Source organism: Merdimonas faecis, from assembly GCF_001754075.1.
GTDB lineage: Bacteria > Bacillota > Clostridia > Lachnospirales > Lachnospiraceae > Merdimonas > Merdimonas faecis.
Genome location: NZ_MIEH01000030.1, coordinates 1 through 47716, shown reverse-complemented (window position 1 = coordinate 47716; position 47716 = coordinate 1). Strand labels below are relative to the sequence as shown.

At 49.3% G+C, this 47716-nt stretch carries 53 protein-coding genes, 1 tRNA gene and 1 other annotated feature; of the genes, 8 read left to right on the top strand and 46 right to left on the bottom strand.

The features are described from left to right. Positions 1-80: 80 nt before the first annotated feature. From BKD12_RS15035 to BKD12_RS15020, 4 genes are all read right to left on the bottom strand, one after another. Complete coding sequence (locus tag BKD12_RS15035; protein ID WP_070090172.1) at positions 81-968, bottom strand: YitT family protein; 888 nt, start codon at positions 966-968, stop codon at positions 81-83. 260 nt (positions 969-1228) lie between these two features. After that, positions 1229-1933 carry a GTP pyrophosphokinase gene (locus BKD12_RS15030; RefSeq protein WP_070090171.1) on the bottom strand — a complete coding sequence of 235 codons (705 nt, stop codon included), beginning with the start codon at positions 1931-1933 and terminating at the stop codon, positions 1229-1231. A gap of 106 nt (positions 1934-2039) precedes the next feature. Beyond that, positions 2040-2564, bottom strand: coding sequence for a cob(I)yrinic acid a,c-diamide adenosyltransferase (locus BKD12_RS15025; RefSeq protein WP_070090170.1), 525 nt, complete (start codon positions 2562-2564; stop codon positions 2040-2042). 71 nt (positions 2565-2635) lie between these two features. Beyond that, complete coding sequence (locus tag BKD12_RS15020; RefSeq protein ID WP_070090169.1) at positions 2636-3700, bottom strand: PTS sugar transporter subunit IIC; 1065 nt, start codon at positions 3698-3700, stop codon at positions 2636-2638. 199 nt (positions 3701-3899) lie between these two features. Here BKD12_RS15020 and BKD12_RS15015 point away from each other — a divergent pair, with 199 nt between their 5' ends. Beyond that, positions 3900-4163, top strand: coding sequence for a hypothetical protein (locus tag BKD12_RS15015; RefSeq protein ID WP_070090168.1), 264 nt, complete (start codon positions 3900-3902; stop codon positions 4161-4163). A gap of 87 nt (positions 4164-4250) precedes the next feature. Here BKD12_RS15015 and BKD12_RS15010 read toward each other — a convergent pair whose 3' ends face one another. The 8 genes from BKD12_RS15010 to BKD12_RS14975 form a co-directional block, all read right to left on the bottom strand. Then, entirely contained in the window at positions 4251-5675 is a 1425-nt protein-coding gene (locus tag BKD12_RS15010) for an ABC transporter permease (RefSeq protein ID WP_070090167.1), read from the bottom strand. Further along, positions 5641-7155, bottom strand: a complete 1515-nt coding sequence (locus BKD12_RS15005; protein WP_070090166.1) for a COG1361 S-layer family protein — start codon at positions 7153-7155, stop codon at positions 5641-5643. Before BKD12_RS15005 ends, BKD12_RS15010 begins: the two co-directional genes overlap by 35 nt. Further along, a complete protein-coding gene (locus BKD12_RS15000; RefSeq protein ID WP_070090165.1) occupies positions 7152-7847 on the bottom strand; it encodes an ABC transporter ATP-binding protein in 696 nt (231 codons plus the stop codon). The genes BKD12_RS15005 and BKD12_RS15000 overlap by 4 nt, the downstream gene beginning before the upstream one ends. Before the next feature lie 159 nt (positions 7848-8006). Further along, positions 8007-8077 (bottom strand) — tRNA-Gly (locus BKD12_RS14995). 79 nt (positions 8078-8156) lie between these two features. Beyond that, positions 8157-8357: a helix-turn-helix transcriptional regulator gene (locus BKD12_RS14990; RefSeq protein WP_070090164.1), complete on the bottom strand. Its 201-nt coding sequence runs from the start codon at positions 8355-8357 to the stop codon at positions 8157-8159. Beyond that, positions 8358-8723 (bottom strand): DUF3796 domain-containing protein, encoded by a 366-nt coding sequence (locus BKD12_RS14985; protein WP_070090163.1) that lies wholly within the window; start codon positions 8721-8723, stop codon positions 8358-8360. Between the two features lie 94 nt (positions 8724-8817). Further along, a complete protein-coding gene (locus BKD12_RS14980; protein ID WP_176730985.1) occupies positions 8818-9141 on the bottom strand; it encodes a hypothetical protein in 324 nt (107 codons plus the stop codon). Between the two features lie 11 nt (positions 9142-9152). Continuing rightward, positions 9153-9668 (bottom strand): helix-turn-helix transcriptional regulator, encoded by a 516-nt coding sequence (locus BKD12_RS14975; protein WP_070090161.1) that lies wholly within the window; start codon positions 9666-9668, stop codon positions 9153-9155. Between the two features lie 209 nt (positions 9669-9877). On the opposite strand from BKD12_RS14975, the gene BKD12_RS14970 reads away from it, so the two are divergent. Further along, a complete protein-coding gene (locus BKD12_RS14970) occupies positions 9878-10168 on the top strand; it encodes a GNAT family acetyltransferase (protein ID WP_070090160.1) in 291 nt (96 codons plus the stop codon). A gap of 20 nt (positions 10169-10188) precedes the next feature. Here the strand turns inward: BKD12_RS14970 and BKD12_RS14965 are convergent, their stop codons facing one another. From BKD12_RS14965 to BKD12_RS14905, 15 genes are all read right to left on the bottom strand, one after another. Further along, on the bottom strand, positions 10189-11829 hold the full coding sequence (locus BKD12_RS14965; RefSeq protein ID WP_070090159.1) for a Na/Pi cotransporter family protein: 1641 nt from the start codon (positions 11827-11829) through the stop codon (positions 10189-10191). 160 nt (positions 11830-11989) lie between these two features. Then, the gene (locus BKD12_RS14960) at positions 11990-12346 is read right to left on the bottom strand and encodes a SpoVA/SpoVAEb family sporulation membrane protein (protein WP_070090158.1); all 357 of its coding nucleotides are present in this window, start codon (positions 12344-12346) and stop codon (positions 11990-11992) included. 17 nt (positions 12347-12363) lie between these two features. Beyond that, the gene (locus BKD12_RS14955; protein WP_070090157.1) at positions 12364-13398 is read right to left on the bottom strand and encodes a stage V sporulation protein AD; all 1035 of its coding nucleotides are present in this window, start codon (positions 13396-13398) and stop codon (positions 12364-12366) included. Positions 13399-13425: 27 nt separating this feature from the next. Next, positions 13426-13878 (bottom strand): SpoVA/SpoVAEb family sporulation membrane protein, encoded by a 453-nt coding sequence (locus BKD12_RS14950; RefSeq protein WP_070090156.1) that lies wholly within the window; start codon positions 13876-13878, stop codon positions 13426-13428. Positions 13879-13948: 70 nt separating this feature from the next. Further along, the gene (locus BKD12_RS14945; RefSeq protein ID WP_070090155.1) at positions 13949-14365 is read right to left on the bottom strand and encodes a stage V sporulation protein AB; all 417 of its coding nucleotides are present in this window, start codon (positions 14363-14365) and stop codon (positions 13949-13951) included. A gap of 44 nt (positions 14366-14409) precedes the next feature. After that, positions 14410-15066 (bottom strand): stage V sporulation protein AA, encoded by a 657-nt coding sequence (locus BKD12_RS14940; protein WP_070090154.1) that lies wholly within the window; start codon positions 15064-15066, stop codon positions 14410-14412. Position 15067: 1 nt separating this feature from the next. After that, positions 15068-15226: a hypothetical protein gene (locus BKD12_RS17020; RefSeq protein WP_176730984.1), complete on the bottom strand. Its 159-nt coding sequence runs from the start codon at positions 15224-15226 to the stop codon at positions 15068-15070. A gap of 67 nt (positions 15227-15293) precedes the next feature. Beyond that, positions 15294-16007 carry a SigF/SigG family RNA polymerase sporulation sigma factor gene (locus BKD12_RS14935; protein WP_070090153.1) on the bottom strand — a complete coding sequence of 238 codons (714 nt, stop codon included), beginning with the start codon at positions 16005-16007 and terminating at the stop codon, positions 15294-15296. Further along, on the bottom strand, positions 15986-16441 hold the full coding sequence (spoIIAB, locus tag BKD12_RS14930) for an anti-sigma F factor (protein WP_070090152.1): 456 nt from the start codon (positions 16439-16441) through the stop codon (positions 15986-15988). The genes BKD12_RS14935 and spoIIAB overlap by 22 nt, the downstream gene beginning before the upstream one ends. Then, positions 16442-16753, bottom strand: a complete 312-nt coding sequence (locus BKD12_RS14925) for an STAS domain-containing protein (RefSeq protein ID WP_070090174.1) — start codon at positions 16751-16753, stop codon at positions 16442-16444. It abuts the gene before it with no gap. A gap of 174 nt (positions 16754-16927) precedes the next feature. Next, positions 16928-18322 carry a tetratricopeptide repeat protein gene (locus tag BKD12_RS14920; protein ID WP_070090151.1) on the bottom strand — a complete coding sequence of 465 codons (1395 nt, stop codon included), beginning with the start codon at positions 18320-18322 and terminating at the stop codon, positions 16928-16930. A gap of 23 nt (positions 18323-18345) precedes the next feature. Continuing rightward, positions 18346-18480 (bottom strand): hypothetical protein, encoded by a 135-nt coding sequence (locus BKD12_RS17430; RefSeq protein WP_270644817.1) that lies wholly within the window; start codon positions 18478-18480, stop codon positions 18346-18348. Beyond that, a complete protein-coding gene (locus tag BKD12_RS14915; protein WP_070090150.1) occupies positions 18467-19882 on the bottom strand; it encodes a bifunctional folylpolyglutamate synthase/dihydrofolate synthase in 1416 nt (471 codons plus the stop codon). Before BKD12_RS14915 ends, BKD12_RS17430 begins: the two co-directional genes overlap by 14 nt. Beyond that, positions 19869-22070 carry an LTA synthase family protein gene (locus BKD12_RS14910; protein ID WP_242872783.1) on the bottom strand — a complete coding sequence of 734 codons (2202 nt, stop codon included), beginning with the start codon at positions 22068-22070 and terminating at the stop codon, positions 19869-19871. Before BKD12_RS14910 ends, BKD12_RS14915 begins: the two co-directional genes overlap by 14 nt. Next, on the bottom strand, positions 22051-24720 hold the full coding sequence (locus BKD12_RS14905) for a valine--tRNA ligase (protein ID WP_070090149.1): 2670 nt from the start codon (positions 24718-24720) through the stop codon (positions 22051-22053). The genes BKD12_RS14910 and BKD12_RS14905 overlap by 20 nt, the downstream gene beginning before the upstream one ends. Positions 24721-24789: 69 nt before the next feature. After that, positions 24790-25027: a binding site (T-box leader), on the bottom strand. 254 nt (positions 25028-25281) lie between these two features. Here BKD12_RS14905 and BKD12_RS14900 point away from each other — a divergent pair. Then, on the top strand, positions 25282-25827 hold the full coding sequence (locus BKD12_RS14900) for a flavodoxin family protein (protein ID WP_070090148.1): 546 nt from the start codon (positions 25282-25284) through the stop codon (positions 25825-25827). 25 nt (positions 25828-25852) lie between these two features. On the opposite strand, the gene BKD12_RS14895 is transcribed toward BKD12_RS14900, so the two are convergent. Genes BKD12_RS14895 through BKD12_RS14885 form a run of 3 tightly spaced genes read right to left on the bottom strand, consistent with a single transcriptional unit; the run spans position 25853 to position 28198 of the window. Continuing rightward, complete coding sequence (locus tag BKD12_RS14895) at positions 25853-26797, bottom strand: AEC family transporter (RefSeq protein WP_070090147.1); 945 nt, start codon at positions 26795-26797, stop codon at positions 25853-25855. A 48-nt stretch (positions 26798-26845) separates the two neighbouring features. Further along, positions 26846-27664, bottom strand: a complete 819-nt coding sequence (locus BKD12_RS14890) for a protein-ADP-ribose hydrolase (RefSeq protein ID WP_070090146.1) — start codon at positions 27662-27664, stop codon at positions 26846-26848. 18 nt (positions 27665-27682) lie between these two features. Next, positions 27683-28198 carry a DNA-deoxyinosine glycosylase gene (locus BKD12_RS14885; protein WP_070090145.1) on the bottom strand — a complete coding sequence of 172 codons (516 nt, stop codon included), beginning with the start codon at positions 28196-28198 and terminating at the stop codon, positions 27683-27685. A gap of 119 nt (positions 28199-28317) precedes the next feature. Between BKD12_RS14885 and BKD12_RS14880 the strand changes: the two genes are divergently transcribed. From BKD12_RS14880 to BKD12_RS14860, 5 genes are all read left to right on the top strand, one after another. Next, positions 28318-28788: an HAD family hydrolase gene (locus BKD12_RS14880; protein ID WP_070090144.1), complete on the top strand. Its 471-nt coding sequence runs from the start codon at positions 28318-28320 to the stop codon at positions 28786-28788. Positions 28789-29021: 233 nt separating this feature from the next. Then, positions 29022-30068, top strand: a complete 1047-nt coding sequence (gene hydE / locus BKD12_RS14875) for a [FeFe] hydrogenase H-cluster radical SAM maturase HydE (protein ID WP_070090143.1) — start codon at positions 29022-29024, stop codon at positions 30066-30068. 47 nt (positions 30069-30115) lie between these two features. Beyond that, on the top strand, positions 30116-31537 hold the full coding sequence (gene hydG, locus BKD12_RS14870) for a [FeFe] hydrogenase H-cluster radical SAM maturase HydG (protein WP_070090142.1): 1422 nt from the start codon (positions 30116-30118) through the stop codon (positions 31535-31537). A 90-nt stretch (positions 31538-31627) separates the two neighbouring features. Next, complete coding sequence (gene hydF / locus BKD12_RS14865; protein ID WP_070090141.1) at positions 31628-32857, top strand: [FeFe] hydrogenase H-cluster maturation GTPase HydF; 1230 nt, start codon at positions 31628-31630, stop codon at positions 32855-32857. A 106-nt stretch (positions 32858-32963) separates the two neighbouring features. Beyond that, positions 32964-33581 carry a TIGR04100 family radical SAM protein gene (locus tag BKD12_RS14860; protein ID WP_070090140.1) on the top strand — a complete coding sequence of 206 codons (618 nt, stop codon included), beginning with the start codon at positions 32964-32966 and terminating at the stop codon, positions 33579-33581. Between the two features lie 21 nt (positions 33582-33602). Here the strand turns inward: BKD12_RS14860 and BKD12_RS14855 are convergent, their stop codons facing one another. The 16 genes from BKD12_RS14855 to BKD12_RS14780 form a co-directional block, all read right to left on the bottom strand. Continuing rightward, entirely contained in the window at positions 33603-33923 is a 321-nt protein-coding gene (locus BKD12_RS14855) for a rhodanese-like domain-containing protein (protein ID WP_070090139.1), read from the bottom strand. A 223-nt stretch (positions 33924-34146) separates the two neighbouring features. Continuing rightward, entirely contained in the window at positions 34147-34866 is a 720-nt protein-coding gene (locus BKD12_RS14850; RefSeq protein ID WP_070090138.1) for an NAD-dependent protein deacylase, read from the bottom strand. Beyond that, positions 34826-35320 carry a MarR family winged helix-turn-helix transcriptional regulator gene (locus BKD12_RS14845; RefSeq protein WP_070090137.1) on the bottom strand — a complete coding sequence of 165 codons (495 nt, stop codon included), beginning with the start codon at positions 35318-35320 and terminating at the stop codon, positions 34826-34828. The genes BKD12_RS14850 and BKD12_RS14845 overlap by 41 nt, the downstream gene beginning before the upstream one ends. 56 nt (positions 35321-35376) lie before the next feature. Then, positions 35377-36492: an NAD(P)H-dependent flavin oxidoreductase gene (locus BKD12_RS14840; protein WP_070090136.1), complete on the bottom strand. Its 1116-nt coding sequence runs from the start codon at positions 36490-36492 to the stop codon at positions 35377-35379. A gap of 18 nt (positions 36493-36510) precedes the next feature. Beyond that, complete coding sequence (locus tag BKD12_RS14835; protein WP_070090135.1) at positions 36511-38289, bottom strand: acetyl-CoA carboxylase carboxyltransferase subunit alpha; 1779 nt, start codon at positions 38287-38289, stop codon at positions 36511-36513. Between the two features lie 23 nt (positions 38290-38312). Then, positions 38313-39647, bottom strand: coding sequence for an acetyl-CoA carboxylase biotin carboxylase subunit (locus tag BKD12_RS14830; protein ID WP_070090134.1), 1335 nt, complete (start codon positions 39645-39647; stop codon positions 38313-38315). An 11-nt stretch (positions 39648-39658) separates the two neighbouring features. Beyond that, a complete protein-coding gene (gene fabZ / locus BKD12_RS14825) occupies positions 39659-40087 on the bottom strand; it encodes a 3-hydroxyacyl-ACP dehydratase FabZ (protein ID WP_070090133.1) in 429 nt (142 codons plus the stop codon). A gap of 37 nt (positions 40088-40124) precedes the next feature. After that, positions 40125-40631: an acetyl-CoA carboxylase biotin carboxyl carrier protein gene (accB, locus tag BKD12_RS14820; RefSeq protein ID WP_070090132.1), complete on the bottom strand. Its 507-nt coding sequence runs from the start codon at positions 40629-40631 to the stop codon at positions 40125-40127. 15 nt (positions 40632-40646) lie between these two features. Beyond that, positions 40647-41885 (bottom strand): beta-ketoacyl-ACP synthase II, encoded by a 1239-nt coding sequence (gene fabF, locus BKD12_RS14815; RefSeq protein ID WP_070090131.1) that lies wholly within the window; start codon positions 41883-41885, stop codon positions 40647-40649. A gap of 41 nt (positions 41886-41926) precedes the next feature. Next, entirely contained in the window at positions 41927-42667 is a 741-nt protein-coding gene (fabG, locus tag BKD12_RS14810) for a 3-oxoacyl-[acyl-carrier-protein] reductase (protein WP_070090130.1), read from the bottom strand. After that, the gene (gene fabD / locus BKD12_RS14805) at positions 42661-43590 is read right to left on the bottom strand and encodes an ACP S-malonyltransferase (RefSeq protein ID WP_070090129.1); all 930 of its coding nucleotides are present in this window, start codon (positions 43588-43590) and stop codon (positions 42661-42663) included. The genes fabG and fabD overlap by 7 nt, the downstream gene beginning before the upstream one ends. Further along, a complete protein-coding gene (gene fabK / locus BKD12_RS14800) occupies positions 43583-44521 on the bottom strand; it encodes an enoyl-[acyl-carrier-protein] reductase FabK (RefSeq protein ID WP_070090128.1) in 939 nt (312 codons plus the stop codon). Before fabK ends, fabD begins: the two co-directional genes overlap by 8 nt. A gap of 47 nt (positions 44522-44568) precedes the next feature. Next, positions 44569-44796, bottom strand: a complete 228-nt coding sequence (acpP, locus tag BKD12_RS14795; protein ID WP_070090127.1) for an acyl carrier protein — start codon at positions 44794-44796, stop codon at positions 44569-44571. Positions 44797-44885: 89 nt separating this feature from the next. Beyond that, positions 44886-45869: a beta-ketoacyl-ACP synthase III gene (locus BKD12_RS14790; RefSeq protein ID WP_070090126.1), complete on the bottom strand. Its 984-nt coding sequence runs from the start codon at positions 45867-45869 to the stop codon at positions 44886-44888. A 299-nt stretch (positions 45870-46168) separates the two neighbouring features. Continuing rightward, the gene (locus BKD12_RS17425) at positions 46169-46303 is read right to left on the bottom strand and encodes a hypothetical protein (RefSeq protein ID WP_278308606.1); all 135 of its coding nucleotides are present in this window, start codon (positions 46301-46303) and stop codon (positions 46169-46171) included. 107 nt (positions 46304-46410) lie between these two features. Further along, on the bottom strand, positions 46411-47370 hold the full coding sequence (locus BKD12_RS14780) for an Rpn family recombination-promoting nuclease/putative transposase (protein ID WP_070090124.1): 960 nt from the start codon (positions 47368-47370) through the stop codon (positions 46411-46413). Positions 47371-47716: the final 346 nt, after the last annotated feature.

Genomic DNA, 47716 nt, shown 5'->3' with positions numbered 1-47716 from the left:
GTACGTCCCCATTTGCGATTTGGGGTGTCCCCATTTTGATTTGCCCCTGTCCCTTTTGGAACTCGCCCCTGTCCCGGGCGCTATAGCCGCTTCTCAAAGTTGCCGTCTACCGAACAGCCCTCTGTAAAAATCATAAATGCATGCGGATCGATACTATGTACAATCTGCTTGATCTGCCCCACTTCATATTTAGATATCAACACAAATAAAATATAAGATGTTTTATTCGTATACGCTCCTTCTCCGTCCCAATTCGTAACGCCGCGTCCCATCTGTTCCATGATCGCCTTTGAAATCCCCAGCTTTTTTGTAAAAATCATCACGCTGGTATTGATGTTCTGAATATGCACCCGGTCAATGGCTATTGAAAGCACCGTGGCATAGATCAGAGAATAGATGACTATTTCAATATTAAAGAGGAACAGACAAATAGCATAAACGAAAAAGTTCATCAGAATGTTAATCCTGCCAACACTGAAGTTCGGAAATCTCTTGGTACAGCAAAGGCCGATGATATCCTGACCGCCGCCGGAGCTTCTTCCTCGAAGGATAAGTCCGGTACCTGTTCCCGCTACAATACCTCCAATGATGCAGGCCGTCAAATAATCCTCAATGATCGGCTCTGCCGGTATCGGCACTATCATCATAAACATACTCTGAATTGCTACCGTTACCAGGGTTTTCACTGCAAATGCTCTTCCCAGTACACGATATCCCAAGTAAAACAAAGGAATATTCATCACAAAATAAATCATACCTGCCAGATCCATGCCAGCCGGCACCGGTACATGCAGAAAGTCAACGATAAATGTACGTATCAACTGCGCAATACCCATAAATCCCCCGTTGTACAGGCTCATCGGCACGATAATCAGGTTTACACCCAGCGCAAACAGAAGACTTCCCACCACTGAATAGACCGCCTGGATCACCCCTGCCTTACGCTTCGCATCTAAATTTTTCCACATGTCAAATCCCTTCCCTTTCTCTTTTCCTCATATATTCTATAAATACACCGTACTCTTCGGGCTTATAGTCAAATATTTTACAAGTCGCACTCATTCTAGCATTTGACAGCAAATTTTACAATATTAATCTGAAATATCCTTATCCGGGGACACCCTGATTGACGATTAGGGACACCCGATATTGCAGATGGGGACGTACACTTTTGCAAAAAGTGTACGTCCCCATCTGCACATCTGCAAAAAAGCGCCTGGCTTATCGCTCAGGCGCCTGCAGCTTGTCGCTCACCGTGACTAATATGCTTTTTTCTTGCCTTTTTCTTCTCTGCCTCCTGATCTTCCAGGCATTTCTGGATCGCTTCATTCAGGGACAGCATTTTTTCATCCAAGGAAGATACCATTTCTGCACACTCTCTTAAATCCCTGCTGATATAATCCGGTGCATTTCCTTCAAACTTATAGTAAATCTTGTGTTCCAGGCTGGCCCAGAAATCCATCGCAATTGTCCTGATCTGAATCTCTACTTTTGTATCCACCACACTGTCTGACAGATAAATCGGGACGGACACCAGCATATGATAGCTCTTGTATCCGCTTTCTTTTGGATTCTTGATATAATCCTTGATTGACAAAACCTTCAAGTCACTCTGATTTCCGATCATCTCAGCCAGTTGGTAAATATCCGATGTAAAGGAACAGATCAGCCGGACGCCGGCAATGTCATTGACATATTTTACCATGTTTTCAATGGAAATCTCATATCCGTATTTCCTGAGTTTCTTCACGATACTTTCCGGTGTTTTCACCCGGGTTTTAATATGCTCTATGGGATTATACTGGTGTACATGCTGAAACTCATCATTGAGGATCTCCAGCTTTGTTCCAACCTCTTTTAAGGCAGAAGTATACAGAAACATGATCGTCTTCCAGCTGTCAACATCTTCGTAATTCTTGATGGCGTTCTCCATACTCAAGGTCCTCTCTCCTCTCTTTCTCGAAGAGCATACTCCATATGTTACATAGTATAACATATCCGGGAAAACTGTGTCATGGATTTTACATATATTTAAGAAATTAGAATTCAATGCCCTCCCTTGCCGAGACCCCATCCTCGTATGGATGATGGATTTTGGTCATCAGTGTTACATAATCCGCCATAGTCACCAGACGGTCTGACGCTTCATGACCTGTCAGGATTACCTCCAGTCCTCTTGGCTTATGCTCGAGGAAGCTTGCCAGCTTTTCCTCGCTCAATACATTCAGATTTACCGCACAAAGCGCTTCGTCCAATAGCAAAACATCGAAAGGTGAACAGAATTTTACAATCTCATCCAGCGCCTTGTTATTATAATGAGTAAGCTCTGCTTTTTCCGGCCCGTTCATGCGGCTGACAAATTTTACCGGCTCCCGCCCCGGCAGACAGGTCACATTCGGGAGCTGTTCCAGGATTTTCCGCTCATTAGATCCATTATCCTTCAGGAACTGAAATACAAGCACCCGAAGCCCGGCTCCCGCAGCCCGGACTACCTGTCCGACAGCCGCAGTTGTCTTGCCTTTGCCGTCTCCGTAATAAATATGGATCTTTCCCGTGCCTGTCATATGATTTCCCCGCTTTCTTTCGTATCCTGTAGTCTATTATAATCAGATAAGCGGAAAATGTATAGCATGTTTTAAAATTCCAGCTTCATATCACCAAAACGGATCCAGTTTTTCTTCCTCATAAACTCAGAAACCCCAAGGCTGATCCCTGCCGGCAGTACAAAGTGCAAAAGCAGAATTTTTACCAGCACCATCACCGCCGATTCACTCTGAGTCATGACCTGCCAGGTCATAATCTGCCCTACCAGCCCTGCCGTTCCCATACCGGAGCCCGTTGCATTGCTGGTCATATGAAAGACCATGGTGCCCACCGGCCCCAGAATTGCACTGGAAATAATGGCCGGGAGCCAGATTACCGGTCTTCTTACAATGTTTGGCACCTGCAGCATAGATGTCCCGATCCCCTGAGCCAGCAGGCCTCCCACTTTATTTTCCCGGTAGCTGGCCACCGCAAATCCCACCATGTTGCAGCAGCAGCCGACCGTTGCCGCCCCGGCCGCAAGTCCGGACAGGTTCAGGATAATCCCAAGAGCCGCCGAGCTGATCGGCAGTGTCAGGATCATTCCCATCAGTACCGACACTACCACGCCCATCAGAAATGGCTGCTGCTCTGTTCCCCAGTTAATGAGAGAGCCAAGCCATGACATGAATCCGGAAATCGGCGGTCCAAGAATCAGCCCCGCAGCGCCGCCGGTGCCGATGGCTACAAGTGGTGTTACCAGAATGTCCACTTTTGTTTTTCCAGAAACCAGATGTCCAAAAAAGATTCCCACGTAGGCCGCCAGAAATGCCCCCAGCGGTTCTCCCGGTCCCGCATAGACCATATTTCCCTCTGTCAGCACTGTTCCCGCCAGCAGATTGCTGGCAAAGGCTCCGATCATCCCGGCTGTAGCTGCGGATACAACTACCAGGGGTGCTTCTTTGAATTTATAAGCCACTGCCGTACCAATGCCGGCTCCTGTCAGGGAGGCCGCCACCTTGCCAAGCACAAAGATCATATCTCCTGCCCCGCCGCCGATCAGCGTCCCGATCTGCTGAATGATCGTTCCGATGATCAAGGTTGCAAATAACCCGTGAGCCATGGCACTTAATCCATCGATAAAAAACTTGTCCAATGCTTTTTTTACTCTCTCCATCTCATTTCTCCTTACCAGCTGTACGCTTCATGTTAGCTCTTTACACATATATTCTCATTAGTCATTACATGTGTCTTGTCACCTGAAAAAGTTTAGCACAAGAGCCAGAATAAGTAAAGAATTTTTTTAGGACTTTACATCACATCCCAGACTTTTTATACTAGCAATAGACAACCCATTTGCAAAGGAGGGAGCCCATATGTTCCGTTTATGGGGAAAAGAATTCAAAGACAATCGGATGATCCGGGACACCGTGATCTGCGACGATTCTGACAATACCCGGACCCACAAGATTTTTCATGCCCTGGAAGCAATCTGCTACGAATTCGATCTGAGCAAACCCATTTGGCTGGATTCCACCATACAGGAGTTTCAGCGTCATTCGAAAACAAGATTCACACAGGATCACTTTGTAGATTCTATTGATTTCGATTATCTGGAAATCCAGGTCATTGAAGAATGATTGGGGACAGGGAGAAATACAAAAAGGGACAGGGGATTTGTCAAAAGGGGACGTACACCTTTGCAAAAAGTGTACGTCCCCTTTTGACTACTCGCCGCGTATCGCTGCCAGCGGGCTTAACCGCATCGCACGCAAAGCCGGAAAATAACCTGCCGCCACGCCTACCAGCATGGCAAATCCCATGGATGCCAGCATCAGCCAGCCAGGAATATACGAAATGTTTCCATCGAACCCCATAGCGGCCCCGTGGCCGGTAAGAAAGTTGATCGCCGCCGACAAAAGAAGACTCAGCGCATTCCCGGCCACGCCCCCGATCAGGCCGATAGCTGCCGCTTCCATCAGGAACATCTGCCGGATATTCTTAAGACTGCAGCCCAGCACTTTGATAATGCCGATCTCTTTCGTACGCTCATAAATAGACATCATCATAGTGTTGGCAATGCCAATGGCCGCAACCAGCAAAGACACGGCGCCGATGCCGCCCAATACCGCCTGGACGATGGCGAACTGCCCCTTCATACTGTCCAGGTATTCGGCATTGGTCTCCACGTTATATCCCATATTCCGGATCACGTTTGCCACTTCATCCACATACTCTATGTCCTCCACCTTCACCTGCGCATATGAATAACAGAATTTCGGATACGGCTTCCCGGATTTGGTTGTCGGCTGCCCCGGAATCACACGGCCGGAGAATTCTTTTTTTAATGTCTGTTTTAATGTATCCAGATCGCAGTATACATAATAATAGTAGGAATTGTACTCATCTGGGCTCCCTTCCACCATGCCGCTTGCCCTTACCACATGCTTCTGCACAGATCGGACAGGGGACTGGACTTCCGAATTTTCTTCCTGTTCTCCATTTTCCCCGCCGCCTTCCCGGCTGCTTCCGCTGCTGTTTTCTTCCTGCTGCTGAAAATAAGACTCTGTATCCAGTATCAGGAACAGAGAATCTTTCATAAAATCGATCTCCGGCAGCATCCCCGTATCATAATACCCATCTCCGCTGCCTCGTTCATAAAACATCGTCGGGATTCCATTTCCATACAAAAGTTCAATCTGATTCTTTCCACTGGCAGGCAGGGTTCCTCCGGCCAGCGGGATATTCAGTGCTTCCAGACTGTCCGGCGACATTGCCTGCAGCTGCACCTGCCCCTCATAGCCGCCCTTCAGCAATACCACCGTCATTTCATAGACCGGCGCTGCCCGTTCTACATGCTCCAGATCCGCAAGGGATTCTACCGCTTCATCGTCTATATATTTTTCCACCTCCTCAGAGGCTTCGGAATACATCATAGAGCTTCCGGCATCTGCACCGCTCACGCGAATCATAGTCAGGCCGCCGGACTGCTCCACTTCCCGGTACAGCGACTGCTGAAGGCCAAGTCCAAGAGAGATCATGACCACAATGGAGGCCGTTCCAATCAGCACGCCAAGAACTGTCAGAAAAGTCCGGAGCCTGCGTCTCTTTAAATTACTAAGGCTCATCCTCAGAAGATCTTTCCAGTTCATCCAGCAACGCCTCCTCTGCATCCATTGTATGGCTCTTTTTCCTGCGGATCAAAAGGATCCCGGTGACCACCCCCGCCAGAATTACGGCTGCTATCAGAACTGGTATCACTGGAAACCCTGCACCGGTCTCTTCTTCCGTTGGAACCGCTGCCGCCAAATCCTCTTCTGCTTCTGTCACTTCCAGCTTCAGCTCCTTGGTGGTTTCAGAAACATTTCCCGATTCATCCTCATACATCAGCTTCATGGTTACTTTTTCCGGACCTTTCGTGGCTCGTTTTCCCTCCAGCATCGCATCAATGGCTGCCGATGCTCCAGACTCCACGTTACCCACAAATACTTCTTCTGTTTCAACCGCCGGGCCTTCGAATACTGCTTTTACATTATACAGCCTGGTCCGTCCCAGATTGTAAAGATTGGTCATCACATTGGCCTCGTCGCCTACCGCAATGCTCTCCGGACTCAGTTCAAATTCACTGAATTCAAACCTGGCGTCCTGTCTGACCGGAACGGAGATCAGAGACTCTGCTTCAATCTGCTGTGCATTCCCATCTTCATATTTCATCGTCAGATTCATGCTGTATGGCTTCTGCAAAAGATCCGCTCTGGTATTCAGCTGCAGCGAAATGTCTGCCGTCTGCCCTGCTCCGATTCCGTCAAGGAAAACCGAACTGGAGCCTGACACCGGAAGAAATGCCGGCGCCTGTGTCTCTTCTGTCCCTTCTGAAGGCGCCTGCAGGTCAAAGAGCATATTGGAAACTCTTGTCCTGGAGGATGTATTTTTCAGATGGATCGTCAGCGTAAAATCGTCTCCCGCCCGGACCTCTGCCGGATCCGTATCAAACCCTGTTACGATAACCCGCGGGATTGAACTGCCGCTCTCTGCTCCGGTTCCCCCTGAACCAGCCCCGCCACTGTATATGGCATCCCCGTTGCTGAATCCTCCTGCGTCCGTGTATGTAGGGGCGGTTCTCTGTTCTGCTGCCACATCTGCTGGCCTGGATTCTTCCTTTGCAGTCGTGTTGACATAAAATTTCTGATGAGCCATCGTCTCGCCTTCTGCATTGACAGAAAATGCAATCGTATACCTGCCCGTCTTAACATCCTCCCTCTGTGTAAAGGAAAATGCAGTCTCTACCGTCTGCCCCGCCGGCAGGTCTATGGTCTGTCCGTAATCCTGATAATCCGTTACAAAGGGCCATTCTTCGCTGCTGTTTCCCATTTCCGGGAAAATCCGTGCCCCCAGAATATCCTGCTCCGTATGATTCGTGACTTCCAGGATCCACGTTTCTTCTTTCCCCGCCTGATACACCGGCACCTTATTATCTTTGGAATACAATGTGATCTCTGGTTCTGCCGCATTTACTTCTGCCGGATTTTCCAGGAAGGACTGCACCAGCATGATCAGCAAAAGCCCGACCGCAGCAGCCAGAGCGCATTTTATCAGGATCTCGCCTCTTCTTTTTCCCACCACTTTCTTCATACTTCATTTCCCCCTTCAATTTTCACGATCTTTCCGTCACTGATATGAAATACCCTGTCCGCATAGGACGCAAGCCCATTATCATGGGTCACCATTACCAGTGTTTTCTTCTGTTCGCTCACCACCTGCCGCATCAACTCCATCACTTCCCGGGAAGTATGCGAATCCAGGTTTCCCGTAGGCTCATCGGCAAAAATAATCTCCGGATCCACCGCAAGAGCTCTGGCCACGCCCACCCGCTGCTGCTGTCCTCCGGACATCTGACTCGGCAGATGCTTTTTATGTCCCGACAGTTTCACAAGATCCAGCATCCGGTCTGCCACCTCCAGCCGCTTCCTGACCGGAACGCCCCGGAAGCTTAAAGGCAATGCCACATTTTCCAGTGCATTCATTGTCCCGAGCAAATGAAAGGCCTGAAAAATAAATCCCACATGCTCCCGGCGAAAAGCCACCAGCCGGTCTTCGCTAAAGCCCTCGATCTGATGGCCTGCAATCCGTATTTTCCCCTTCGTTGGCTTTTCCAGACCGGCCAGCATATTCAAAAGTGTGGATTTCCCTGATCCGGATGTACCCACAATCGCACAGAACTCTCCTCTGGGGATCTCAAAACTAACGCCGTCAAGGGCATGCACAACCTCGTCACCTACCCGGTACAGCTTGTATAGATTCCTTACCTCTATTACGTTTTCCATACGGTCTCCTCCTATGCTCACCAGCATAGCGTAAAAAACCTAATACTTATGTTGGAAATTCCGAAAGATTTTCTTAATATTGAAAAACAGACTTTACCGACAGAAACGGCAGACAAAAAGCCGAAAGCACTGATCTTTCAATGCTCTCGGCTCTTTTCAAGCAGATGACGGGAGTCGAACCCGCCTCCCCAGCTTGGGAAGCTGGTGTTCTACCGATGAACTACATCTGCATATTGAATAATCACAGAAAGTATTATAATACAAATCCTTTAAAAATGCAAATCCTATTCATCGGTAAAAATGAAGATCCTATTCGTCGGTAAATTCAAACAAGTCCTCCACTTTTACTCCAAAGACTCCTGCTATATCCATTGCAAGCTTCAGAGACGGATTATATTGTCCTTTTTCCAGATGTCCGATCGTCTCCCGGCGCACTCCCACAAGGGCCGCAAGTTCCGCCTGGTTCATGTTCCGCATTTGCCGGTATTTTTTTATCTGTGTCTTCAGCATCTATTCCAGACTCCTTTTTTCTCGTTTTTGATAATAGAACAATGTAAAAAGGAAGACAAGAAATGTAACCACATAGACCAGCGCAAACATCCGGACTACCATTACCGGCGTCCTTGCGGTCCTGGCACCCCTTTCTATAACCGCAAGCCAGACAACCATGAAGCTGTTCAGTAAAAGATTTACCAGAAACGCACGGAAACCAGCCTTCCGGACATCCAGCAAAAACAGCTCGTCCATAGGTGTATTCCGATAGAGAAAGAACAGCAGATAGACCAGAAATGTCTGCAGCAGAAAATCTCCTGTATTAATCCCAATAATCCCTATCAGTCCCAGCCACCCAAAATATGATACCGGATTTTTCTTCATATTTCTCACCTCTCAATGTTATATATTTATAACTTATTATGTTATAAATATATAACATTATCCCGTCTTTGTCAACCTTCTTTAGGATTCTTTTTTACCTTATCTCTTTTGCTCCTTTCACCTGGTCAAGGCGAATGATCTTTACAACCGTTCCCTTCTTCTCCTCACATTCCAGTTCCAGCCATTCGTCGTCCATATCTCTTAAGATTCCTCTTGTACTGTATATGACATCTATATTTACCATAGGTTCTTTTATCGTTACCTCACAGGATTTGCCCAGGTATTCCGCCAGAATTTTTTTCCAGTCAGATTCTGTGGCTTCTCTTCGCTTTTCTTTCTCCTTTCGCTCCGTATATTCCACTGCCAGATAAGTCAGCAGACCGATCCCGGCGATCACACCGAATGTTATAACCCCCATGAGCCCTGTCATCATCCGTTCTCCACCTCCGTTTCCACTGTTAGCACCGCCCCTGTGATTTTAGAAAGTTCCACCAGCTTTACCACAGTCTCTTTCTGCCGGAATGTACCTTCCCTGCGGCGCTCATATTCGATCCTCATCCAACACTCATTAACATCCAGTATTCTCACCTGTGTATTCCCAAGCAGATCATCAATGGCAGCCTCCGTTTGATCCAGATACTCCAAACGGCACTTCTTTCCCGTCAGCTTTTTCAATATATGCAGATCCTTTCTCTCCTTTGCTGTCTCATGGCTTCCTTGAAAGTTTCCTGCCAGTTCATCCAGACTGATCCGATATATTCCGGCAAGCTCTGCCGCTTTATCAAGAGCCGGCGCCCCCTGCCCGCACTCCCAGTTGGAAATCGTCTGTCTGGTGACGTCCAGCATGTCTGCAATATCCTGCTGACTGTATCCGTATTTTTTTCTGAGCAACGCCAGCCGTTCTCCCAGTGTGCCGCTCTTTATATCTTCCTTTTGTCTTTCCATTTTTCGCCTGCCCCTCCTTTGATGTTTTTTCCAGCATAGCAGAAGCGCGGACCAATTGCCAGCAAATCGCTTTGGAATCCATGCAAAATATTTTTGCGCAAAAACTCCCCCCAAAAAATCCTAAAAAGAATAGTCTATTTCTCTTTTCCCCTTCCAAACCTTAATTATCCGTGCTAAATTAGTATTATCATATTTTTTAAGGAGTTCCTATGATTTCTACGATTGGCCTGAATATAAAAGCATTAAAAAAGGAACCTTTTTCCGGTTCCCATCATGGTATGCGTTATTATCTGTGTACAAAGGACGATGTCCTCTCTGTCTTTCTTTATCCGGAGCCCTGGTCCTTTGAGCGGACACCGGATAAAGAAAAAGAAAAAAAAGACTTTCCGTTTACCCAGGAAGGACTGGAATCCGCCATCGACTGGATCAACCAGTCTTATGAGGCAAAACGTCCTTTCTGGGAACAGAAAGCCAAAGACCGCATGAAGCTGCTTCTTTAAAAATCTTTCAGCGCAGTCCTCTAGGCGCTGCGTTCCAGCACCTCTTCTGCAATATTACGGGCATGGTCAGAAATTCGTTCCAGACAGACCAGGGTATCCAGATAAACGATTCCCGCTTCTGTCTTGCACTGATTGTTGGCCAGCCTCTGGATGTGCTTGTTCCGCAGGCGCAGTTCCAGATTATCAGCCTGGGTCTCTTTCTCAATTACCTTAAGAGCCATGGCACGATCCTGATTTTCAAATGCTTTCAAAGCATAACGATAGCTGTCGGTACAGACTTCCATCATTTCTTTTAACTGTTCCTCTCCGATTTCCGAGAACGATGCTTTCTTTTCATACAGCGTCTCGGCAAATTCTGAAATATTTTCACAGTAATCGCTGATCCTCTCCATATCCGAGACCACCTGTAAAAGATGGGCCACGTCCTGATGTTCTTTCTCGCTGATCTGCAGCGCTCCTACTTTGATCGCATAATTGGTAATCCCGGCGCTTAAACGGTCTACCGTTGCTTCCTCTTCCTTCAGGAACTGGATATCGCCATCCTTTAAGGTAAACAGTACATCTTTTGCCACCATCAGGGAATCTTCCACGATCTGTCCCATACGGATCACTTCATTGACCGTAGACTGCAGTGCAAGTCCTGGTGTCTGTAATACACGCTCGTCCAGCTGTACCATGCTCTTGTCCTGGCTGTCCTCTTCTACACGGCCAATCTTCTTTGCCAGCTTGATGATCCAGTCGGATACCGGGAACAGCAGGACGGTTGTACAGATATTAAATGCCGTATGCACGATACTGATCTCGGTCTGTGTGATCAGTCCATTTGCCCATTCCGGCTGAACTACCTGGAAAAAGATAATCGCAGCTGTACTGAAAATAATTGTTCCTATGATGTTAAACAGCAAATGCATAAGGGCTGCTGTTTTTGCTGTCTTCTTTGCTCCCAGACTGGACAGGATCGCTGTTACACAGGTACCGATATTCTGGCCCATGATAATATAAATAGCTGCACTGAAGGGAACCAGCCCCGCAGCCGCCAGACTCTGCAGGATTCCTACAGACGCCGATGAGCTCTGAATCACGGCAGTTACCAGTGTACCTGCCAGAATACCAAGCAGCGGATTGCTGCCCAGTGTGACAAAGAGGTTCGTAAAGCTTTCGGAATCCTGCAGCGGCTCAACTGCCGAAGACATGGTCGTAATTCCGATAAATAGAAGGCCAAAGCCCACGATGATGCTGGCAATCTCTTTTGAAGAACGGCGTTTTCCCACCAACATCAGGATCACACCGGCCATAACTGCAATCGGCGCCAGACGGGCCGGGCTTAAAAATTCCGCCCATTCTACAGAGGACACCAGCCATCCGGTCACTGTCGTACCAATATTTGCTCCCATGATAACGCCCATGGCCTGCTTCAGATTCATGATCCCTGCATTAACGAATCCCACCACCATAACCGTTGTGGCAGATGAACTTTGGATTACCGCTGTGATCCCTGCTCCCAGCAGTACACCCATAAGCTTATTTTTTGTCAAGACTTCCAGCAAGGACTTCATTTTACTCCCGGCTGCATTTTCCAGGCCCTGGGCCATAATCTGCATGCCATAGATAAACATTCCCAAGCCCCCCACAAAGGGGATGATAATATCCAGGTAATTCATTCATTTCCTCCTAAACGTATTTTCGTCTCATTTCCTTCAGAGTATTTTTCATGTCCTTTTTTACAATACCATTTACGTACAGAGAAAACAATAAATTTTTTACTTTTTCTTAACTTATTATTTACATCTTATTTACTTTTTCAGATAAAATCCTCCCGGATCACTTTTTCATTTTAGGTTCAAAGACAAGAGCCGCAAGATATCCAAAGACGAGAGCCGCCGTGATGCCTGCAGCGCTTGCGCCAAGACCGCCTGTAAAGATTCCGATTATCCCTTCCTGATCTACCGCTTCCTTTACCCCATTCCACAATAAATTCCCGAATCCCAGCAAAGGAACACTGGCACCGGCTCCCGCCAGTTCCTGGAATGGCTGATATATTTTAAGCGCTCCCAGTATGGCTCCGCCACAGACCAGCAGAACCATCACTCTGCCCGGCATTAACTTTGTCCGGTCCAGCAGAATCTGCACCAGCGCACAGATCAGACCTCCGATCCAAAAGGCATTGAAATAATCCATAATGTTTCCCCTTCTTTCTATTCGATATGTTCCAGAACGATTCCGTGTGCAATGCCTGGAACGCTGGCGCCTTCATTGTAGCTTACCGTGGACAGAAGCGCTCCCGTAGGTACAAACAATACTTTCTGCCACTCTCCGGTCATAAGTTTTGGCAGGATATAGGATGCCAGTGTCACCGCTGCACAGCCACAGCCGCTCCCTCCGGAATGTGTATCCTGCAGGTTCTGGTCAAAAATCAGCATTCCACAATCTATATGGTTTCTCTTGATGTCATATCCCTGTCCCCGCATCAGATCAAACAGGATACTCTGCCCAACATATCCCAGATCTCCGGTGATGATCCGGGTGTAGTCATCCGGCTCCCTTCCGAAATCTTTCAGGTTGCGGATGATGGTGTCACAGGCTGCCGGCGCCATACAGGCACCCATATTCTGGGAATCTTTTAGCCCATAGTCTACAATTTTCCCTGTTGTAACGCCAGTGATCCTCACATGCTGCAGCGCTTTTTCCCGGCATCTTCTCTCCGGGCCGGCGCTGACCAGAAACGCCCCGCTCCCTGTCACAGTCCAGTGTGCAGAGAGGGGACGCTGGTTTGCATATCCCAGCGGGAACCGGAATTCCTTTTCCGCACTGCCAAAGTGGCTGGAGGTCACCGCCAGCATTTTCTCTCCATACCCGGCGGCCACGCACATGGCTGCCAGGGTCAGCGCTTCTCCCGCAGTAGAACATGCGCCATAAAGGCCAAACATCGGTATTCCCAGGGACTCTACTCCCATGGATGTCGCCACACCCTGACGCAGCAGATCTCCTCCGAATAGATAGCGCACATCTTCCGGCTCTGTCCCTGCCTTTTCTAATACCAGCGAACAGGCAATTTTCTGCATGGCGCTTTCTGCAGCTTCCCAGGTGCTTTCTCCAAACAAGTCCTCTGTCTCCACAAAATCAAACAACGCTCCCAGCGGTCCTTCCCCTTCTTTCTTTCCTGCCACCGAAGCCGCAAAGGTCAGATATGGTGCCTGCTCGAACTCAAGACTCTGCTTCCCTTTGATCATCAACCTGCCTCCTTTTATCCTCTTTGTTTATACCCACTGTTTCCAGATCCAGTAAACAAGCCCCAATATCCAGCTTGTAAACACACCGTACAAGATCACGGGACCTGCAATGGTAAAAATCTTACAGCCGATTCCCATAACCTGCCCTTCTTTTTTGTACTCGATCGCCGGCGCCGCCACCGAGTTGGCAAAACCAGTAATTGGCACAAGCGCGCCGGCGCCGCCCCATTTCGCAACTCTTGGATAAATATTCCATCCCGTCAGCAATACACTCAGAAGGATCAGGCTAATCGAGGTAATGCTGCCGCATACTTCTTTTCCCATCCCCATATTCCTGCCAAAATTCATGATGACCTGGCCTAATGTGCAGATTGCTCCTCCCGTTACAAACGCCTTGGCCATATTCAACGGCAGACTGTGCACAGGTGTTTTGTGCTTCACATAATTTTTATACGCTTCCTGCTGCTTTTGTTTATCCACAAGTTATCCACCTCTCCTGTTGATATTTTTAATTGGGGACGGGGGATTTCTGAAAATCCCCCGTCCCCAATTACCAGCGCTGTGCAAAGAACAGCATGGCGCCGGCAGTTTTCCCCATAGCTATCCCCAATACAATGTATTTTATACACATTTGCAGCTTTGCCCTGCGGATAAATATAGGAAAGAGATTTAGTATTTCTGCCAGAGCCATTGCCCAGCACCCCACAAAAACCCCTCCAAAAAGGCCGAACAAGGGAAGGAGCCATGTACCGCCGGGGATCCGGAGCTGAAATATAAAAAAAACAGTTCCAAGAATACCGCCCAGTGCGATTGCATCTTCATACAGGCGGATGTGTTCCCCGGTATGGGTCCGGTCTGCAAAATCTGAAACAACTCCCAGCCCGATAATAAAGGAAAACACGCCGCCTGCAACCACCGCCCCGGCGCTTAGTCCGATGACCGCCAGCCATAGCTGCTGCATCCACATGTGTTTCCCCTCCTTTCCCTTTTACCTGATCTTCCCATACATTATTATCCCTTGCTGCCTTTGCCGTTACTGCTATCCTCCTTATTTCCGCTGTTTCTGGAATAATTTTCGATCAGGGTTGTCTGTATATCGTTTTCGTACAGACGCATCTCTACCTCCAGCGGTGTCGGATCCACGGATACTTTACTTTTTCCAAAATGATTAAAAAAGATCAGGATTCCAACGATCAGTCCGATCGAATACGTGATTTCCAGAATTGTAAAACCATCGGATGTCCGCCCGGTTACCAGCTGATAGATCTGTCCAAACATGGTTACCGTGTCCACATCATTATTAAAGGCCATCGCCGAAAAAGCTGCTCCAAAAAAGCTGATTAAAACTACGAAGACGATTTTTAAAAGATGCATAAGTTTTCCGGCATCCTTTTCTTTTTTATAGGTAATAATAAAATCAATCTCGCCTACATTCTGGATCTCCAGATCCGGGATTTCCCCGTGGATCTTCTTAATCACGCCCAACACAGAAATGGCTACCCGGCTCTCCTGCTTTTGATCCGTGTTCTGAAATGTCATAAGCGGGATTTTTTTGATTTGTTCCAGAAGCTTAGGATCCTGGCTCTCGATCTTGAGTACATCTCCCAGCCGGACCCGGGGATTCGACACCTCAATATTTCGCTCTGCTTTTATATAGATAACTGCCATATCAGCATGTTTCCTCCAGTTCCTGGCAGACCAGCGTACCTTCGTTGACTGTACCGCCTTCCCCTGCGCTTAGAAAATAGTAAATACATCCCATAAGGACAGCCGCACTGACTACGCAAATCAGACAAATCTTAAGCTTTTTCCTTGCTTCATCCACCATAGGTCCCCTCCTGTTTCCAGATTCTTTTGTCAACTAGTATGGATGAATTATAGGAAAATATGCATGTTCAGATACGTTCTCTTAAGTTTTTCAAAATTTTCTTTTCCATTCTGGATACCTGTACCTGAGAAATCCCCAGTTCTTTTCCCACCTGCGACTGGGTCTGATTTGCAAAATAGCGCAGGTAGATCAGGCGTCTCTCTTCTTTATCTAAATAAGTCAAAAGTTCCTGCAAAAGCATATGATCCAGGATCCTATCTTCCTGTTCCTCCTGCTCCGGAAGTTTGTCCATCAGCCGAAGTTCCTGTCCTTCTTTCTGGTAAATAGGCTTGTGCAGCGACTCAATCTCGCTGCTGGCGTCCATCGCCATCAAAAGCTCCTCTGTCTCCACCTTCAGCTCCGATGCAATTTCCGTGATCGTCGGCTCCCGCCCCCAGGCTTCCTGCAGCCGCTCTCTGCAAGCGCAGGATTTGTACGCCAGTTCCTTTAAGGAACGGCTGACCTTGATCATCCCGTCATCCCGCAGAAAACGCTTGATTTCTCCCGAGATCATCGGAACCGCATAGGTGGAAAATTTCACTTCATAGGACAGGTCAAATTTATCAATTGCTTTTAAAAGTCCGATATTGCCGATCTGAAACAGGTCTTCTGCCTCCGCTCCGCGGTGAAGGAACCGTTTCACCACGCACCAGACCAGCCCGGCATTTTCCTGAACCAGCTGTGCTCTTGCCTCTTCATCCCCCTGGTGCGATTTCTCGATCAAAGTGGTTGTGCGGTCCATAATCTCCGTCCTTTACCTATCGTTTTTTCCATTTTTACTACCGTTCCTTCTCCCGGTGTGGAGACTACCTCCAATCGGTCCATGAAAGCTTCCATAAATGAAAATCCCATACCGGAACGGTCAAGATCCGGTTTGGTCGTAAACAAAGGCTCCATGGCCTGCTGCACATCTTCAATCCCCCGGCCGTAATCCTCCACCTCAAGATACAGGGTTTTTCCTTCGGTGCGGCAGCGGATCGTGATCTTATGTATCTCGTTTTCATAGCCATGAATGATTGCATTTGTCACCGCCTCCGACACGGCAGTCTTCACATCCGACACTTCTTCTACGGTGGGATTTAAAGAAGTCATAAACGCAGCCACTGTCACCCGGGCAAATGCCTCGTTAGATGAACGGCTGTCAAAAGTCACCTGCATTTCATTCGTATTTTCCATTTACAAATCCTCCTCATATATCTGCATAATTTTCGTCACACCCGACATTGATAAAATCCTCTTCATCCTCTCATTTGTATGCACCGCAAAAACCTCCCCGCCCAGAAGGTACACCCTTTTGTACCGTCCCATGATCACCCCGATCCCTGAGCTGTCCATAAAATTCGTATCCCGAAAATCAAAAATCACATACCGGATATGATTATGCTCGATCAACCGATCCGACTCCTTTCGGATTTCCTCCGCATTGTGATGATCCAGCTCGCTGGGAAGAAAAATCGTCAGGTAATTCTCCTGCACCTGGTACTTCATAGTTATCCCCCTTTTCCACAGTTTTTCATCGTTTTCCACATCTTATGCCTCCAATGGGGACGGGGGATTTCTGAAAATCCCCCGTCCCCATTGGAGGCATAAGAAAAAAGGACGTGTATTTTTTTACACATCCTTTTCTTTCGTACTTCTTATCCACATTTTTCACTTATTTTTTTAGTTTTCCCCACTGCTTTCAGAACTGCTGTCCTGCCCGGCTCCGTCTTCCGCATTCTCGTCTGAACTGGTGCCGTTCTGTTCATCCAGGGCTTCCTGGGCGCTCTGTGCCGCGTCGGTGTCCGCATAGTCTTCGATGATGCGCTGATAGTAAATGTTTGCCTGATCCTGATCGCCGTTCCTCTGATAAGCCTCTGCCAAAAGGAGCATAGCTGCCCCGTCATTATAGCCGGCGTCCATCTGGATCACCTGTTCCAGGTTGGTGATCGCGGTCTGGTAGTTTGCCACATCTACGCTTTCCTGAGCTGCCGAATATAAGGTGCTGCACACCTGGGGATAGATATTCCCGGTCATCTCATCATAGGTTTCCCTTCCCACGGTTCCCAGCGAGTCTGCATTGACCTTTAAAAGTTCTTCTGCCATGGCCTGATTCCCCATATCGCCCGCATAATAATGAGTGGAAATATTCATGACAATCTCATAGCTGTCCTGCGTAGCCGTGGCTGTTGCCTGTGCGTTTTCTGTTTCCTGGCTGGTAGACCGGTAAGTCTCCAGTTCTGTCTGCAGTGCACTGATCTGCGCCTCCTGCTCCGCAATCTGATCACTGAAAGCTACAATATCCTGATTGACCGCATCCTGCCTGGATCTGGTCACCGCCGGCAGGACTAAAAACCACATGACCGCCACGCCCACCACCAGTCCGATGGCGATATTGGCAATCGTATGCATCCCTGCGCTTTCCTTGTAACCAGAGGACACAGGCTGGATAATCGTTTCGTTTCCAATACTGTAAGTAACCGTCTGCTGATCCTTTTTGTCCTTTTCTTTAATCTTTACCGTCCGGTTTTTGCGGATCTGATTCAGCTCATGCATAAGCTTAAGCGTCATATCATCCGTCTTGTCCAGCTTGTGCGCCGCCCGGACAGCCTGCCTGGCCTTCGAATACTGCTCTGTATGAAGGTATAAAAGCGCCAGCAGCTGATAGGCTTTTACAAACGACGGATGAATGTCCACCGCCTTTTTTAGCTGGATAATAGCCAGATCCTCCCCGTTCTGCCTTGCATAGCCAAGCGCCTGATTATATTTCTTGACAGCCTGGTTCACTGCCTCCAGTTCCGCAGAATTTTCTCTGGTTTTCTGAATATAATAATTGGCAATATTTTCATGAGACTTAAAATTTTTGCTTAAGATCCATTCCACCAGCGCCTCGGCCACATCTCCCCGGCCATAGTACACAAGCCCCAGGAGATTCCTGGCTGCAATATTCGCCCGGTTATACTGAAGGCTTCGTCTAAGAGACACAATAGCACCGGACAGATCCCTGATATTCGCTTTTTTCAGTCCGTCATTATACCAGTAATTCGACTGATACACCAGTTTTGTTGCATAATCCATATACTACCCTCTTATGGTTCTTTCTATTTGGTCTGCTCGATCATTTCCCTTAAAATATCTGTCATATCCGTCAGGTCTTCCTGATAGACCGCATCCTCGATTTCCTCAACTTCCAGACTAGGCTGGAATTTTTTCAGTTCCTCTTCAAAATTCAACATCCAAACCGCCTCCTGACAGCAATTTTTTTACCATGCCCGCCAGATACAAAGACCCCAGGCAATAAATGTCCCCTGCAGATCCCCCATCCTTTTGCAGCCGTCTTGCTTCAAGAAGTGCATCAGCAAGCCGCGGGCAGCACAACGTTTCTGTTTTCGTATATTTGCGGAACAGCTTCAGAAGCTCTTCCGCCGGCACCCCTCTGTCGTCTTCGATCTTCGTGACGATTATGGCTCTTACTTCCAGATGCCTGCACAAATATGCGATCATCTTTTCATATTTCTTATCTGACACCGCGGAGAACACCAGCACATCTCCGCCGGTTTTTCCGCTTTTCAGTCTCCGGACGCTGTCTACAAAGACTTCGATCGCCCCCGGATTATGCGCACCGTCTATAAAAAGATGGGGCGCTGCCTCTTCCATCCGTCCGGGCCAGTATACGCCTGCAAGCGCCTTAGCCCAGCGCTCCTGCCGTTCCGGAAGATTCGTCTCTTCCCGGTGTCCCGACTGTTTGTCCCACAGAGTGTCTCTCTGCCCGTCCAGCAGATATTCCACTGCCTCCAGCGCAATCTCCGCATTCATGGCCTGGCAGGTCTCACAGATGGGAATCCGGTAGATAACATCTTTATCATAAGTATTATCCCGTGAAAATGCAATATATTTCCGGGCAACTTCTCTGATTTCGTACGCATTTTTCGAGATTTCTCTACACCAGCTTCCCTGCGCCAGTGCAGTCCTCCTGATCACTTCCGAGGCTTCCGTCGAGCTTCCGTCGAAAAATACCGGTACGCCTTTCTTAATAATACCGGCCTTCTCTGCCGCAATCTTTTCGATGGTATCGCCTAGGATTTCCGTATGATCCAGACTGATGGACGTGATCACCGTAAGCACCGGACGGGGAACTGCATTGGTAGCGTCAAGCCGTCCGCCAAGCCCCGTCTCCAGGATAATATATTCTACGTCGGATTCCTCAAACACTTTCATCCCCATTCCAAAGAGAAATTCAAAATAGGACGGATGCCCAAGACCCTCCGCTTCCATTTCTGCCGCCGTGTCATAAACCTCCCGGAAGACCCGGTAAAAGGTGCCGTCGTCCACCGGCTCCCCGCTGATCTGGATCCGTTCGTTGACGGATACAAGATGAGGGGATGTAAAGAACCCTGTCTTCTTCCCCTCTGCCATCAGTATCGTCTTGATATAGGTGCAGACCGAACCCTTTCCATTGGTGCCTGCCACATGTATGATTTTCCGGTCTTCTGCCGGGTTCCCCAGCCTTTTTAAAAACTCACGCGTATGATTGAGCGGATGCTTTTTCGTAAATTTCGGTATTTCTTCTATATAGGAAACGGCTTCCTGATAAGAAGCCGCTTCCCATCTTCCTTCTTTTAAACTACTCTTCTTCATCGGCCTGCTCCACCCAGGACCTGGTCTTATCTGTCGCTGTCCCTTCCTGAAGGATCAGTTCCCCGTCCTGATAAATATAGATGTCCGACTTCCGGAACGTTGTATTGCTGGATCCCATCTGACGAACCACGATCTCATCGCCATTCTGGAGCTCCACACCGGAAAAATCAAGCCTGGTATTATTCAGGAAAGAGGTTTTCATTCTTTCCCCGTTAACATATACCTTGCTGTTCTGCGTAAAATTCTCTCCATACAGACTATAGCCGTCTTCCAGATGCGGCACGATGTTCTGAAGTGATACATCACGCACACCCATCACCATATGGCCTTCCGTGATCGGCGGCTCGCCGTTATACACGTACTGATCGCCATACAGGATATCATACTGCAAAAGCTCCAGGTCTGACAGATAATTTCTGGTCTGGCGCCGTTCCTGATGATAGTTGAACACAGTTCCGGAATGGATATCCAGACGCTCCAGCACATCTGCCATGATCTGATAAGATGGAATATTCCGGTCCTCTTTCGGGAGACCGATATTATCCCAGATCACATAATTGGTATTATAGAGGTACCGGCTCTTCAGATCCTTGGCTTCCAGTCCCATGGTCGGAAGATGGTCTCCGTAAAATACTACCACTGTAGGCTCGCCCCGGTCCTCGATTGCCTGGATCAGATTGCCCGCAAACTGATCCATCTCATATACCTGATTCACATAATATTCCCATTTATTTTTCAGGCCTTCATCTTCAATACCCTCTACTGTGATCTCCGGATTTTCCAGTACCTGCTCCTCCGGATAATCACCGTGGCCCTGGACACTGACGGTAAACACAAAATCCTGCTGTTCCGTGGTATCCATGGCGTCCAGGATATGGCTGACCAGAATATCGTCCTTAGACCAGCCGTTCTCCGTCTTCTGCAGGATATTCATGAACTCCTTGCTGGTAAAGCTGTCAAAGCCCATATTATTAAATACCCGGGCACGGCTGTAGAAGTTTCCGCCATTGTTGTGGAGCGCATGTGTCCCGTAGCCAAGAGAACTTAACGCTGTCGCCACACTCTCACAAACATTTTCTTTTACATAAGTTTTATAAGGATATTCTCCAGGCCCAAAGTACCGCAGGTTCATGCCCGTCAGCACTTCAAACTCTGTATTGGCTGTTCCCGCGCCTACAGAAGGCACCTTAAAGTATCCGGAAGAATAATTTTCAAACATGGAGCGCAGATTGGGGCATGCATCCTTGGATGTGGTAAAAAATTCGGCTTCTGACACGTCAAAATAGGATTCCAGCTGTACAAACAAAATATTCGGCAGCGCTTCATCCGCCCGTCCGGTCTCGCACTTTGTAATCTCCCCGTTATTGCTGATCGCTTCCATCGTTTCCTGGCTGTAGTCGTTGGGCTCGTTGATCCCTGTGTTGAAAAGACTGGCCATAAAGCAGTAAGGAAGCCCGTAATCTTCATAGGCAAAAGCGATATTCCCAAAGTAAGTGGAAACCACCCGCTTATCCACCGCCTGGTTTGACACCACCGCATAGAGGGCCGCACAGATGATCACTCCGATCAGTGCACGCACCCGGTGAACCTTCCCGGAATACTGGCCGCCCCGCTTCCACATGGAGATCACCCATACGATCACGGCCGCGATCCCGACTACCAGAATAATCAGCTCAAACCCATTGAAATAGTTACTGATCAGAGACAGACCTTCCGATGCCGCCTTCAGATCCTGTGCATTAAACGGAGTGACACGTTTTAAAAGCATATAACCGTTTGCCACTCCCAGGATCAGCCAGATCACGCTGATGATGATCCGCACGAAAATCCTTCGTTTGAAAAAGTATACCACCGAAAATGTGATAAATATCATGAACGCATTGTATAGAAATACCAGAGGCGTCCCTATCATATACTCTCCCGCCGCAATCACGGAGTGCCGTGAAATCGCTTCAATCGCAAAGTTGATCACGCAGGCCAGGAGTGCATGGAACACCAGTGAGAACCGGTTCATAAATGCATAGACCGGTTTCATTTTCTTTGCGAACTCGCTGTTCTTTCGTTCTTCCAGGATCCGGGCGCGCCGCTCTTTCCTGTTTTTCCACCAGGCTTTGACATCTTCTCTTTTTAAATTTTTAATCTTTTTCAGCCCGCCCTTCAGATCAGGCTTATGAATTTTTAGTTTCACGTTTTGCCTTCAATCCTTCCAATCTTTCTTTGACCTGTGCCATCATCTGCTCATAAGTTTCTAATTTTTCACGTTCTTCCTGTACCTTGGCTTCCGGCGCCTTGCTGACAAATTTTTCATTGTTCAGCATTCCGGTGGCACGGGCGATTTCTTTTGTCAAACGCGTTTCTTCCTTTTCCAGTCTCTCGATCTCCTGTTCAAAATCGATCAACTCTTCCAATGGTAAATATACTGTAGCATCCGGCACCACGATGGATACCGCATCCTCCGGTATTCCAACCGTATCGTGCTGGATGATCAGATCATTAACTGCCGCCATATTCTGGGCTGCCTGCCGAAGCATCTCCAGACCGGTACACAACTGAGCGTCTTCACATACCACATAGGCCGTAGCCTTGCGGTTCTTTGGAACATTCATCTCAGCACGCACGTTGCGGATGCCGCGGATGATTTCTTTATAATGTTCTGCAATATTTTCCGCAATTGGATAATTCCAGGACTCATCATACTGCGGCCAGTCAGACATCATCAGAGATTCCTCTTCCGGCACCAGCTTGCTGTATATCTCCTCAGAGACGAACGGCATATACGGGTGCAGCAGCTTCAGTCCCTTCTTCAGTACCTCCCGCAGAGTCCACAGGGCGTCGTTGGCGCTTTCCGGATCCTCATCTGCGTGATAAATACGGTACTTGGCAATCTCAATATACCAGTCGCAGAATTCATCCCAGATGAAATCATAGATCTTGGACAGAGCAATACCAAGCTCGAATTTATCCATATTCTCGGTCACATCTTTGACCAGGTTGTTGCATTTGGACATGATCCAGCGGTCTGCTGGACGCACTTTAAAGTCTGCCGGCTGAGTCAGTTTTTTATCTCCCAGGTTCATCATAATGAAACGGGACGCATTCCATACTTTGTTGGCAAAGTTCCGGCTGGCTTCCACACGTTCGTTGTAGAAACGCATATCATTTCCCGGCGCATTTCCGGTTACCAGGGTCATACGCAGGGCGTCTGCCCCGTACTGGTCAATAATCTCCAGGGGATCAATTCCATTCCCCAAAGACTTGCTCATCTTGCGGCCTAAGGAATCCCGCACCAGGCCGTGGATAAATACGGTGTGGAACGGAGCCTTTCCTGTATGCTCGTATCCGGAAAATACCATACGGATTACCCAGAAGAAAATGATGTCGTATCCGGTAACCAGTACATCCGTCGGATAGAAATAATCCAGTTCTTCCGTCTTATCCGGCCATCCAAGTACAGAGAACGGCCACAGCGCAGAGGAAAACCAGGTATCCAGGGTATCCTCATCCTGAGTAAAGTGTGTACATCCGCACTTCGGACATTTCTCCGGCATGCCTCTTGATACAACCACCTCGCCACATTCATCGCAATAGTAAGCCGGAATCCGGTGTCCCCACCAGATCTGTCTGGAAATACACCAGTCGCGGATATTTTCCAGCCAGTGCAGATAAATCTTGTCAAAACGCTCCGGCACAAATTTCAGGTCGCCGTTTTTCACTGCTTCAATAGCCGGCTTCGCCAGTTCATCCATGCGGACGAACCACTGCTGCTTGATCAGGGGCTCCACGGTTGTGTGGCAGCGGTCATGGGTTCCTACATTATGAGAGTGTGGAACTACCTTTACCAGATAGCCCTGCTCCTCTAAGTCGTGCACGATCGCTTTTCTTGCCTCGTAACGCTCCATGCCTGAATATTTGCCGCCGTTTTCATTGATGGTAGCGTCATCGTTCATGACATTGATTTCCGGCAGATTATGACGCTTGCCCACCTCAAAGTCATTGGGGTCATGGGCCGGTGTGATCTTTACAGCGCCGGTTCCGAATTCTTTATCTACATAGGAATCCGCCACGATCGGGATTTCTTTGCCCACCAGCGGCAGGATCGCTTTCTTTCCTACGATGTCTTTGTAGCGCTCATCATCCGGATGTACGGCGATGGCTGTATCGCCCAGCATGGTCTCCGGACGGGTGGTTGCGATCTCCAGGAAATCATCGGTTCCCACGATCGGATACTTGATATGCCAGAAATGTCCGTCCTGTTCCTCATGCTCAACTTCCGCGTCGGAAAGGGATGTCTTACATACCGGACACCAGTTGATGATCCGGGAGCCCTTATAGATATAGCCTTTCTCATACAGGCGGATAAATACTTCTTCTACCGCTTTGGAGCATCCCTCGTCCATGGTGAACCGTTCTCTGTCCCAGTCACAGGATACGCCCAGCTTCTTTAACTGGCCTTCGATGGTTCCGGCATATTCTTCCTTCCACTGCCAGGTCCGCTCCAGGAATTTTTCCCGGCCAAGCTCCTTTTTATCAATTCCTTCTTCTTTTAACTGATTGGTAACTTTTACTTCTGTGGAGATCGCCGCATGGTCTGTTCCCGGCACCCACAGTGCATTGTAGCCCTGCATCCTCTTATAACGGATCAGAATGTCCTGCAGCGTATTATCAAGTGCATGCCCCATATGAAGCTTTCCTGTAATATTCGGTGGCGGCATAACCGTGGTGAACGGCTTTTTGCTTCTGTCTACTTCTGCATGAAAATACTGGTTCTCACACCACTTATCATACAGCTTTGATTCGATTGCTTTCGGATCATATGTTTTCTCCAGATTCTGACTCATAGTTTTCTCCTCACATTCCTTCACACTTTTTTCACATTTTGGATATTAAAAAACCCTTTACGCAAAAACGTAAAGGGCGACATAACCGCGGTACCACCTTTATTTATATAGAAGAAACGCTTCCATACATCTCATCTTATTCTTTAACGGGAACGACTCCGGGACTGCCTACTCATGATCCGTTCAGCAATCCGGCTCCGAAGCTACCTTCTGCATCTTTGATCCCCAGGCGCCTCTCAGCCTCTTTTTTGAGCGCCCTCTCTGTCAGGAAAAGTCCTTGCATACTCCTCTTCATCTGTGCCTTTACGTATAAACTAATGAATATCATAGCCATCCACCCCCGGTTTGTCAAGGATTTTAGGGAATTTTAGGAATTCTTAAGTATCTGTCCGGCCATAAGCGGGGATTTCTCAGGCGCATACGTCAAAAGCCGGACTATACAGTGCGTCTGAGCTGTGAGACTGAATATGTACGCTTCTAAAACCACTTTACTTTTCTTTTCCGCTCCGTTATTTTAATAGTAAAAAGGGGTTCATCCCTGATGAAAGGAGTCTGAAAACTATGAAAATACTGATCCTGGACGGAAGTCCCCATCCAAACGGAACCACCTCTCTTCTGCGGAAGGCTTTTGCAGAAGGTGCCTTGAGTGCAGGCCATACCGTGGATACCTTTCATACCGCAAAAGAGGATCTCCACCCCTGCCTTGGCTGTAACCACTGCCGGAATACCGGGGATGGCTGCGTCTACAAGGACGGTATGGAGAAGCTGAATCCACTGCTTCTTATGGCCGACTGCGTGGTCTTTTCCACTCCTCTCTATTATTTTGGCATGAGCGCACAGATTAAAATGGCTATCGACCGTTTTTTTGCCAATAATCAGGTCCTCCGGGCGCAGAAAAAGCAGGCAGTGCTGCTGGCAGCCTGCGGAGATACGGATTCCTGGGCCTTAGATGCCCTGGATGCACATTATCATGCTGTCTGTCATTACCTGCATTGGGAAAACGCAGGGGAAGTGAACGCCATCGGCATGTACACGCCCGCCGACATCGAGGGCTCGGCTTACCTGGAGGAAGCGCGCGCCCTCGGCCGGAGCCTGAAAGGTGAGTAGGCCAAGGAAAATATGGAAAATGTCTTTAGATCAGGCCTAGGCTTCTTAGCAGGAACAGCCAGCCGGTCAGGGTAAACGCACTGAACAGCGTGGTCAGCATGACGGTGCTGGAGGTCAGCACTCCCTCATGTCCCATATTCCTTGCCATAACATAACAGCTGACCGTCGTTGCCGATCCCAGCATCACCAGGATCGCCACCAGCTCTTCCTCCCGGAAGCCAAATGCTATGGCCACAGGCAGAAAGATCACGCAGAAACCGACAAGCTTCATAACAGATGCTACGATCGCCGGCCGCCCTTTCTGTACCGCTTTCTGGATATCAAAGGAGGCGCCCATGGCCATCAGCCCCAGGGGCGTCGCCATACTGGCGATATTTCCGATAGTCTTTCCTGGGATACCAGAGAGCGGCAGCCCAAGCGCTGACCACAGAAGGCCGGCCACGATTCCCAAAATGATCGGATTGGTCACAATTCCAGTCATTGTTCTTTTTACCACTGTTTTATCGAGGCCTTGCTGTCCCGGCCGGAACACGGACAGCACCACCACAGCCATCATATTGTAGAGCGGTACGCTTCCGATGATCATCAACGGCCCCATCCCTGCCGAACCATAAATATTCTGGATAAATGCAATCCCAAGAAGCGCCGCGCTGCTGCGGTAAGAGGCCTGAATAAATTCACCGCGGATCGCCCGATCCTTCCAAAGCATGGAAATCCCTGCACATAGCAGAATCGAAAGAAGTGTTGCCACAAAACAGAACAACACAAACTTTACGTTCCAGATCTGAGAAAAATCCACCGTCGCCAGATCCTCAAACACCAAAAGCGGCAGCGGCACCCGGAACACAAACTGATTCAATTTCGAGGCAAACGCCTCGTCGATCCATCCGATCCTGCGGAACACAAGTCCCAGAACCATTAGTAAAAACACCGGAATCGTCGCATTTAAGCTGAAAATAAGGTTATCCACAAATTATCCACATTCCTTTCCTTGACTTTCATTGGGGACGGGGGATTTCTAGAAATCCCCCGTCCCCAGAAACTTTTTTGTGTACAGGTGATAGTCTTCATCTTTAAACACATTAAATATCACCCGTTTTATCCCCGATTTCATCAGGTACTTATCCACATTTTCCACAGCAATCTTTGCCGCAAGCTTATTGGGGAAATGGAATTCTCCAGTGGAGAGGCAGCAAAAAGCAATGGAAGAAAGCTGGTTCTTTTCTGCCAGGCGCAGACAACTTAAGTAGCAGGAAAGAAGCTCCTCTTCCTGCTGTCTGGTGACCTGCATTCCTACGATGGGCCCGACGGTATGGATCACGTGCTTTGCCAGCAAGTTGTAACCGCCGGTGATCTTTGCTTTTCCGACAGGCTCTTCTTTTCCCTGCGCTTCCATTAATTCAGCACATTCATTGCGAAGCTGGATTCCTGCGGCGGAATGGATGGCATTGTCAATACAGCCGTGGCAGGGGACGAAACATCCCAGCATCTCGCTGTTGGCTGCATTAACAATGGCGTCTGCCCGCAGCCTGGTGATATCCCCCTGCCAAAGGCAGATACGGTCAGGATTTCGAAGCTCCGCCTCCGGATACTGCTCTGCCACGGTCGGAAGACTGTCTACATCTACGATTCCTTTTTCCGCCAGCTCTTCCTTCAGAAGCGCATCCTGGATTTCATAAAACTTGTCAGACGCTTCCATCGGCCAGCGCACATTCATCAGACTCCGCAGAAGCCGGCGTTTTTCCACAAGGTTCACCGGTTCCTGGATTGCCGCATAGCCGGCGTTCTCTTTTTTCAGATACTGGATCAGCCAGTCTATTTTTTCTTCTCTTGTCATGGTTTCCCTTTCCAGATTTTATTTCAAATTTTTTCCCTTCTTTATATATGGAAGGATCGCTCTGTACGCCTCATACAGTTCTTCATAGGACGTCCGGCAGTTGGCAGGGCTGGTGGATGGCAGGCAGACTGCCGGGATACCGGTTTTCGGATAGCAATGCCTTTTATAAAGTTGTGCTGCCTTTGCTCCTGTGGCAAATACAGCCTGGATGTCCGCATGCTTTAAGATCACATCCATATCGTTGGGAACTGGGTTGCGGATACTGCCATCCTCCGCGCCCCGGATTTCACAGGAAGCCAGCACATCCCACACGGCAATATGGTTCCGGAGGGCAAATGCGATTTTCTCTTCTTTCGTCTCCGGATAGGGTTCTCCGCAGACAGCGGATACCACCTTCCAGAAACGGTTCCTTGGATGGCCGTAATAGAACCCAACCTCCCGGGACTTAGGCGACGGCATGGTCCCCAGCATCAGCACCCGGGATGTTTCATCAAATATTGGCTTAAATTCATGAGTCACCTGCGTGATTTCCATTTTTCTTCTGCCCTCTTTTCGTCAATCTGTGTCTTATCATAGCACAGTTTGCTTGCGGGAATCCAGTGATTATGATAAGGTGGTGGCAGGAAATCGAAAACAGGAGGCGGTAAAAACTTATGATAACAATCGAAATACCTGGATACCGGACACTTTGTCTTCAAAATCTGCTATTGGATTATAACGGAACGATCGCACTGGACGGAGAAATCCCGGAACCGGTCAGGGAACAGCTCCTGAGGCTTTCGGAAGAAGTTGATATCTACGTGCTGACAGCAGATACTCATGGTACTGCCGCCCAAATATGCGCAGATCTTCCGGTGACGATCCGTACATTTCCCACCGGAGCCGCCATGCAGGAAAAGCACCGGATTCTCCGGGAGCTGGGCGAGGATTCCTGCGCCGCCATGGGAAACGGGCGAAATGATCTTTTGATGTGCCGGGACGCCGCACTGTCTGTAGCGGTCATCGGCCCGGAAGGCGCTCATGGCCGTTTACTCTCTGACGCGGATGTGTGCGTTACTTCCATAAATGACGGGCTGGATCTGCTCTTAAAGCCCAAGCGGTTGATCGCTTCTCTGCGGGGCTAATTTCAGACATTGTGAAAATATAATCTTTGATTGTCGGCTTATCTGCCTTATGATATAATTTATTCAATAACGTACTGACCACAAAGGGTCACACCTGCGTGAGAAGGCGCTTGGATAGATCGATGATTCGGCAGTCATTTTGTCCTTTTACAGGCGAAAGACGGCTTTCTTTCAGACCTTAAGACCTGGTGCTTTCACGCACCAGGTCTTTTTGCGGTTTTAGGAGGCGGTCTATGGACGATTTACAACAGTTGGTTCAAAAATTACAAAATACGCGGCATCTGGAAAAAGAAGAATGGGCCGCACTGATCCGCGGACGCACAGACAGTCTTGCCGAATATGTATTTTCACTGGCAAGAAAGGAACGGCACCAACATTACGGGCATGACGTCTATATCCGCGGTCTCATTGAATTTACAAATTATTGTAAAAATGACTGCTATTACTGCGGAATACGAAAGAGCAATGCGGGGGTTATGCGCTACCGTCTTGGCGAGGAACAGATTCTTTCCTGCTGCAGCGCCGGATATGCCCTTGGTTTTCGGACATTTGTCCTCCAGGGCGGCGAGGATGGCTGGTTTACAGACGAACGTATGGTCCGCATCGTCGGCGCCATCAAGTCCCGTTTTCCTGACTGCGCTGTGACACTTTCCATCGGAGAGCGTTCGAAGGAGAGCTACCAGGCCCTCTTTCAGGCCGGGGCGGACCGATATCTTCTGCGGCACGAAACATTTAATGCCGCCCACTATTCCTTGCTCCATCCTTCATCCCTGACAGCTGCTTCCCGCCAGAAATGCCTCTGGACTCTGAAGGATATCGGCTATCAGGTGGGTGCCGGATTTATGGTGGGCGCTCCCGGGCAGACGCCGGAATACCTGGCCGAAGACCTTTTATTTCTGGAAAAACTTAGGCCCCATATGGTAGGGATCGGACCTTTCATCCCCCATCATGCCACCCCATTTGCGGGGGAGCCCGCCGGAACACTTGAAGAAACGCTGTTTCTTTTAGGACTGATCCGCCTTCTCCTTCCAAAAGTCCTGCTGCCCGCCACCACGGCGCTTGGCACCATCGCACCAAACGGGCGGGAGCTCGGCATCCTTTCTGGCGCCAATGTCATCATGCCCAATCTTTCCCCTGCCGATGTGCGGGAAAATTATACGCTTTACGATAACAAGCTTTGCACCGGAGCAGAGGCAGCGGCCGGCATACAGGAGCTGAAGGACCGGATGTGCGCCATCGGATACCAGATCGTAACAGACCGGGGCGACTCCCGGATGTAAATTTGAAATACATTTTTTAATTTATAAATATAAGGAGGATTTGTATCATGTACGATGTAAATTCAAAACACGCCGATGATTTTATCAATCACGAAGAAATTGTGGAGACACTGGCCTACGCAGATGAAAACAAGGATAATCTGCCGCTGATCGAGTCTCTCATTGAAAAGGCCGCAAAACGCAAAGGGCTTTCCCACCGGGAGGCGTCCGTACTCCTTGCCTGTCAGGATCCGGAGATGAATGAAAAAATCTTCCGTCTGGCGGAACAGATCAAAAAAGATTTTTACGGAAACCGGATTGTATTATTTGCGCCGCTGTATCTTTCCAACTACTGCATCAACGGCTGCACTTACTGTCCTTACCACTTAAAGAACAAACACATTCCCCGTAAAAAGCTGAGCCAGGAGGATATCCGCCGGGAGGTCATTGCCCTGCAGGATATGGGACATAAAAGACTGGCCCTGGAAGCCGGCGAGGATCCGGTCCACAATACCATGGAATATTATCTGGACTGTATCAACACCATCTACAGCATTAAACACAAAAATGGCGCGATCCGCCGGGTAAATATCAACATTGCCGCCACCACTGTAGACGATTACCGTCTCTTAAAAGAAGCGGGCATCGGCACCTATATTCTGTTCCAGGAGACCTACCACAAGGAAAGCTATCTGGAGCTGCATCCCACAGGGCCAAAGCACAACTATGATTATCATACGGAGGCCATGGACCGGGCTATGGAAGGCGGTATCGATGATGTGGGCTTAGGCGTTCTCTTTGGTTTGGACAAATACCGCTATGAATTTGCCGGACTTCTCATGCACGCTGAGCATCTGGAGGCTGCGTTTGGCGTAGGCCCGCACACCATCAGCGTGCCCAGGCTCCGCAATGCAGATGACATTGACGCCAGTGCATTTACCAACGGCATTGACGATGATACCTTTGCCAAGATCGTTGCCTGTATCCGGATCGCCGTACCTTACACCGGCATGATCATTTCTACCCGGGAAAGCCAGAAGGTGCGGGAGCGCGTCCTCCATCTTGGCATCTCTCAGATCAGCGGCGGCTCCCGCACCAGTGTGGGCGGCTACTGCGAACCAGAACCGGAAGACGAGCGCTCTGAGCAGTTCGACGTTATCGACACCCGTACCCTGGATGAGGTCGTACGCTGGCTCATGGAGATGGACTACATCCCCAGCTTCTGTACCGCCTGCTATCGGGAAGGCCGCACCGGCGACCGCTTTATGTCCCTGTGCAAGAGCGGCCAGATCCAGAACTGCTGCCATCCAAATGCACTGATGACCCTGGAAGAATACCTGATGGATTATGCCTCTCCGGAGACCAAAGCCATCGGCGACCGGCTCATCGACAAAGAGGTGCTGAACGTGCCCAACGAAAAAGCCCGGGCAGTCGTTGTGGAAAACTTACGGTTAATTCGGGAAAACAACAGAAGAGACTTTCGCTTCTAGCATTGGGGACGGGGGATTTTCAGAAATCCCCCGTCCCCAATGAAAAGTTATCCACACTATCCACATTTTATCCACAAGGAGGTTCTTCTCATGAGTTTAAATTCTACTCCTTCTTCTGAGCGGACTCACATCGGTATCTTCGGGAAACGCAATGCAGGCAAGTCCAGCCTGATCAATGCCATGACGGGCCAAAGTCTTGCGATTGTCTCAGATGTCAAAGGCACCACCACGGATCCGGTATTAAAATCCATGGAGCTTCTGCCTTTAGGCCCCGTTGTTATCATTGACACGCCGGGGCTTGACGACGAAGGGGTTCTGGGTGAGCTCCGGATCCAGAAGGCCTATCAGATGCTGAACAAGACGGACATTGCTGTTCTGGTGGTCGATGGAACGATCGGCATGACGAAAGAGGACGTCAAAATCCTGGAGCGTATCCGGGCAAAGGAGATTCCTTATCTCATCGTGCTGAATAAAGCAGATTTGGTCGAGGAGCCGGCTCCTGTCCTTTCGCAAATACAAAATGATTACCATATAGATCCTGCGTCTGTCCTGTGGGTCAGCGCGGCCGCTCCTTCCGGCACAGCCGACGACATTTACCAGCTAAAAGAACGCATTGCCGCCCTGGCGCCGGCAGAAGGCCCGGCCCAGCCCATTGTCGGAGACCTGATCCAGCCTTCGGATTTTGTCGTCCTCGTCGTCCCCATTGACAAAGCCGCGCCAAAAGGCCGCCTGATTCTGCCGCAGCAGCAGACGATCCGCGACATTCTGGATTCAGACGCAGTCTCGGTGGTCGTAAAAGAAAATGAGCTGAAAAACGTGCTGCAGACGCTGGGCCGAAAGCCCTCTCTTGTCATTACGGACAGCCAGGTATTTGCAAAGGTGTCAGCCGATACTCCAACGGACATTCCTTTGACTTCCTTCTCCATCCTGTTTGCCCGCTACAAGGGAAACCTGGACACCCTGGTAAACGGCGCCCGCATGCTGGACCGGCTGCAGGACGGCGATACCGTGCTCATCTCAGAGGGCTGTACCCATCACCGCCAATGCGATGACATCGGAACAGTCAAACTCCCCCGCTGGATCCGGGAGCATACCGGCAAGCAGCTGAATTTTGAGTTTACCAGCGGAACCGAATTTCCCGCCGCGCTCGACCGCTTCCGGATGATCATCCACTGCGGCGGCTGCATGCTAAATGAACGGGAAATGAAGTACCGGATCCGCTGCGCCGAGGACGCCCAGATTCCCATCACGAATTATGGAACAGCCATTGCCTATATGCAGGGGATTTTAGAGCGAAGCATCCAGATCTTCCAGCGCTGACTGCCCGCCAGACACATGTGATCTGGTATGGCTTACAAAGCCAAAACTGGGTATTTGAGAAAAGACAGATTCGCTGTATGATAGAAATTAGAAAGGAGTTTTTCCTATGAAACATACAGCTATGACGATTTTATATGAACTACATGATAATCTTTATATCAATCTGACCAACCGCTGCCCATGTTCCTGCACCTTCTGCCTGAGGCAGAACCGGGAAGATATGGGAACCTCCGATTCCCTGTGGCTGGAGCACGAGCCTTCTTTTGAAGAAGTAGCGGCAGAATTTGAGAAATTTGACATGAACCGTTACCATGAGATTGTATTCTGCGGATTCGGTGAGCCCACAGAAGCATTAGACGTTTTATTAAAAACAGCACATTTCATCAAAGAACATTGGGAAAAGCCAATCCGCATCAACACAAACGGACTGGGAAATCTCATCCATGGGCGAGACATTACACCTTCCTTCGAAGGCCTGATCGATACCCTTTCCATCAGTCTGAATACACCGGATCCGCAAAAATATTACTGGCTTGTACGCCCCAGGTTCGGCGAAATCTCTCACAATGCTATGCTGGAATTTGCACGGAACAGCAAAAAGTATGTTCCAAATGTTGTGCTGACCACTGTTTCCACTACTCTCACTTCGGACGAAGAGGAGCAGTGCCGCAGGATCTGCCAGGATCTTGGCGTAACCTATCGCATCCGTCCCTTCGAAAATTAGTGCATTAAGCTGGTCAGAGTCTTACCTGACCAGCTTTACTTTTTGCCCCAGCAGACCTCCCATATCCGTCACATCCAAGTAGCCCATATGCCCCATAAGCGCTGCCGAGCGCCGGCTTCTCGCCCCGCTGAGGCAGTAAACATAAACAGGGGCTTCCTGATCCGGAATCACCGAGCCTATCTTCTTTAGCTCATGCAGCGGAAGGTTGATGCTGCCTTCGATATGACCCTCTTTATATTCCTCCGGAGTACGCACATCCAAAAAGATACTCCCTTCCCTCTTCTTCGCCTCCGAAATATATTCCTGAATCGATTTCTCTGGTCCTTTTGAAAATAACTTCATTACCTGTTCCCTCCTAAATCTCTGCTTATGAAATACTTTATCTATCAACTATTGTTCTGATGGTTTCAGTATAACACACCCTCTGCTTTTCTCCGTGACAAAGTCACGCTCACTTCCATCGGGGACAGGGACAGATGCAAATGGGGACAGGGCAAAACGCAGATGGGGACACCGGCAAATGCAAATGGGGACGTACACTTTTGCAAAAAGTGTACGTCCCCATTTATACTGCCCCCAGCACTTCGCCGATCGGCGCCGCGATCACAAGCTCCGCCCCTACTTCTCTTGCCGTGGCGCCTTTGTTGATGACTACCAGATGACGGCCACGGAAGTAATCGATGAAGCTGGCTGCCGGATAGACTGCCAGTGAAGTGCCGCCGATGATCAGAGTATCTGCATTTGCGATGGCGTAAACGCTCTGGCGGATCACATCCTGATCCAGTCCTTCTTCATAGAGCACCACATCCGGCTTGATCACGCCGCCGCACTCGCAGCGTGGAATCCCCTTTGATGCCTTCACATAAGCGGCGTCGTAAAATTTGCCGCATTTCTGACAGTAGTTGCGATGGATGCTGCCGTGGAGCTCCAGCACGTTTTTACTGCCTGCCGCCTGATGAAGCCCATCAATGTTCTGAGTGATAACGGCGGTAAGTTTCCCTTCCTGCTCAAGCCTTGCCAGTGCCTGGTGGGCGGGATTTGGCTTTGCGTCCAGCGCCATCATCTTATCCTTGTAAAATTCAAAAAACACCTCTGGATTCCGTACAAAAAAGGTGTGGCTGATAATCTCCTCCGGCGGATAACTGTATTTCTGCCGGTACAGGCCGTCCTCGCTCCTGAAATCCGGGATCCCGCTTTCCGTGGATACCCCTGCCCCGCCAAAAAATACTATGCTTTTACTTTCATCAATGATTTCCTTCAACCTTTTGATCTCTTCCTCGTACATTTTCTGCCTCCTTCTGGCTGTAGCCGGTAAAGAATTCCTCCAGCGCGTCCAAAGTCTTAAGAAGCACCGGCAGCTCATTCTCATCCAGCTTGTCCAGGATGGCCCGGGTCATCTGGCGGTGATAATCCTCATGGTGACGGTAGGCCCTCACACCTTTGGCAGTCAGCTTTACATAAACGACTCTGCGGTCTTCTTCGCTTCTTCTGCGCTCTACATACTTTTTGTTGACCAGACTATTCATGGCAGTAGTCAGAGACCCCATCGTAATATTCAGTTTCTTTGCAATGGAGGACATATTACCTCCGGATCCCAGCCCGATGGCCTCGATCACGTGCATGTCGTTGTTGGAAAGGTCCTTAAACTCTTCTGTGATAATCGCCTTTTCCTCCAGCTCCCAGATCTCATTGATCAGACTCACTAATGTGTGGTTGATCAATTCATACGCATCCTTCATTTTGATTGCCTCTTTCTATCGTCTCTTTTTACCTGCCATTTTCATTCCTACATTTATTATACTCTTCCCGGCACGAGAGAATCAATGACTTCCTTTACTGTCTCCATCCGTTCTGCCTTCCATGCGTCTGCCCCGCAGAACAGAAGCGCCTCATCAAGATCTCCTTTGGCCGCATGGATCAAAGCATCCGTGATACAATACGGGATATTGGCCGGATCACATTTGTGCAGACATCCGTGACAGGGGGTATGGGGAATCTTCTCGCCTGACGCCACCCGCTCGATAAACCGGTTCCTGATAGCCCGTCCCGGCATCCCCACCGGGCTTTTTGTGATCACTACATCCTCTTCTTTTATCTGAAGATATGCTTTTTTATACCGGATATCCGCATCACATTCCTTTGTGGTGATAAACCTCGTTGCCACCTGAATGGCATCTGCTCCAAGCGAAAATGCGTGGTCCGCCGCCTGTCTGTCTGAAATACCGCCTCCAAGCGCCGTGGGAATTTTTGTTCCGTAACGCTCCTCATAACCTCTGACAACCGAAAGGATCTTTCTTACCTCTTCGTCATAACGCACCGCACGACTGTTTGAGGCACACTCCGGCACACTGTCACAAGGCAGTTCCTGCTGGTAAAACGCAAGTTCCTCCGGCTGAAATCCCAGATGCCCCCCGGCCTTTGGTCCTTCGATCACCAGAAGATCCGGAATCCTGTGGTATTTTCGATCCCAGTATTTTAAAATTACGGCTGCCGACTTGGCCGTAGACACGATAGGTGCAATCTTTACATCCGAATCCTGTACGATCTTTGGGAGATCTGTAGGAAGACCTGCGCCGGAAACGATCAGATCCGCACCTGCATCAACAGCCGCATGCACGTAATCCTCATAGCCCCGCATGGCGACCATGATATTAAATCCGATCAGGCCTTCCGGAGCGATCCTTCTTGCCTTTTCATATTCAGTTTTTACGGCTCTTAGATTGGCCTTTTTGGGATTTTTATCAAAGTCCGGCTCCCGGAAACCAATTTGGGCGGCAGAGATAATCCCTATGCCGCCCTCCTTTGCCACCGCACCGGAAAGACCGCCAAGGCTGATCCCGATTCCCATTCCTCCCTGGATAATGGGAACCTGTGCCACTTTCTTTCCTATCCGCAATGGTTTTCTATCCATAAATAAATCTCCTACTGTTTACATCTGACGGAACCTCTGGTATCTGCGCTCCGTAATTTCTTCCGCAGTCAATGCTCCGTATTGCCCGATAAACTCCCGGATCTTTTCATCCATTTCCCGGGTAACTTCCTTCAGATTCTGTACTGTATAATGGGACGGCTCCAGGAACACATGCTCCACCATCCCCAGCTCATACAGGTCTCCCGCGGTCAGCTTCATTACTTCTGCCGCTTCCTTTGCCTTGCTGCTGTCTTTCCACAGGATACTTGCAAATCCTTCCGGTGACAGAATGGAATAAATGGAATTCTCCAGCATCCACACCTCATCGGCAACTGCCATGGCAAGCGCTCCGCCGCTTCCCCCTTCACCGATGACGATAGAAAGCACCGGAACGGTTAAGCCTGACATTTCAAACAGATTCCTTGCGATGGCTTCACCCTGGCCCCGCTCCTCTGCTTCCAATCCGCAGAAGGCTCCCGGCGTATCCACAAAGCAGATTACCGGGCGGCCGAATTTTTCCGCCTGTTTCATCAGCCGGAGCGCCTTCCGGTAACCGTCCGGCGAAGGCATGCCGAAGTTATGTTCAATATTTTCTTTCGTATTCGTCCCTTTTTCCTGGGCGATCACCGTCACCGGCATGCCGTGGAAATAAGCAATTCCTCCAATGATAGCACGGTCGTCCCGGTAATAGCGGTCTCCGTGAAATTCCATAAAGTCCGTAAATAAGGCGTGGATATAATCGCTGCCCACCGGCCGGTCCTTCATCCGCGAGATCTGCACCCGGTCCCAGGCTTCTGCCACCTGGTTGTGAAGCTTAAGTCCATCCCGCGCATCCGATGCTCCCGCCTGACCATTGCCTGCTCCTTCTGGCAGCTCCTTTTCACCATCTTCTGCCGCCTCAGAAGCAGTACCCTCCAGAGTCCTCTCCAGAACGCTGTCCCTGCTGTGCATCCGCAGGATTTCTCCCAGGGTCTCCCGAAGCTTCGGTCTTTCTACGATGGCATCCACAAATCCGTGCTCCACCAGGAATTCTGCCCGCTGGAAACCTTTTGGAAGCTTCTGTCCAATAGTCTGTTCGATGACTCTTGGGCCTGCAAATCCGATGAGGGCTCCCGGCTCAGCCAGGATAATGTCTCCCAGCATAGCAAAGCTTGCGGTCACGCCCCCGGTCGTTGGGTCTGTCAGTACCGTTACGTAGAGAAGCCCTGCATCACTGTGGCGTTTCAGCGCCGCTGACGTCTTTGCCATCTGCATCAGGGAAACGATCCCCTCCTGCATCCTGGCTCCTCCGGAACAGGTAAACAAAATCACCGGCAGCTTTTCTCTGGTCGCCCGTTCCACGGCTCTGGTAATCTTTTCTCCGACTACCTCGCCCATGCTGGACATCATGAAACGGCCGTCACAGACGCCGATCACCGTGTCCTGCCCCTGGATCTTTACTTTTCCGGTGACTACAGCTTCCTCAAGTCCGGTTTTCTCCTGAAGATGTGCGATTTTTTCTTCGTAGCCTTTGTAGTGGAGTGGGTTACGGGTACAAAGACCTTTGTCCCATTCCTCGAAGGTTCCTTCGTCACCCACCATCTCAATCCGGCGGTAGGCATGAACCCGGAAATACCCTCCGCATTTTGGACAGATATAATATCCCTTTTTTACGTCCTCGGCAATGATGGCGCCGCCGCATTTGTTACATTTCCGAAGAAGCCCTTCCGGCACCTCCGGCCCTCTGTGGTTCAGCGCAATATAAGATTTTCTGGCAGAGGATAATCTGGTTTTTTTAAACACATTATCTAGCTTCATAGGACTTCACCTTCTAAATCAGTCTATAATCTTTCGATAAATTCAATGTCAACGTTTCCAGAACGGTAATCCGGATGGTTCAGGATTTCATACTGGTAATCTACGTTGGTGTCGATTCCTTCGATGATCACCTCACCCAAGGCGCTTTGCATTTTGCGGATAGCTTCCTTTCTGTTCTTCGCCCAAACGATCAGCTTTGCTACCATAGAATCATAGTAGGGCGGAATCGTATATCCGCTGTAAATAGCTGCATCGATCCGGATCCCCTTGCCTCCTGGCAAATACATGTCTGTAATGGTCCCCGGAGACGGCCGGAAGCCCTTTGCCGGATTTTCCGCATTGATCCGGCACTCAATCGCATGGCCGGAAAGATGCACATCTTCCTGCCTGTAGGACAGCTCCTCTCCGGAAGCGATCCGGATCTGCTCCTTTACCAGGTCAATGCCGGTCACCCATTCGGTTACCGGGTGCTCTACCTGGATCCGGGTATTCATTTCCATAAAATAAAAATTCCCGTTCTTTTCCAGCAGAAATTCGATTGTCCCCGCATTTTCATAATGAGAAGCCTTTGCCGCTTTTACAGCTGCCTCCCCCATCTTTTCCCGCAGATTTTCATCAAGCGCCGGAGACGGCGATTCCTCGATCATTTTCTGGTGATTTCTTTGGATGGAGCAGTCACGCTCTCCTAAATGAATCACATTTCCGTATTTGTCAGCCAGGATCTGAAACTCGATATGTCTGGGACGCTGTACAAAATGTTCGATATACATGGTATTATCGCCGAAAGCCATCTGGCTTTCTTTTTGTGCGGTCTGGAAGCTCTGTGCAAACTCTTCCGGAGTATTCGCCACTCGCATTCCTTTTCCGCCTCCGCCAAGGGCCGCCTTTATGATGACCGGATAGCCGATCTCATCTGCAGCCTTTGCTCCGGTTTCCACATCGTAAATGGGCTCCTTGCTTCCCGGTATCACAGGGACGCCTGCGGCGATCATCGTATTCCTTGCTTCCTGCTTATTCCCCAGGCTTGCGATCACTCTGGAATTTGGCCCGATAAAGGTAATATTGCACTGTTCACACAGCTCTGCAAACTTACTGTTTTCTGACAGGAAACCAAATCCCGGGTGGATGGCATCCGCTCCACTGATGATCGTAGCGCTTAATATCCTGTCCATACTCAGATAGCTCTCGGAAGAAGGCGCCGGCCCGATACAGACCGCTTCATCCGCCAGCTTGGTATGGAGCGCTTCTTTGTCTGCCTCAGAGTAAACAGCAACTGTTTCAATTCCCATTTCCCGGCATGCCCGGATGATGCGGACTGCAATCTCTCCGCGGTTTGCGATCAATACTTTTTTTATCATGATTTCCCCACCTATCCAATCATAAAGGTCAGTTCTGCGCTGACAACGGTCTTTCCGTCTACGCTTGCGATAGCTTCGCCGACTCCCACAGGACCTTTCTGCTTAATGATCTTTGTCTCTAAGCGGACTTTATCGCCCGGCACGATCTTCCCTTTAAATTTACATTTATTAATGCCGCCAAAATATGCGATCTTACCGCGGTTTTCTTCCATACTTAAGATCGCCACCGCACCTACCTGGGCCAGTGCCTCTACCGTCAGAACTCCCGGCATGACCGGCTCCTGCGGAAAGTGCCCTGCAAAAAACTCTTCTCTGTAAGAAACACACTTATATCCCACGGCATACTGTCCTGGCTCGTAATCCTCAATATAATCGATCAACAAAAAAGGATGTCGGTGGGGAATGATTTCTTTAATCTGGTTGATGTCTAAATGCTTCATACTTTCCTCCTGCTCTACGGCAATTTCCTCTGCCGCCCTATACAATACGGAACAGCGGCTGGCCGTACTCTACCGGCTGACCGTTCTCTACCAGAATCTCTGCCACTTTTCCGTCAAAATCACTCTCTATCTCGTTCATCAGCTTCATAGCTTCCACGATGGCAAGTGTCTGCCCTTTTTTTACGGCGTCACCCACTGACACGAACGGGGCCGCATCCTCTGACGGGGCTGCGTAAAAGGTTCCTACCAGCGGGGATGTGACAATGTTGCCCTCCTTCTCCGCAGACGGATCAGCCGTTATCTGTTCCGGCGTCTCTGCTCCTGCTGTTTCCACTCCTCCCGGTATCTCTCCTGCCAAAGCGGATCCAGATGCCGGAAAGGAACCAGGCGCAAACATCTGCGGCATAGACGGCGCAGAGACCACCTTAACCTTGCCTTCCTTTTTTGTCAGCTGTATTTTTACACCATTTTCTTCATACTTTAATCCGGTCAGAGATGAATCTGAAACGGCATTGATCAGTTTGATAAGATTTTCAAATTCCATATTTCCAGATCCTTTCTACCCTTCGTATTTCTTTAACAACAGGGTGGCATTATGTCCGCCAAATCCTAAGGAATTGGTCAGTACATAGTTTACGTCTTTCTCTACCGGCGCTCCGATGGCATAGTTCAGATCACATTCCTCATCTGCCTCGCGTGTTCCCATCGTCTGGTGGATGAAACCATCCTGGATGGTTTTGACACAGGCGATAAATTCTACGCCGCCGGCCGCTCCAAGGAGATGACCGATCATGGATTTGGTGGAGTTCACCACTACATCCTTTGCCGCGTCGCCCAGCGCCAGTTTAATGGCTCTGGTCTCAAACAGGTCATTATGATGGGTACTGGTGCCGTGTGCATTGATATAGTCTACCTGAGACGGCTCGATGCCCCCTTCTTCCATGGCAAGCTCCATCGCTTTGGCCGCGCCGCTGCCGTCTTCTGCAGGAGATGTAATGTGGTAGGCGTCTCCGGTAGCCCCGTATCCCACAAGCTCTGCATAGATCTTTGCTCCTCTTGCCTTTGCGTGCTCCAGTTCCTCCAGGATCACCACCCCGGCTCCTTCGCCCAGTACAAAGCCGTCTCTGTCTTTGTCAAAGGGAATGGATGCCCGAAGAGGATCCGTAGAAGCGGAAAGCGCTGTCAGGCTGGTAAATCCTGCCACTCCAGTCGGACAGATACAGCTTTCGGTACCTCCGGCCGCAATGATATCCGCATCACCGTACTGGATAGCTCTTAAAGCGTCTCCGATACAGTTGGTTCCTGTAGCACAGGCTGTTACCACGTTGGTACATTTCCCTTTAAATCCCAGCTGGATAGACACATTTCCTGCTGCCATATTAGAGATCATCAGCGGCACCATCAAAGGATTCACCTTTGACGGTCCCTTGGTCATGATCTTTTCATAATCCTTCTCCACTTCCTGAAGACTTCCGATCCCGGATCCAATGATCACGCCTGCCCGGTAGGGATCTTCCTTGGAAATGTCAAGCCCTGCGTCCTCATAAGCTTCCCTTGCTGCCGCAACCGCATACTGAGAAAACGGCTCCATACGTCTGGACGCTTTGAAGTCCATGCGCTCTTTTGCAACAAAGCCTTTGACTTCTGCAGCAATCTTTACTTTATAGTCTGTCGTATCGAATTTGGTGATCTCTCCGATCCCGACTTTTCCTTCCTTGATGCTGTTCCAGAACTCATCCACCGTATTTCCGATCGGGGTAACGGCGCCAAGCCCTGTCACTACCACTCTTCTTTTCATAGAAACTATCCTTTCATAAATATAGAGGTTCGTTAGGTCTGCTACATGACCATACCTCCGTCTACGTGCAGCACCTGTCCGGTGATGTACCTGGCTTCTTCAGACGCAAGAAATGCTGCTGCTGCCGCCACATCCTCCGGCTTTCCGAAATGTCCCAGCGGGATCTGCGCTTCGGACGCTTCTTTCACTTTATCGGAAAGTACGTCTGTCATATCGGTCTCAATAAATCCCGGCGCGATGGCATTGACCGTAATTCCCCGGGATGCCAGTTCTCTTGCCGCCGCTTTGGTAAGCCCGATCACGCCTGCCTTGGAAGCCGCGTAATTGGCCTGCCCGGCATTGCCGCTGACGCCTACGACGGAGGACATATTGATGATCCGTCCGCCTTTTTGCCTCAGCATCTGTCTGGATGCAAAACGGATGGTATTGAAGGCACCCTTCAGGTTTGTGTCCAACACCTTATCAAAATCCTCTTCCGACATTTTCATTAACAGGCCGTCCTTCGTGATCCCGGCATTGTTGACCAGGATGTCCAGACTTCCCTCTTCTTTGATGACCGTCTGGATAAAGGTTTCACAGGCTGTATAATCGGACACGTCACACTGGTAAACTTCTGCCTGTCCGCCTGCCGCCTCGATCTCACTTTTTACAGCCTCGGCTTTTTCTTTTGATCCGTTATAATTGATGATGACTTTTGCGCCTTCCCGGGCCAGCTTACAGGCAATCGCCTTTCCGATCCCTCTGGACGCGCCGGTCACCAGCGCTACCTTTCCTGCTAACATGAAGCCTCCATTTCCGCAGCCACCTTTTCAATATCAGAAAGAGCTGCTATGTTGTATACTTTCACTTCTTTATTGATCTTCTTCATAAATCCGGCCAGGGTACGCCCAGGTCCGATCTCAATGAAGGTGTCCACGCCGTCTGCGATCATAACCTCCATGCTCTGCATCCAGCGCACCGGAGAGCTGACCTGCTCTTTCAAAAGCTCTTTGGTCCGGCTGATATCAGAGATGATCTCTGTCGTCACGTTTGTCACATACGGGATCTTAAGCTCACTTAAGCTGACCTCCTGAAGCTCCTTCATCAACTCTTCTCCTGCCGGCTTTAACATCGGCGAATGGAACGGTCCGCTGACGTTTAACATCACCGTCCGTTTTGCCCCTGCTTCCATTAAAGCCTCCGCTGCCTTTTCCACACCGGCCTTTTCCCCGGTAATCACAATCTGTCCCGGGCAGTTATAGTTGGCGATCGTCACCCCGTCGATGGGCTCTGTCACTTCCTCGATCTTCGCCGCATCCATGGCCATAACCGCACACATGGCACCTTCTCCTGCCGGTACGGTGTTCTGCATCAGGATCCCCCGTTTTCTCACCAGACGGATGGCGTCGATCTCCGTCATCCCGCCTGCTGCCGCAATGGCAGAATATTCTCCCAGGCTTAATCCGGCGGTCATATCTGCATGGATCCCGTGCTCCTCTACGACTCTTGTCATGGCAAGCGTGGTGGTTACCAGCGCCGCCTGTGTATATTCGGTCAGGTCCAGTTTATCGTTTTCCTCAAAACAGAGTGCCTTCATATCCAGTCCCAGTGCGTCGCTTGCCTGGTCAAACAGTTCTCTTGCGGACGGGCAGTTCTCATAAAAATCTGCTCCCATACCTGCTTTCTGCGCTCCCTGTCCGGGATAGATAAATGCGATCTTACTCATAAAAACCTGCTCCTTTTATCAATGCATCGGTCTCTTTTACCAGCTTTGTAATCAGCTCTTTACAGGACATTCTCTCTTTTACCATACCTGCGATCTGTCCTGCCATCACGCTTCCGTTCTTCACATCACCGTCTACTACGGCTTTTCTTAATCCGCCAAGCGTGAGTTTCTCAAGTTCTTCAAAGCTTGCACCGTTGTTTTCCAATTCTAAGTATTTCTTGGTCATATCATTGCGAAGCGCCCGTACCGGATGTCCGGTGGTTCTTCCTGTCACACGGGAATCAATGTCCTTCGCCTTGATGATCCTCTCTTTGTAGTTTTCATGCACCTGGGATTCGTCTGTGACTACGAAATGCGTTCCCATCTGCACGCCTTGTGCTCCCAGCATAAATGCTGCTGCAATCCCGCGTCCGTCTGCGATACCGCCTGCGGCGATAACCGGGATATTTACTGCATCCACTACCTGCGGAACCAGTACCATTGTTGTGTTTTCTCCAATGTGTCCGCCTGCTTCGCTTCCTTCTGCCACCAGGGCGTCAGCTCCGCAGCGCTCCATCCTTTTTGCCAGGGCGACAGAAGCAACGACCGGAATCACCTTTACGCCTGCTTCCTTCCACATCGCCATATATTTCTCCGGATTGCCGGCTCCGGTCGTCACAACTTTTACACCCTCTTCTGCAACGACCTTTGCCACCTCATCCGCATATGGGCTCATCAGCATGATGTTGACCCCGAACGGCTTATCGGTCAGCTTTTTCGCCTCACGGATCTGATCTCTCACCCAGTCTGCCGGGGCGCTGGCCGCACCGATCAGTCCCAGGCCGCCAGCTTCCGATACAGCTGCTGCCAAATGGTATTCTGCCACCCAGGCCATTCCTCCCTGGATGATTGGATATTCGATTCCTAATAATTTCGTTACTTCTGTCTTCATCTTTCAAACCCCGCTTTTCATTCTTTCTAAGTTTTAAAGTTTCTGAATTATTCTTTGTGAGATTCAATATAGGAAATAACGTCGCCTACGGTTGCGATCTGCTCCAGATCCTCGGTTGGGATCTCGATATCGTACTCTTCTTCCAGAGCCATTACAAGCTCAAAAAGGTCCAGGGAATCTGCTCCCAGGTCGTCCTTAAAGGAAGACTCCTCTGTGATGCTTCCTGCGTCTACTCCTAAATTTTCTGCCACCATTTCTTTGATTTTTTCAAACATTTCTTTGTCTCCTCTTTCATTCATACTTTTTTATTCTTTCATTTCTATGATAAACTGCCGGAGCAGTTTATTCCCTTTTTGCGCTTTCCTTATTTCCACTCCAGGATGGAAGCGCCCCAGCTTAAGCCTGCTCCAAATCCTGCCATTACAATTTTTCTTCCCTTTTCGAGCTTTCCGTCACGGTTCAGTTCATCCAGAAGGATCGGGATACTGGCGGATGAGGTATTGCCATATTCCTGAAGATTCATCGGGAATTTCTCAATAGGCTCTCCCAACCGCTTTGCCACGGCCTCTACGATCCTCCGATTCGCCTGGTGAAGGATGTAACAGGAAATGTCTTCCTGCGCCACCTGGTTTTTCTCCAGCACCTCTTCCACCGCCTGCGGCACACTCCTTACAGCAAATTTGAACACTGCCTGGCCGTCCATCTGCATGGAATATTCCGACGCTGCCATGTTCTCCGGCTCCAGTTTTCTTGTCAGGCCATTATGATCATGACGGCTTTTGCAGGTCAGGGCTTCTCCCTTTGCCCCGTTGGAATGTGTCACCGGAAGATAATGTCTGCCCTCTCCCGCACGGATCACCGCTGCTCCGGCCCCGTCGCCAAACAAGATGCAGGTTCCCCGGTCGCTCCAGTTGGTCAGATTGGAAAGGCTTTCACTTCCGATCACCAGAGCTGTCTGGTACACGCCGCTTTCCAGGTAAGCCACAGCCGTGTTATACCCCAGCAAAAATCCGGTACAGGCCGCATTGAGGTCGAAACATGTGGCATGATCCGCCCCCAGTATCTTTTGCACCTCGCAGGCCGCACAGGGAAGGATTACATTGGAAGAAATGGTAGATACCAGGATCAGATCCACATCCTTCGCATCCACGCCCGCATCCGCAAGCGCAAGACGCCCGGCTTCAGCCGCCATCGACACCGTAGTCTCTTCCTCAATGATGTGGCGCCGCACCACGCCGGTCCTCTCCCGGATCCACTCGTCGCTGGTCTCCACTAGTTTTGCGATATCATTGTTGTCCATTGAATAGGGCGGTACATAAGACCCCGTCCCACATATGATTCCTGTCATAAGTATTCCCCTATATTGATTTGACTTTCAATTATTTTGACTTTCAAAGTATATCTCAGGCAGACGGGGATGTCAATAGGGGACGTACACTTTTTGCAAAAGTGTACGTCCCCTATTGCGTTTGCCGGTGTCCCCATCTGCGTTTTGCCCTGTCCCTTTTTGCATTTTCCCCTGTCCCCATCCGCAAAAATTCCCGGCTGTTCTGACACATCCAGTCAAAACAGCCGGGAATCCGACTCTTATCCATATGAACTTATATAAAAAAATGAAAGACTGAACATTCCTCTTTCCTGCCTCTGCTACTGCACGACCGCATAAGGCTTTCTCTTAAAAATCTCTTTTGCTTTTGCGTCTACTTTTGATTCCATGATGTAGTAGGATCTCATCATATCTGCTTTGATTCTCTTTCGGCTTCTGCGCTCTTTCTGCATCATCATCAACCTCCACAATCTGTAAAAGTTTTGTTGAGATAAGCCTAACACAAAATTGTGATAAAAGAATGAAGCTTAAGTGAAATCCAGGTAAAAGTTCCTCTGTCTCTTTACTGGAGGATCGCCTTTACTTCGCCCGGCGAGATTCCCGTTTCCTCCGCAATCTCCTGTTCCGATCTTCCCTGTGCCGATAGGCGGAAGATCGTCTTTGCCAGGGTTATCCCCTCTTCCACTGCGTCCTGATACCATTCTTCCATTGCCTGACACATATTTATCTTCTCCTCCTTCTGCAGTTCTTCCACTTCTTTTAGTCCCTTTTCCATATTTAAGAAGCTGCACAGTGCCTGATAGGTCTCCACATCTACACTGCTGAAATATGCTTCGTTCTTTTGTATATATTTCTGCAATTCCCTTTTTTGTTTTCTATATTTTAACATGCCCAGTACTTGTTGTAAATCTTCCGAGAATTTCTTCAGATATACTTCTTCCATATGGCCTGCATCGATCAAGTTCATCCTGTAATTGGGAATACATTTTCTCAATGCGTCTGTAATCTCCCTGTCACCGTCATCGGCGAACATTCCATACAAATCTACTGCACCGTCCCATTTCTTTTCATTATAATAAAACACCAGGGTGATGACCGGATAGATGACATCGTCTTTTCGAAATCCTGACAGATACTCCTCAGCCGTCAAAGACTGGCTCTCCTTCTCCTTACGATTCTTTCCATATCTGCGGCGCAGTTCACGGATCTGATCTGTATAGGTAACACCATCGTACAGCATACACCGCACCGGCATGGCATAATGGATCTTATCCTGAGATTCACAGGCCAGAATTGCCAGATCCGCTCCCTTCTTCCAGCGCTTAATAATATCCCTGCGCCGCTCCATTCCTTTTGTCTTTCCGCCTTTATCCGCAAGCAGGATATCTGTCTCCCGGTCCAGATTTTCCAGTTCTTCCGGCTTTATGACCTGCTGCCCGCCGAACACCACACCATTACATAGGCTGGCAAATCTTTCATTGTCCTCCAGCCACCTGTTAACTGCCACGTCTGCTTTTCCCATAGGCAAAACTCCTTTTCATTATTCTCTTTCATCAAAATCAGGGTTCTCTGGCTGAAATGCCATGAAAATCTATCCGGACTTTAGAATTTTTAAGATATATTAATCGTCCGGGAATCTGATGTAACCCCATCATATCACGGTGGGTTCCGGAAGGCAAGCTGAAACATCTACTCTTTCTTTAAACCACATAACAATGGGGAAGTCGGTTAATACCGAATTTTAGCCCCTAACACGAAGGGAAGAGACAATCCCAGAGAATTCAGACTTTTTTAGGATCTGAATTCTCTGTCGGATTGTCTCTTCCTTTTTCTCCCTCGTATTTTAGGTACACGGTAAACCATGAGTA

What these genes read in the sequence shown, in the direction of transcription:
- fabZ (WP_070090133.1), bottom strand. Translation starts at nt 40,087, where the DNA reads ATGAAGCATTTAGACATCAACCAGATTAAAGAAATCATTCCCCACCGA.
- BKD12_RS14915 (WP_070090150.1), bottom strand. Translation starts at nt 19,882, where the DNA reads ATGAAGAAGAGTAGTTTAAAAGAAGGAAGATGGGAAGCGGCTTCTTAT.
- BKD12_RS17430 (WP_270644817.1), bottom strand. Translation starts at nt 18,480, where the DNA reads ATGTTGAATTTTGAAGAGGAACTGAAAAAATTCCAGCCTAGTCTGGAA.
- BKD12_RS15015 (WP_070090168.1), top strand. Translation starts at nt 3,900, where the DNA reads ATGTTCCGTTTATGGGGAAAAGAATTCAAAGACAATCGGATGATCCGG.
- BKD12_RS14940 (WP_070090154.1), bottom strand. Translation starts at nt 15,066, where the DNA reads ATGGCAGTTATCTATATAAAAGCAGAGCGAAATATTGAGGTGTCGAAT.
- BKD12_RS14980 (WP_176730985.1), bottom strand. Translation starts at nt 9,141, where the DNA reads ATGGGGGTTATAACATTCGGTGTGATCGCCGGGATCGGTCTGCTGACT.
- BKD12_RS14885 (WP_070090145.1), bottom strand. Translation starts at nt 28,198, where the DNA reads ATGGAAATCACGCAGGTGACTCATGAATTTAAGCCAATATTTGATGAA.
- BKD12_RS14985 (WP_070090163.1), bottom strand. Translation starts at nt 8,723, where the DNA reads ATGAAGAAAAATCCGGTATCATATTTTGGGTGGCTGGGACTGATAGGG.
- BKD12_RS14845 (WP_070090137.1), bottom strand. Translation starts at nt 35,320, where the DNA reads ATGAAGGATGCGTATGAATTGATCAACCACACATTAGTGAGTCTGATC.
- BKD12_RS17020 (WP_176730984.1), bottom strand. Translation starts at nt 15,226, where the DNA reads ATGGTGGATGAAGCAAGGAAAAAGCTTAAGATTTGTCTGATTTGCGTA.
- BKD12_RS15030 (WP_070090171.1), bottom strand. Translation starts at nt 1,933, where the DNA reads ATGGAGAACGCCATCAAGAATTACGAAGATGTTGACAGCTGGAAGACG.
- BKD12_RS14830 (WP_070090134.1), bottom strand. Translation starts at nt 39,647, where the DNA reads ATGATAAAAAAAGTATTGATCGCAAACCGCGGAGAGATTGCAGTCCGC.
- BKD12_RS14935 (WP_070090153.1), bottom strand. Translation starts at nt 16,007, where the DNA reads ATGGACCGCACAACCACTTTGATCGAGAAATCGCACCAGGGGGATGAA.
- BKD12_RS15010 (WP_070090167.1), bottom strand. Translation starts at nt 5,675, where the DNA reads ATGAACTGGAAAGATCTTCTGAGGATGAGCCTTAGTAATTTAAAGAGA.
- accB (WP_070090132.1), bottom strand. Translation starts at nt 40,631, where the DNA reads ATGGAATTTGAAAATCTTATCAAACTGATCAATGCCGTTTCAGATTCA.
- BKD12_RS14960 (WP_070090158.1), bottom strand. Translation starts at nt 12,346, where the DNA reads ATGGATTATTTCAATGCCTTTTGGATCGGAGGTCTGATCTGTGCGCTG.
- BKD12_RS14905 (WP_070090149.1), bottom strand. Translation starts at nt 24,720, where the DNA reads ATGAGTCAGAATCTGGAGAAAACATATGATCCGAAAGCAATCGAATCA.
- BKD12_RS14835 (WP_070090135.1), bottom strand. Translation starts at nt 38,289, where the DNA reads ATGAAGCTAGATAATGTGTTTAAAAAAACCAGATTATCCTCTGCCAGA.
- BKD12_RS14850 (WP_070090138.1), bottom strand. Translation starts at nt 34,866, where the DNA reads ATGTACGAGGAAGAGATCAAAAGGTTGAAGGAAATCATTGATGAAAGT.
- BKD12_RS15035 (WP_070090172.1), bottom strand. Translation starts at nt 968, where the DNA reads ATGTGGAAAAATTTAGATGCGAAGCGTAAGGCAGGGGTGATCCAGGCG.
- BKD12_RS14955 (WP_070090157.1), bottom strand. Translation starts at nt 13,398, where the DNA reads ATGATCAAAGGGAAGCAGAGTCTTGAGTTCGAGCAGGCACCATATCTG.
- BKD12_RS14860 (WP_070090140.1), top strand. Translation starts at nt 32,964, where the DNA reads ATGAAACATACAGCTATGACGATTTTATATGAACTACATGATAATCTT.
- BKD12_RS14855 (WP_070090139.1), bottom strand. Translation starts at nt 33,923, where the DNA reads ATGAAGTTATTTTCAAAAGGACCAGAGAAATCGATTCAGGAATATATT.
- BKD12_RS15000 (WP_070090165.1), bottom strand. Translation starts at nt 7,847, where the DNA reads ATGGAAAACGTAATAGAGGTAAGGAATCTATACAAGCTGTACCGGGTA.
- fabF (WP_070090131.1), bottom strand. Translation starts at nt 41,885, where the DNA reads ATGAAAAGAAGAGTGGTAGTGACAGGGCTTGGCGCCGTTACCCCGATC.
- hydF (WP_070090141.1), top strand. Translation starts at nt 31,628, where the DNA reads ATGAGTTTAAATTCTACTCCTTCTTCTGAGCGGACTCACATCGGTATC.
- BKD12_RS14890 (WP_070090146.1), bottom strand. Translation starts at nt 27,664, where the DNA reads ATGACAAGAGAAGAAAAAATAGACTGGCTGATCCAGTATCTGAAAAAA.
- acpP (WP_070090127.1), bottom strand. Translation starts at nt 44,796, where the DNA reads ATGTTTGAAAAAATCAAAGAAATGGTGGCAGAAAATTTAGGAGTAGAC.
- BKD12_RS14965 (WP_070090159.1), bottom strand. Translation starts at nt 11,829, where the DNA reads ATGAATTACCTGGATATTATCATCCCCTTTGTGGGGGGCTTGGGAATG.
- BKD12_RS14880 (WP_070090144.1), top strand. Translation starts at nt 28,318, where the DNA reads ATGATAACAATCGAAATACCTGGATACCGGACACTTTGTCTTCAAAAT.
- BKD12_RS14780 (WP_070090124.1), bottom strand. Translation starts at nt 47,370, where the DNA reads ATGGGAAAAGCAGACGTGGCAGTTAACAGGTGGCTGGAGGACAATGAA.
- fabG (WP_070090130.1), bottom strand. Translation starts at nt 42,667, where the DNA reads ATGTTAGCAGGAAAGGTAGCGCTGGTGACCGGCGCGTCCAGAGGGATC.
- BKD12_RS14975 (WP_070090161.1), bottom strand. Translation starts at nt 9,668, where the DNA reads ATGGAAAGACAAAAGGAAGATATAAAGAGCGGCACACTGGGAGAACGG.
- hydG (WP_070090142.1), top strand. Translation starts at nt 30,116, where the DNA reads ATGTACGATGTAAATTCAAAACACGCCGATGATTTTATCAATCACGAA.
- BKD12_RS15025 (WP_070090170.1), bottom strand. Translation starts at nt 2,564, where the DNA reads ATGACAGGCACGGGAAAGATCCATATTTATTACGGAGACGGCAAAGGC.
- BKD12_RS15005 (WP_070090166.1), bottom strand. Translation starts at nt 7,155, where the DNA reads ATGAAGAAAGTGGTGGGAAAAAGAAGAGGCGAGATCCTGATAAAATGC.
- fabD (WP_070090129.1), bottom strand. Translation starts at nt 43,590, where the DNA reads ATGAGTAAGATCGCATTTATCTATCCCGGACAGGGAGCGCAGAAAGCA.
- fabK (WP_070090128.1), bottom strand. Translation starts at nt 44,521, where the DNA reads ATGAAGACAGAAGTAACGAAATTATTAGGAATCGAATATCCAATCATC.
- BKD12_RS14840 (WP_070090136.1), bottom strand. Translation starts at nt 36,492, where the DNA reads ATGGATAGAAAACCATTGCGGATAGGAAAGAAAGTGGCACAGGTTCCC.
- hydE (WP_070090143.1), top strand. Translation starts at nt 29,022, where the DNA reads ATGGACGATTTACAACAGTTGGTTCAAAAATTACAAAATACGCGGCAT.
- BKD12_RS14925 (WP_070090174.1), bottom strand. Translation starts at nt 16,753, where the DNA reads ATGAAGTACCAGGTGCAGGAGAATTACCTGACGATTTTTCTTCCCAGC.
- BKD12_RS14900 (WP_070090148.1), top strand. Translation starts at nt 25,282, where the DNA reads ATGAAAATACTGATCCTGGACGGAAGTCCCCATCCAAACGGAACCACC.
- BKD12_RS14970 (WP_070090160.1), top strand. Translation starts at nt 9,878, where the DNA reads ATGATTTCTACGATTGGCCTGAATATAAAAGCATTAAAAAAGGAACCT.
- BKD12_RS17425 (WP_278308606.1), bottom strand. Translation starts at nt 46,303, where the DNA reads ATGATGCAGAAAGAGCGCAGAAGCCGAAAGAGAATCAAAGCAGATATG.
- BKD12_RS14920 (WP_070090151.1), bottom strand. Translation starts at nt 18,322, where the DNA reads ATGGATTATGCAACAAAACTGGTGTATCAGTCGAATTACTGGTATAAT.
- BKD12_RS15020 (WP_070090169.1), bottom strand. Translation starts at nt 3,700, where the DNA reads ATGGAGAGAGTAAAAAAAGCATTGGACAAGTTTTTTATCGATGGATTA.
- BKD12_RS14990 (WP_070090164.1), bottom strand. Translation starts at nt 8,357, where the DNA reads ATGCTGAAGACACAGATAAAAAAATACCGGCAAATGCGGAACATGAAC.
- BKD12_RS14945 (WP_070090155.1), bottom strand. Translation starts at nt 14,365, where the DNA reads ATGTGGATGCAGCAGCTATGGCTGGCGGTCATCGGACTAAGCGCCGGG.
- spoIIAB (WP_070090152.1), bottom strand. Translation starts at nt 16,441, where the DNA reads ATGGAAAATACGAATGAAATGCAGGTGACTTTTGACAGCCGTTCATCT.
- BKD12_RS14790 (WP_070090126.1), bottom strand. Translation starts at nt 45,869, where the DNA reads ATGACAGGAATCATATGTGGGACGGGGTCTTATGTACCGCCCTATTCA.